At 51.4% G+C, this 57,671-nt stretch carries 46 protein-coding genes (1 of these 46 running past the window's edge); 21 read left to right on the plus strand and 25 right to left on the minus strand.

What is annotated here, in order from left to right; genetic code table 11:
- On the plus strand, nucleotides 1-201 hold a 201-nt coding region (locus FCL47_RS24880), incomplete at its 5' end, for a hypothetical protein (RefSeq protein WP_205747394.1).
- Here FCL47_RS24880 and FCL47_RS20820 read toward each other — a convergent pair.
- From FCL47_RS20820 to glgX, 3 genes are all read right to left on the minus strand, one after another.
- Nucleotides 156-962 carry a DNA-binding protein gene (locus tag FCL47_RS20820; RefSeq protein WP_136815655.1) on the minus strand — a complete coding sequence of 269 codons (807 nt, stop codon included), beginning with the start codon at nucleotides 960-962 and terminating at the stop codon, nucleotides 156-158. The genes FCL47_RS24880 and FCL47_RS20820 overlap by 46 nt on opposite strands.
- A gap of 54 nt (nucleotides 963-1,016) precedes the next feature.
- Nucleotides 1,017-1,478, minus strand: a complete 462-nt coding sequence (locus FCL47_RS20825) for a GDSL-type esterase/lipase family protein (protein WP_240744323.1) — start codon at nucleotides 1,476-1,478, stop codon at nucleotides 1,017-1,019.
- Between the two features lie 330 nt (nucleotides 1,479-1,808).
- Nucleotides 1,809-3,917, minus strand: a complete 2,109-nt coding sequence (gene glgX, locus FCL47_RS20830; protein ID WP_136815657.1) for a glycogen debranching protein GlgX — start codon at nucleotides 3,915-3,917, stop codon at nucleotides 1,809-1,811.
- Nucleotides 3,918-4,054: 137 nt separating this feature from the next.
- On the opposite strand from glgX, the gene FCL47_RS20835 reads away from it, so the two are divergent.
- A complete protein-coding gene (locus tag FCL47_RS20835; protein ID WP_136815658.1) occupies nucleotides 4,055-4,996 on the plus strand; it encodes a DUF1566 domain-containing protein in 942 nt (313 codons plus the stop codon).
- An 88-nt stretch (nucleotides 4,997-5,084) separates the two neighbouring features.
- On the opposite strand, the gene FCL47_RS20840 is transcribed toward FCL47_RS20835, so the two are convergent.
- Together FCL47_RS20840 and FCL47_RS20845 are read right to left on the minus strand one after the other, a co-directional pair.
- Nucleotides 5,085-7,262 carry a response regulator gene (locus FCL47_RS20840; RefSeq protein WP_167496595.1) on the minus strand — a complete coding sequence of 726 codons (2,178 nt, stop codon included), beginning with the start codon at nucleotides 7,260-7,262 and terminating at the stop codon, nucleotides 5,085-5,087.
- Nucleotides 7,255-8,088, minus strand: a complete 834-nt coding sequence (locus FCL47_RS20845; protein ID WP_136815660.1) for an alpha/beta fold hydrolase — start codon at nucleotides 8,086-8,088, stop codon at nucleotides 7,255-7,257. The genes FCL47_RS20840 and FCL47_RS20845 overlap by 8 nt, the downstream gene beginning before the upstream one ends.
- Nucleotides 8,089-8,504: 416 nt before the next feature.
- Between FCL47_RS20845 and FCL47_RS20850 the strand changes: the two genes are divergently transcribed.
- The 8 genes from FCL47_RS20850 to FCL47_RS20885 all read left to right on the plus strand — a co-directional run bounded on the left by FCL47_RS20850 (nucleotide 8,505) and on the right by FCL47_RS20885 (nucleotide 21,133).
- Nucleotides 8,505-10,376: a lytic transglycosylase domain-containing protein gene (locus FCL47_RS20850; protein WP_136815661.1), complete on the plus strand. Its 1,872-nt coding sequence runs from the start codon at nucleotides 8,505-8,507 to the stop codon at nucleotides 10,374-10,376.
- Nucleotides 10,377-10,555: 179 nt separating this feature from the next.
- Complete coding sequence (gene lexA, locus FCL47_RS20855) at nucleotides 10,556-11,203, plus strand: transcriptional repressor LexA (RefSeq protein ID WP_136815662.1); 648 nt, start codon at nucleotides 10,556-10,558, stop codon at nucleotides 11,201-11,203.
- Entirely contained in the window at nucleotides 11,184-12,056 is an 873-nt protein-coding gene (locus FCL47_RS20860) for a DUF72 domain-containing protein (RefSeq protein WP_240744324.1), read from the plus strand. Before lexA ends, FCL47_RS20860 begins: the two co-directional genes overlap by 20 nt.
- Nucleotides 12,056-13,288: a hypothetical protein gene (locus FCL47_RS20865; RefSeq protein ID WP_136815664.1), complete on the plus strand. Its 1,233-nt coding sequence runs from the start codon at nucleotides 12,056-12,058 to the stop codon at nucleotides 13,286-13,288. Before FCL47_RS20860 ends, FCL47_RS20865 begins: the two co-directional genes overlap by 1 nt.
- Nucleotides 13,289-13,297: 9 nt before the next feature.
- Entirely contained in the window at nucleotides 13,298-16,291 is a 2,994-nt protein-coding gene (locus tag FCL47_RS20870; protein WP_136815665.1) for a DNA polymerase III subunit alpha, read from the plus strand.
- A gap of 90 nt (nucleotides 16,292-16,381) precedes the next feature.
- A complete protein-coding gene (locus FCL47_RS20875) occupies nucleotides 16,382-16,786 on the plus strand; it encodes a response regulator (RefSeq protein ID WP_136815666.1) in 405 nt (134 codons plus the stop codon).
- 419 nt (nucleotides 16,787-17,205) lie between these two features.
- The gene (locus FCL47_RS20880; RefSeq protein WP_136815667.1) at nucleotides 17,206-18,903 is read left to right on the plus strand and encodes an AMP-binding protein; all 1,698 of its coding nucleotides are present in this window, start codon (nucleotides 17,206-17,208) and stop codon (nucleotides 18,901-18,903) included.
- Nucleotides 18,904-19,081: 178 nt separating this feature from the next.
- Nucleotides 19,082-21,133, plus strand: coding sequence for a molybdopterin-dependent oxidoreductase (locus FCL47_RS20885; RefSeq protein WP_136815668.1), 2,052 nt, complete (start codon nucleotides 19,082-19,084; stop codon nucleotides 21,131-21,133).
- A gap of 5 nt (nucleotides 21,134-21,138) precedes the next feature.
- On the opposite strand, the gene FCL47_RS20890 is transcribed toward FCL47_RS20885, so the two are convergent.
- The 4 genes from FCL47_RS20890 to rpsU all read right to left on the minus strand — a co-directional run bounded on the left by FCL47_RS20890 (nucleotide 21,139) and on the right by rpsU (nucleotide 26,156).
- Nucleotides 21,139-21,771, minus strand: a complete 633-nt coding sequence (locus tag FCL47_RS20890) for a site-2 protease family protein (RefSeq protein ID WP_136815669.1) — start codon at nucleotides 21,769-21,771, stop codon at nucleotides 21,139-21,141.
- A 185-nt stretch (nucleotides 21,772-21,956) separates the two neighbouring features.
- Nucleotides 21,957-24,623, minus strand: a complete 2,667-nt coding sequence (locus FCL47_RS20895) for a CBS domain-containing protein (RefSeq protein WP_136815670.1) — start codon at nucleotides 24,621-24,623, stop codon at nucleotides 21,957-21,959.
- A gap of 323 nt (nucleotides 24,624-24,946) precedes the next feature.
- The gene (xerD, locus tag FCL47_RS20900) at nucleotides 24,947-25,864 is read right to left on the minus strand and encodes a site-specific tyrosine recombinase XerD (protein ID WP_205747396.1); all 918 of its coding nucleotides are present in this window, start codon (nucleotides 25,862-25,864) and stop codon (nucleotides 24,947-24,949) included.
- A gap of 100 nt (nucleotides 25,865-25,964) precedes the next feature.
- Nucleotides 25,965-26,156 (minus strand): 30S ribosomal protein S21, encoded by a 192-nt coding sequence (gene rpsU, locus FCL47_RS20905; RefSeq protein WP_353740682.1) that lies wholly within the window; start codon nucleotides 26,154-26,156, stop codon nucleotides 25,965-25,967.
- Nucleotides 26,157-26,522: 366 nt separating this feature from the next.
- On the opposite strand from rpsU, the gene FCL47_RS20910 reads away from it, so the two are divergent.
- On the plus strand, nucleotides 26,523-28,061 hold the full coding sequence (locus FCL47_RS20910; protein WP_136815673.1) for an NAD(P)/FAD-dependent oxidoreductase: 1,539 nt from the start codon (nucleotides 26,523-26,525) through the stop codon (nucleotides 28,059-28,061).
- 60 nt (nucleotides 28,062-28,121) lie between these two features.
- Here the strand turns inward: FCL47_RS20910 and FCL47_RS20915 are convergent, their stop codons facing one another.
- The 4 genes from FCL47_RS20915 to FCL47_RS20930 all read right to left on the minus strand — a co-directional run bounded on the left by FCL47_RS20915 (nucleotide 28,122) and on the right by FCL47_RS20930 (nucleotide 32,490).
- Nucleotides 28,122-28,907 (minus strand): ABC transporter substrate-binding protein, encoded by a 786-nt coding sequence (locus FCL47_RS20915; RefSeq protein WP_136815674.1) that lies wholly within the window; start codon nucleotides 28,905-28,907, stop codon nucleotides 28,122-28,124.
- A gap of 40 nt (nucleotides 28,908-28,947) precedes the next feature.
- Entirely contained in the window at nucleotides 28,948-30,621 is a 1,674-nt protein-coding gene (locus FCL47_RS20920; protein ID WP_136815675.1) for an AarF/ABC1/UbiB kinase family protein, read from the minus strand.
- A 39-nt stretch (nucleotides 30,622-30,660) separates the two neighbouring features.
- Entirely contained in the window at nucleotides 30,661-30,906 is a 246-nt protein-coding gene (locus tag FCL47_RS20925; RefSeq protein WP_136815676.1) for a hypothetical protein, read from the minus strand.
- 123 nt (nucleotides 30,907-31,029) lie between these two features.
- Complete coding sequence (locus tag FCL47_RS20930; protein ID WP_136815677.1) at nucleotides 31,030-32,490, minus strand: glycosyltransferase; 1,461 nt, start codon at nucleotides 32,488-32,490, stop codon at nucleotides 31,030-31,032.
- A 329-nt stretch (nucleotides 32,491-32,819) separates the two neighbouring features.
- Here FCL47_RS20930 and FCL47_RS20935 point away from each other — a divergent pair, with 329 nt between their 5' ends.
- Nucleotides 32,820-33,770, plus strand: a complete 951-nt coding sequence (locus FCL47_RS20935) for a D-alanine--D-alanine ligase (protein WP_304992188.1) — start codon at nucleotides 32,820-32,822, stop codon at nucleotides 33,768-33,770.
- 36 nt (nucleotides 33,771-33,806) lie between these two features.
- Here the strand turns inward: FCL47_RS20935 and fdhD are convergent, their stop codons facing one another.
- Complete coding sequence (fdhD, locus tag FCL47_RS20940; RefSeq protein ID WP_240744326.1) at nucleotides 33,807-34,592, minus strand: formate dehydrogenase accessory sulfurtransferase FdhD; 786 nt, start codon at nucleotides 34,590-34,592, stop codon at nucleotides 33,807-33,809.
- 283 nt (nucleotides 34,593-34,875) lie between these two features.
- On the opposite strand from fdhD, the gene FCL47_RS20945 reads away from it, so the two are divergent.
- The 5 genes from FCL47_RS20945 to FCL47_RS20965 all read left to right on the plus strand — a co-directional run bounded on the left by FCL47_RS20945 (nucleotide 34,876) and on the right by FCL47_RS20965 (nucleotide 40,522).
- Entirely contained in the window at nucleotides 34,876-36,054 is a 1,179-nt protein-coding gene (locus tag FCL47_RS20945) for an ABC transporter substrate-binding protein (RefSeq protein ID WP_136815679.1), read from the plus strand.
- Nucleotides 36,055-36,084: 30 nt separating this feature from the next.
- Complete coding sequence (locus FCL47_RS20950; protein ID WP_136815680.1) at nucleotides 36,085-38,523, plus strand: cache domain-containing protein; 2,439 nt, start codon at nucleotides 36,085-36,087, stop codon at nucleotides 38,521-38,523.
- Nucleotides 38,520-39,194 carry a response regulator transcription factor gene (locus FCL47_RS20955; RefSeq protein WP_136815681.1) on the plus strand — a complete coding sequence of 225 codons (675 nt, stop codon included), beginning with the start codon at nucleotides 38,520-38,522 and terminating at the stop codon, nucleotides 39,192-39,194. The genes FCL47_RS20950 and FCL47_RS20955 overlap by 4 nt, the downstream gene beginning before the upstream one ends.
- Before the next feature lie 84 nt (nucleotides 39,195-39,278).
- Nucleotides 39,279-39,950, plus strand: a complete 672-nt coding sequence (gene mobB / locus FCL47_RS20960) for a molybdopterin-guanine dinucleotide biosynthesis protein B (protein ID WP_240744327.1) — start codon at nucleotides 39,279-39,281, stop codon at nucleotides 39,948-39,950.
- A 245-nt stretch (nucleotides 39,951-40,195) separates the two neighbouring features.
- Complete coding sequence (locus FCL47_RS20965) at nucleotides 40,196-40,522, plus strand: hypothetical protein (RefSeq protein WP_136815682.1); 327 nt, start codon at nucleotides 40,196-40,198, stop codon at nucleotides 40,520-40,522.
- Nucleotides 40,523-40,580: 58 nt separating this feature from the next.
- Here the strand turns inward: FCL47_RS20965 and FCL47_RS20970 are convergent, their stop codons facing one another.
- Nucleotides 40,581-41,003, minus strand: coding sequence for a pyridoxamine 5'-phosphate oxidase family protein (locus tag FCL47_RS20970; protein ID WP_136815683.1), 423 nt, complete (start codon nucleotides 41,001-41,003; stop codon nucleotides 40,581-40,583).
- A gap of 481 nt (nucleotides 41,004-41,484) precedes the next feature.
- Nucleotides 41,485-42,762, minus strand: coding sequence for a serine--tRNA ligase (gene serS, locus FCL47_RS20975; protein ID WP_136815684.1), 1,278 nt, complete (start codon nucleotides 42,760-42,762; stop codon nucleotides 41,485-41,487).
- 194 nt (nucleotides 42,763-42,956) lie between these two features.
- On the opposite strand from serS, the gene FCL47_RS20980 reads away from it, so the two are divergent.
- Entirely contained in the window at nucleotides 42,957-43,655 is a 699-nt protein-coding gene (locus FCL47_RS20980; RefSeq protein WP_136815685.1) for a twin-arginine translocase subunit TatC, read from the plus strand.
- A 47-nt stretch (nucleotides 43,656-43,702) separates the two neighbouring features.
- On the opposite strand, the gene FCL47_RS20985 is transcribed toward FCL47_RS20980, so the two are convergent.
- Nucleotides 43,703-44,113, minus strand: coding sequence for a DUF523 domain-containing protein (locus FCL47_RS20985; RefSeq protein ID WP_136815686.1), 411 nt, complete (start codon nucleotides 44,111-44,113; stop codon nucleotides 43,703-43,705).
- Between the two features lie 48 nt (nucleotides 44,114-44,161).
- On the opposite strand from FCL47_RS20985, the gene FCL47_RS20990 reads away from it, so the two are divergent.
- Complete coding sequence (locus FCL47_RS20990) at nucleotides 44,162-44,509, plus strand: septum formation initiator family protein (RefSeq protein WP_136815687.1); 348 nt, start codon at nucleotides 44,162-44,164, stop codon at nucleotides 44,507-44,509.
- A gap of 31 nt (nucleotides 44,510-44,540) precedes the next feature.
- Here the strand turns inward: FCL47_RS20990 and FCL47_RS25750 are convergent, their stop codons facing one another.
- Both FCL47_RS25750 and FCL47_RS21000 read right to left on the minus strand, forming a co-directional pair.
- On the minus strand, nucleotides 44,541-44,753 hold the full coding sequence (locus tag FCL47_RS25750) for a zinc ribbon domain-containing protein (RefSeq protein ID WP_136815688.1): 213 nt from the start codon (nucleotides 44,751-44,753) through the stop codon (nucleotides 44,541-44,543).
- Between the two features lie 20 nt (nucleotides 44,754-44,773).
- Entirely contained in the window at nucleotides 44,774-45,154 is a 381-nt protein-coding gene (locus FCL47_RS21000; protein ID WP_240744328.1) for a DNA-binding transcriptional regulator, read from the minus strand.
- A gap of 249 nt (nucleotides 45,155-45,403) precedes the next feature.
- Here FCL47_RS21000 and FCL47_RS21005 point away from each other — a divergent pair, with 249 nt between their 5' ends.
- Nucleotides 45,404-45,919, plus strand: coding sequence for a hypothetical protein (locus FCL47_RS21005; protein ID WP_136815690.1), 516 nt, complete (start codon nucleotides 45,404-45,406; stop codon nucleotides 45,917-45,919).
- A gap of 65 nt (nucleotides 45,920-45,984) precedes the next feature.
- Nucleotides 45,985-46,767, plus strand: coding sequence for a uracil-DNA glycosylase (locus tag FCL47_RS21010; protein ID WP_136815691.1), 783 nt, complete (start codon nucleotides 45,985-45,987; stop codon nucleotides 46,765-46,767).
- Here FCL47_RS21010 and FCL47_RS21015 read toward each other — a convergent pair whose 3' ends face one another.
- The 6 genes from FCL47_RS21015 to FCL47_RS21040 form a co-directional block, all read right to left on the minus strand.
- On the minus strand, nucleotides 46,768-47,151 hold the full coding sequence (locus tag FCL47_RS21015; protein ID WP_136815692.1) for a PqqD family protein: 384 nt from the start codon (nucleotides 47,149-47,151) through the stop codon (nucleotides 46,768-46,770).
- Nucleotides 47,132-48,013, minus strand: coding sequence for a hypothetical protein (locus FCL47_RS21020; protein ID WP_136815693.1), 882 nt, complete (start codon nucleotides 48,011-48,013; stop codon nucleotides 47,132-47,134). Before FCL47_RS21020 ends, FCL47_RS21015 begins: the two co-directional genes overlap by 20 nt.
- Nucleotides 48,014-48,026: 13 nt before the next feature.
- Complete coding sequence (locus FCL47_RS21025; protein WP_136815694.1) at nucleotides 48,027-48,611, minus strand: hypothetical protein; 585 nt, start codon at nucleotides 48,609-48,611, stop codon at nucleotides 48,027-48,029.
- A gap of 493 nt (nucleotides 48,612-49,104) precedes the next feature.
- Nucleotides 49,105-51,063, minus strand: a complete 1,959-nt coding sequence (locus FCL47_RS21030; RefSeq protein ID WP_136815695.1) for a peptide transporter — start codon at nucleotides 51,061-51,063, stop codon at nucleotides 49,105-49,107.
- A 34-nt stretch (nucleotides 51,064-51,097) separates the two neighbouring features.
- Entirely contained in the window at nucleotides 51,098-53,098 is a 2,001-nt protein-coding gene (locus FCL47_RS21035; protein ID WP_136815696.1) for a DUF6785 family protein, read from the minus strand.
- 1 nt (nucleotide 53,099) lies between these two features.
- On the minus strand, nucleotides 53,100-57,671 hold the 3' portion of the coding sequence (locus tag FCL47_RS21040) for an FtsX-like permease family protein (RefSeq protein ID WP_136815697.1). 234 nt of this gene lie beyond the right edge of the window; only the last 4,572 of its 4,806 coding nucleotides appear in the window; its start codon lies beyond the right edge, outside the window; the stop codon is at nucleotides 53,100-53,102.

Raw genomic sequence — 57,671 nt, forward strand, 5'->3', positions numbered from 1 at the left:
TTGCGCACTTTGCAAGAGGCGTTTTTCGTGAATGAACTTATACCCGTCAAGCGAGTACTGAAAAGAGTCCCGCAACGCTTCTTGGCGGGATTATCAGCCAGCCGTCAGTCTCTTGCGCACTTTGCAAAAGAAGTCTTTCGTGAAAATTATATCCCCTATTTTATAATCGCCGCATCTTCAACAATCGCGGCATATTTATAACCAGCCCCGAAATCTTTATTTGCAGCGAGAACGCCTTCAATGGTGACGATACTGCCTACCTCCACTGTTTCTGAGCTGGTTACCACCAGATCATGGCTGTTCTGCATGGGATTGCCGGTGCCATCCTGGAGATGGATCCAGTTCTTGCCCATGATCAGCGGGTTGAATTTGACGACTTTGCCATGAACCTGAATTTTTTTGCCGGCAAGTTCTTTGGCATCGGTGAAGATTTTCTCAACGGTATATCCGTTAGCGGCAGCTGCTTTTTCAATGGAGATATCTTCCAGTGGGGCAATTGCACCAAGGCTGCCACCGGACATTTCCATTGCCGGTGCGATCTTGGTGTCGGTTTTTTCGGCCTTGACGGCGGCCGAGAAAGAATCATTTTCTTTTTCTATTACCGGCTGTGGTGCTGTTTCGGTCTTCTGGCCTGCGAGTCCTGAACTGAAGACGACGGTATCGAAGGTTCGATCAAGAGTCTTGCTGGTGAAATTTTTCTTCACCATTCCTTTGTAGTATTCGATAGCGGCACCCTTTTCAACAGGTGTGGCGGGAATAGCTACCCATGTTTTTGTAGCCCCACTCTCAACGAGCATATAGGTATACCCCGAGGCATTCATGGTTTCGATGACCGTGCCGGATATTGTCGGGATGTTCAGAGGCGCCGCTGACTTGGGCATCGCCATGAGTTGATTGGCCAGCAACAGTGGCGTGACGGAAAAAAGAACGGCAAAGATAAAAAAAACAAGTTTACGACACATCAGTAAAACTCCTTGGTAAAATATTATGGTGATGAAACACAGACAATTGTCAAATTAGTCATTTTCTATGAGAAAGGCAATATGTTCAAGCAAAGCCCGGGCCCATACTTCATAGGCCGATTCGGTGATATTTATCCCGTCTTCAAGAAAAACCGGGTGGTCTGCGTTGCTGAATCGATGGTGGGTATCAAGGTAGCAGCAACCGGTCTGCATGGCGGATGCTTCAATATGACTATTAAGGTTGGTGATCGTGGAATCGGACAATTCGGGAAGAACCATAGGAAAGAGGCTGCTGACCAGTACTTCCGCAGTCGGAAAGTCATGACTGAGTTGGACGCATATCTTTTTGAGCGTGTCAATGAACTCGTAATTGCCAGTGAGCACGTCATTGGTGCCCACCATAATCATGATCACATCGGCATGTGCAACCTGCTGCTTGATATCGGGCAGGGAGGCAAGCAGATCGGCGGTCGTCGTCTCGGGTACTCCTAAATTCATCACTTTGTAGGAAGGCATACGTGATTGCCAGTAAAAGTACGCTACATGTGAGTCCCCTAAGAGTAATACCTGTGTCATTTGTTTCGTTCAACAGTTTGAAAATGAAAGCGTTTAAAAAGAAAAAAGATTCGACACCGGAAATGTCGTAATCTCATATTACCTTAGCACATGACGATTGGGCTGCCAAAGATTTTCTTGAATGATCTCATCCCCACATGGGGGAATATCAGGGCCACTCATCCTGTCTAAGAGATTTACGGGATTTTTTTTAATACTCGCTTGACGGGTATAAGTTCCTTCACGAAAAACGTCTCTTGTAGAAAACACAAGAGACGTTTTTCTAAGTCACTAATAATCAGACTGCAAAACAACACAACCAAACGGAGGAACACCAATACGGTTTCTGGTTGATTGAGGGGGCGCAGCCTCAAGTGGGCAGGCGTCGTCTGGAGAAACAGCCGCAGTGTCGATAATTCGATACCAGGCCCGGCCTTTTTTTTGTGGTTCAGGAGCCATGAAATACAAGGTCTGGTCCTTGTTGCCGTTGAGCATTACAAAAAAGTCGCTCGATTCCTTGTCGCAGTCTGATGCGCGGAGTAGAAATGCCAGCCCCTGGCAGTCGGCTGACCAGTTCTGTGATCCGGGGATAAGGTATTGCCAGGCTATTTCGGGGTGTTTGTTACCTTTTGTGTTTGCATTTTGGGCGCCTTCAGGCTGGAAAAAATCTTTTCTGCGGAAGAGGGCATGTTTTTTTCGAAGGGCGATGCATACCTTGAAAAATCGGTGGAATCCCCTGTTTGTTTCAAGAAGTGACCAGTTCAGCCAGCTGGTCTGGTTGTCCTGGCACCAGGCGTTGTTATTGCCGTTTTGCGTGCGGCCGAATTCGTCGCCGGCGCAGATCATCGGCACTCCCTGGGAAAAAAGCAGCAGGATTGTGAAAGTTTTCAGGCGCCGCAGCCGGAGCCGCTGGATACCGGCTGAACATTCGAGGCCCTCGGTGCCGCTGTTCCAGCTGATATTGTGGTTGTCGCCGTCCCGGTTGTCTTCTCCATTGGCCCGGTTGTGCTTCTGGTTGAAGCTGACCAGGTCATAAAGGGTGAAGCCATCGTGGCTGGTCAGAAAATTAATCGAGCATAAGGGGCCGCGGCCACTCGACTGATACAGGTCCGAGCTGCCGGCTATGCGGGTCGCCAGTTGTGAAACCGTGTTTTTGCTGCCGATCATGAATGTACGGACGTCGTCTCGGAAACGACCATTCCATTCCGCCCACCGGGGGTCGGTAGAAAACGACCCAACCTGATACAACCCGGCGGCATCCCATGCCTCGGCGATCATCTTGGTGTCCCGGAGCACCGGATCTTCCCCGATTGCCTCGATCATTGGGGGGTTAAGCAGGACATTACCCTGCTGGTCCCGGCCGAAAATAGAGGCCAGATCAAACCGAAAGCCATCGATATGCATCTCGGTCACCCAGTAGCGCAGGGAATCACGGATGAGATGGCGCACCACCGGGTGATTGCAGTTTATGGTGTTGCCGCAGCCGGAAAAATTGAGATAGTTGTTGTCTTTGTCGAGAAGATAGTAAATAGGGTTGTCGATTCCCCTGAAGCTGCTGGTGTTGCCTGCGTATCCACCTTCCCCTGTGTGGTTGTAGACCATGTCAAGGTACACTTCAATCCCGGCCTGGTGCAGAGCCAGAACCATGGTCTTGAATTCGTTAATGGCCTGCTCGGAGTCGTGGGCGTATCCGGAATTGACGGCAAAAAAAGAGACCGGATTATATCCCCAGAAATTTTTTAATCGCCTGCCGCTGTCGGGATCGTGGAATACGGTATCATTTTCATCGAATTCGGTTACCGGCATCAGTTCAACGGCGGTGATGCCGAGACTCCGCAGATAGGGGATTTTTTCAATAACCCCAAGATACGTTCCCGGTGCAGCAACGCCGGAGCTGGCATCGTTTGTGAAACCACGTATATGGAGTTCGTAGATGATGGTTTCCGATAAGGGGGTTCTGAGAGGCCGGTCTTTTTGCCAGTCAAAATCCTGGGCGACAATTCTGCTGAGTGGTCTTGCCCCATATTGCGCAACTTCCCCCCATTTTCTCGGCTGCAGGGCGCAACTATACGGGTCAATGAGGATTTTGTCATAATCATAGACCAGTCCTTTGCCGGACGGATCGGACGGGCCGTCAAGGCGATAGCCGTAGCTGAAATTCTGTTGATGAGTTGTCAGCAGAATATGCCACATGTCCCCGGTTCGGTTTTCAATAGGGTCAAGCTCAAATTCATGGCGGATGGGGAGGACGGCATCTTTTATCCAGTGGTCGATAACCAGGGTGATGCGGGTGGCGTGTCGGCTGAAGATGGCAAAGTTTATCCCTTCCTGCAGTCTGCTGACCCCTCCGGGAAGGGGGTAACCTCTTTTTCTTATATCTATTCTTTTCTCAGTAGACATGCTGATGATGCTTATTAATGTTATTAGGAGAAACGCTTTCTGCTGAGCGGTAATGTTACTCCAGCCATGATAATAAGGAAATGATATATGGCAGAAAGTGATCAAATAGGCAGTTATATACACATATGGAGATAATTATGGGCATGTTTCACAAGGTGAAAATCGGCGATCAGATCATCAGTCCTATCGACTGGGAGATGACTCCGGATATGTCTTTCGGGACTTTTGAATCCTGGGGCGGGCGTGAAAGAGTACGCAACAATGAGGAGTGCGTCTATTATTTCTTTGTCGACAATTGGGGCGCTGTGCCGAAGCTCTGTCTGATGGAACGGGCCGTGAAACACGCAAAAATTCTGGCGGAAATAAAGGCACCGCTGGAAATAGTCAAACAATGCGTTAAAGGGCAGGGGAGCTCGTCGACGTTTGAAAAAAGTTATGCGATCAACGAGCCGATTAAACAGTGGCTGATCGAAAATGTGCTCGACGGGGGGGACTCGGGGCTTATCGTGCCGAGGGTCGAAATCGTGCTGATCGAAGACATGGGAACGCCGCTTCCCAAGGCTGCGGAAGCACCTTTTACCGGGGATGTGGTCCTTTTGCCCTCGGAGCCTGGCCTGATAAACGATGATGAGCTTGCCGGCGTGTTAAAAAAGTGGAATTTTTTCGATTCTGAATGCAATCCAACCGGACGATTTGCCAATGCCTTTGTTGCCACCGATGACCCTCAGGTCATTGTCGACCAGCGGACCTCACTGATGTGGCAACGGGACGGTCTTGATATTAACTCGATCAGAACCATGCAGAAAAATATCGACGAAATAAATAAAAATAATTTTGGCGGATTTTCCGACTGGCGACTGCCGACCATGGAAGAAGCCATGTCGCTCATGGAGCCGGAGAAAAATTTCAAGGATATTTACCTGAATCCGTGCTTTTCCAAAGAACAGCCATTTATTTTTGTCGCGGCCCAGCGCAAACCGGGTGGTTACTGGTTCGTGGATTTTAAACAGGGCCGGGCTTTCTGGTCGTCCGGGACAATTCCCGGAGGATTCGGCAGACTGGTTCGCACTGTTGCCTGACTATAAGGTTGTCTGGAAGGGTGGCCAGTAGCTGCAATCACCATCAGGGTCCTCTGGAATATTTCTAGAGGGCCTTTTTTTGTCTGGGTTACCTCAGTGAGCGGGGCGGATAGCGTCGGTCCCTTTTATGCAAGGCCGCATGGATGGTCTGGCTGAGTTTGCTGCTGCTATACGGTTTTCTGACAAGCCCCACGAGGCCAAGGTCTTTCATCTCCCGGAGGTCTTCTGCCTTGGAAAATCCTGAAGAGAGCACAACCAGAACATCCGGGTTGTACTTTCTCATGGCTTCAAAGCAGTCTCGGCCGTTCATAACCGGCATTGCCATATCCAGCAGCACCAGATCGAAAGCCGCATTCTCCTGCAGATATACCTGCAACCCTTCCTGGCCATTTCTGGCTACTATGACTTCGTATCCCAGTTCTTCAAGTATAGCTTTGGCGGTAAGCCGCATTACCTCTTCGTCGTCGACCACCAGTATGCGTCCACGGCCCTTCTGGAGGATCGGAGTGGCAATCTGTTGAGCAGACTCTGCATCGGCTAACGGGAAAAAGACCCGGAAGGTGGTGCCCGTGCCTGCTCTACTGTGCACGGTTATGGCCCCGCCATGCTGCTGGATAGCCCCGTAGGCAGAGGCCAGGCCGAGTCCGGTTCCCTGTCCCTTTTCCTTTGTCGTGAAAAACGGTTCGAATATTCTGCCCAGGTGTTCCGGTGCAATTCCGATTCCTGTATCCCGAATTTTTACTTCCAGGTATGTTCCCGGCTGGATGTCAAAAGTCGAGTAATTACAGTAGAGAGTGTCAAGTTCTGTAATATCGGAAGAGATAAATAATGTTCCGCCGCCTGGCATGGCATGGGATCCATTTATCCCCAAATTGAGAAATACACTCTGGAGTTGTGAGGGGTCACCTATTACGGTACTTTTCGCAGCTTTAAGACTGACCTTTATTTTAATTCGTGGATCGATGCTATTTTCCAGGAGGACGATGGCTTCGTGAATGACATCATGGACATTGACATGACTGGAGCTCTGCTGGCTGGAACGTGAAAAGGAGAGGAGCTTCCTTGTGAGACCTGCGGCTCGTGCTGCAGCTTCGAGGATCGTCTGGTGGAATTTTTTTGCCTTGGCATCGTCTGGCAGGTAGAGCCCAAGCATTTCTGCTGCGCCTATAATGCCACCAAGCATATTGTTAAAGTCATGGGCAATGCCACTGGCGAGTTGGCCTATAGCCTCCATTTTTTGTGCCTGGTGAAAGCTTTCTTCGAGTCTGCGCTGATCGGATATGTCCCGTGCAAAATTCAGGATGGCCGGTTTGCCGTTCCAGTCAACCATAACAGAGCTGATCTGAACGGTCAGCTCGCCCTTATCCTTCGTTAACGCGGTAATTGTGTAGGTACTGGGTGTGTCAGAGGCGCTGTTCACCCTTTTGGTGTAATGTTCTGTGACAACCTCTCTGGATGCCGGATGGATGAGGTCAAGGAGCGGACGGTTCAGCAGTTCTTCTCTTTGGTACTTAAGGTCCCTGATGGTCTTTTCATTGAAGAACACAAGTCTGTTATCCTGAACAATGAAAATTGCATCATTGGCGTTTTCTACAAGCTGACGATATTTACGCTCACTTTCCTGCATCGCTCTGTTGGCTTTCGTTAATTCAATGGTCCGTTCCTGTACACGTTGTTCCAGATGTTTATTTGCTGTCCGCAGAGCATCAAGCAGGAAAATGTTGTCATATTTAGATGCAATCATTTCGACTGCATGATTCAGAAGCATCAGCATTGGTGCAAGACGCTCCGTCTCGGTGGTGTTATCTAAAAACAGAAAGACTCCGCTGGGTATATTCTGGGTCTTAAAAGGAATGAGAGCTGCTGCTGTTGGCTGAAACGTACTGCGGTCAAACGTGCAGCTGATATTTTCAGGTTTGGTAATAAGGATTGGTCCGTATTTAAGATCTGTCAGGACGTCCTTGCTGATTTTTATCGGGTAGCCAATGTCTATGGAATCGGAGAATGATGCATAGCTTGCTATCTTCTCAATTTCACAACCGATTAAACGGCCACAGCTGCAAAAAGGAATCCCTTTGAGAATCGAAATTTGTTCTAAGCCGTTGCTGAATATTTCAATTTGGTTCTGCAGGTTTTGTATATTTTCGGATATCAGGCCAAGCAGAAGCGAATCTTCAGCTCTTTCGGCCAATTGCGCGTTTTCCTCTGTCAATACAGAAAGCTGGTGCTCAAGTGATTGGAGTCGTGATGGAAGATCGTCAGTCATGATCATGTACCGCAAAAAACATTTTCAGTTCTCTGGCAATGAGTTCGGGCTCGTCCTCCTGCATAAAATGGCTGCCGGTGGGGATTATGACGAGTTTTGCGCCAGGGATATTCTGCGCAAGTTTTTCGGCAATGGCAGCACTGAGATACGGGTCGGCGTCACCCCTCATGACAAGGACAGGGAGCTGCAATTGATGCAGTTTTTTTTCAATTTCCAGTAGCTCGTTGTTGTCGAGGCATGCGACGAAATGGAGAAAGGCCTTTCTGCCTTCCTTGGTCTTCAACGGTTCCCAGAAATCATTGAGAAGTTCTTTGGTGAGGTTTTCCTTGTGATACAAGCCTCTTCTGACAATCATCCGCAATGCGCCCTTGTCCAGTGTGGCCATGGCCAGCTGGCGGATAATAGGAGTGCGCAATGCAATTATCGGCTGTACCGGCCAAAAATCATAAGCGACGGAATTCATGAGAGTTAAGCTGAAGAGCTTTTCAGGGAAACTGACCGCAAAAATCTGCGCAACTCCTCCCCCGACATCGTGCCCGACGAGATGTATTTTTTGAATTCCCTTTTTTTCAAGGAAATCGTTTACGAGAGAAGCAAGTCTTTTGATCGAGTAAGGTTCTTCTATGCCCTTACCCGATGCACCGCAACCTGGAAGGTCTATGCCGAGGACCTGGTAGTCCCTGTCCAGGAGAGGAACGATCTTTCTCCAGATAAAGGAATAGGTGGAGACTCCATGCACGAGCAGCACAGGTTGTCCTTTCCCTTTTGCAAAATAGGCGATCTGCGTATTGCCGATTGAACATGAGGAAGTTGTGAGAGGTTGCATACGCGTCAAACCCTTTGATGCTGAATGCCGAACCAGAGGAGCCTTGTCGTTTTTGTGGGAACACGAAAAGAAGACCTCTACCCAGCAACGCTCTGTTTTGCGTGCATTGAGAACCAATTATAGGTTTTGTGTATAAAAGATCTCCGTCGGTTGTTTACCTATATATAAATAGTTTACTCCAGGAAAGATATAAATGACAGCCGAATAGTGTCATCTGGTTTTGTCTTAACAGACGGTGGTAATGTGCTGCGGCAATAATAGATTGCGGAACATTCCTTGGTGATTTTGTATGAGCTGATACGTTTGTCCTTTTTATAGTTAGAGGGGGATTGTATAGTTGTGCCTGATGATTTTTCTTTGTGTTTACATTGGTTGCGAGTGGCTGGGATGTCGCTGAATAATGGTGCTGGAAAATAATGAAGAGTTTACTGAAATCCATTCCTCTGGTTTTGCTGTGGCTGCTTTTTTCCGCCTCGTCGGGGTTTGCGGAAAAAGTTGTCCTGCCTCTGACCCTTGACCATAAACTGCTGACCTCCCTGCTCCTGCATGACAGTTTTACCGGCACCGACCAGAGTGCCGCGATCTTTGGATTGCCTGGTGATTGCACCTACGTGAGGATTGCCAAACCGCATTTTTCATCGGCCGGGAAACTGTTGCGTCTGGAAATGCAACTTGAAATACGAGTTGGTTTACATCTGGGCGAAAAATGTTTCATCCCAGTGGAGTGGCAGGGCTACCTGGAGCTCTTGCAGGAGCCGGTCTTTGATGGCCGGACATTTTCCCTCTCTTTTCGAACGGTTAATTCGAGTCTTTTGACCTTGTCCCGGCAACCGGCAACGGTTGCCGGCTTCCTCTGGAGATTTGCCAAGCCCAGAGTATCTGAATATCTCGACCAGGTGCGCCTTGATCTTGCACCGCCGATTACCGATCTGCGCTCTTTTCTTGCGCCGCTCTTTCATGCCGAGGCACAGCGATCAACCCAGGCCATGCTCGACAGCCTGCATGGGGGTGGGGTCGAGGTGAAGCCGGATGGTATCGTGGTGGAACTGCTCACCGAGGTGCAGGAAATCTTCCGGTCAAAAGATCATTTGGTGGTGACGGAGTTGACTGGAGAAGAGCGCCAGCAGCTCCTCGAGCTCTGGGATACCTGGGATGCCTTTCTGGTCCGACTGCTCACCACCATGGCCACTGAGTCGCTTAATCCGGCAGATCGGCAGACTCTTATAGATGTGTTGCTTGATACCCGGTATGCTTTTGTCGCAGCACTTGAACAACCCGATATTGGCAAGGATTTCGTCAGGATACAGTTTGTCCGGGCCTGGCAGCAACTGGCCCCTGTTTTTCGAAGACAGTTGTTTGCCCAGCCTTCGGACAATAGTCTCGGGTATCTGGCTTTTTTTACTGCCGCTGATGCCCTGGCCGTTTTTGATCGGATGGGACCAACGCTTGGTATAGAGATCAGCCAGCAGGGCCTGTTGCGTCTGGCCGGTATGCTGGCCGGCAAGGGGACAACCTTGCCCTACAGTCCGCATTTGGATAAACAGTTGCGAGAGCTGCTGCAGCTGCCGCCGATTGATGAGGATGTCAAGTCTCAGGATGATCTGCAGGAACTCGATATCCCCGTGGAGGAACCGGAGGATGACCCCTTCTCGCAAGTCTTCTATTTTTTCATTACACCGGTGTATGGCGCTTCGCTGCCGGCGTATGGCGATATTCTCAGTTGGAAAGTGCCCGAAGAAAATGTGGATGGGTATGTCGCAAGAGTCAGGGATGTTCTTGCCGAGAATACTGCCGCAATCTTATCCCGAAGCGAAATTTTACATCAGTTTCATGACATGTTCCGGAAACTCATCCCGGCAATGGCCTGGCAGGAAAGCTGTTTTCGTCAGTTTATCGTTAAAAATAATAAACTCACCTATCTGCTCTCCTCTAATCAGACATCGATTGGGTTGATGCAGATCAACGAACGGGTCTGGCGAGGTCTGTACGATCTCAGCCGCCTGCGCTGGGATATTCGTTACAACGCCCTCGCCGGTTGTGAGATTGCCGATCTGTATCTGCGTAAATATGCCCTGAATCATTCCCGCTGGCAAAAGAATGCTGATATGCAGCTTCTCGCCCAGGTTGTCTACGCCATGTATAACGGTGGACCTGGGGAGTACCAGAAGTTTCTCGAGCGGGAGCGTAATGGCAAAAAATATTCAAGCGAGCAACTTTTTTTTGAAAAACTGCAGTCAGTTGACCAGGAAAAATGGGATCGCGTCAAAGATTGTCTTGTTGGTGGCTGATACACCTTTTCCCGCAGTGCCACTCTCTTCTGTTATCTTCCCGGAAAGACACGATTTTTTCGTGAGTCCGCGGTAGCGCCCGATACTCTGTTTTTCCGATCGCCAACAATGTATATTGACAAAATGCAATGTATATGTACAATTAGGAAAAATGTACATATACATTATGGAGGATGGGCATGGAACTTACCGACAAACAGCAGCAGGTGTTCGACTATCTGATGGAACGGATGGACGAGGAAGGGCGCATCCCGACCTTACGGCAGGCCGCCGCTGATCTGGGCGTCAGCCATACGGCGGTGGCCCAGCTGATCAATCAGCTGGAAAAGAAAAATGTGCTTGAGCGAGAAGGATATTATGGCAGGACTGTGCGTCTGTATCCCGGAACCCGGGAAGGCCGCAGCCACGGGGTGGGCCGGGAACTGCCTATCGTCGGCCGGGTTACGGCGGGACTGCCCATGTATGCCCAGCAGGAGTGGGAGGGAACGATGGTGGTCGACAGTTCGCTCTTTCCCGGTGACAATCTTTTTTGTCTGCGCATCAAGGGGCAGTCGATGAAGGATGCCGGTATTTTCGATGGTGATCTGGTGGTCTGCGAACCGCGGCAGTATGCCGAAAATGGAGAGATCGTTGCCGTTCTGATCCAAGGGGAGGAGGCGACAGTCAAACGCTTCTTCCGTTATGCCGACCATATCGAACTCCGGCCCGCCAACGATGCCTATCAGGTCATGTGCTATCCGTTCAGCGAACTGCTGGTCCAGGGGAAGGTGGTTGGGGTAATCAGAGGCAGACATGCGGAGTTTGACGGTGAACGGAAAGAACGGTGACAGCCCGGCAAAGGTGGCGCTGGCCATTGGTGCCGGATCGACAGCACGTGGCCGGGTTTGCCCCGTGTATGTCGGCACCTGCGGCTATTCGTATACCGAATGGGTGGATAGCGGCTTTTATCCGGCAGGGACTAAAAGCATGGAGATGCTCGGCCTCTATGGCCGCTGTTTCTCGGTGGTCGAACTGAATTATACCTGGTATCAGATGGCCCGGGCCGACGCTTTGGCCCGGATGGTGGAAAAGGCTCCTGCCCACCTGCTGTTTGCCGCCAAACTGACCCGGACCATGACCCATGAACGGGCAGACAACTGGCGGGAACAGCTGCAGATGTACCGGCAGGGAATTGCACCTTTGCAAAAAAGGCTTGTCGCCGTCCTGATCCAGCTGCCGCCGGATTTTGACCGTTCCATCGCCAATCGTACCTATCTGGCCGCGCTGCTTGACGGGCTGCACGATGTGCCCGTGGCGGTCGAGTTTCGGCACTGTTCCTGGGCGGCCGATCCTGTTTTTGCCGAGCTGGAACGGCGGCAGGTCACCCTTGTGACTGTTGATGCGCCGTCGCTGCCCGGGTTTTTTCCTGCCCTTGATGTAGTGACGAATCCGGCGCTTTTCTATGTCCGTTTCCACGGTCGGAACAAAGCGGGCTGGCAGTCGGGAAATATGCAGAAAAAATTCAATTACGATTACTCCGATCAGGAACTTTGTGCCTGGTGTGATCAATACCTCTCTCCGATGGCTGCTAAAGCCGACCGGGGCATACTGGTTTTTAATAACCATGTCCGGGCCCAGGCCCCGAAAAATGGCCGGAGGCTGGCGGCGATCCTGGCTGATCTCAGGCCCCGGGAAAGTTGATGGCGCAGGGATTTACGCTGCGGGAGCGGGCCGTGCTGCATTTCAATGTCGCCGATTTTGCCGTTGCCGTCGAACGGGTGGCCGACAGCAGTCTGCGCCGCCGGCCGCTGATTATTGCCCCGCTGCAGGCAGCACGGGCGGTGGTCTACGATATGAGCGAAGAGGCTTACGGCGAAGGGGTGCGCAAGGGAATGGCCCTCAGGCAGGCGACCAGGCTCTGTCGGGGCGCGGCGCTTCTGGCGCCCCGTGTCACCCTGTACGACAAGGCGATGCGGGCCTTTGTCAAGGAGCTGCAGGGGTATTCCCCGCTGATTGAATGCGGCCGTGCGGATGGGCATTTCTTCGTCGACGTGACCGGGACCCATCGGCTGTACGGTCCGGCGCCCGATGTCGGCTGGCGGGTCCGTCGCCAGGCGCGCACCAGCCTCGGGATCAATCCGATCTGGACCCTCGGCACCAGTAAACTGGTAGCCAAGGTCGCTTCCCGACTGGTCAAGCCGGTGGGGGAATATATTGTCACTGCAGGGGATGAGGAACGTTTTCTCGCTCCCTTGCCCGTTCACCTTCTCCCCGGACTTTCCGCCCAGGAATTACTCAAGTTACAGGAGTTCCGGCTGACTACCATCGGTGCGCTGGCACAGCTGAACCGCCACCAGCTTATGGTCCCTTTTGGCCGCCGCTGCGAGTATCTGCATGCCGCCAGCCATGGTGTCGACGACAGCAGGGTGTGTACGCCTGAAGGCAAGGCAGAAGGTATTGACTATGAACATGTTTTTGCCGGGGATATCAACGATCAGGACCTGGTGGAGGGAGTTGTTGCCGCGCTTGCCGGCCGGGCGGGGTTTCAGTTGCGTATGCAGCGGCAGGTGACCAGGCGGGTGGGGATCTGGCTGAGATATTCGGACGGCGCTTTGGTGGTGCGGCAGGCCTCCTGCAAGGCCGGGACCAGCGAAGATATTCTGCTGCGTGAACTGGCGCTGACCGCCCTGCAGTGCGCCTGGACCAGGCGGGTCAGAATCCGCAGCTGTCGTCTGGTCTGTGACCGGCTGCAGCGTCAGTCGCCGCAACTGTCGCTTTTTGCCGAACCGGACCTGCGGCAATTCCGGCAGAAAAAGGTCAGTGGCGCCGTGGATATCTTGCGCAGCCGTTTTGGCCATGGAGTGATCGGCGTTGGCCTGCAGTATCCTCTCGCTTCCTCCGTTGACGATTCCGCCGGTTTCCCTGTCCATTGAGTGTCCCCCGTGTTTGCCCTTCGCGTCCGATCATATTACTCCCTGCTGCAGGGCACGTCGTCGCCCGCCGCCCTCTGCCGACAGGCAAAACAACGTGGCTATTCCGGTCTGGCTATAACCGATCGGGATAATCTCTACGGTCTCTGGGATTTTATCAAAGCCTGTCGGCATGAAGGCCTGCAGCCGATCATTGGCGCTGAGGTCTCCGAGCCGGGCTCAAAGAAATGCATTACCTGTCTGGTGCAAAACAAAATCGGCTACACCAATCTCTGTGGTTTGCTGACCAGGCGGCATATGGGCCAAAGTTTTACTCTTATGGACGATGTGGCATCTCTGGCCACCGGCCTGCTCGTTTTGTGTCGAGATACCAGTTTATTGCAGAAATATATCGAGCAGGGCGTGCAGGTTGCGGCCGATCTCGGTGCCTGCCCCAGTGGTCCTGGGCGCACGCTCCATACCTTTGCCCTGAACCATGGCATCGCCGCCGTGGCCACCGCCGACAGCGATATGAGCCAGGAGAGCGACCGGCAGCTTTCGTATCTGCTGCAGGCGATTCGTGCCGGCAGTACGATCAGCCGCCTTGTGCAGCAGCAGATGATGGAAGATCTGAACTGGCTGGCTGGTCCAGAAGCGTATCGCCATAATTTTGCCATCTGGCCGGAGGTGGTGGCGGCAACAGAAAAACTATGCAAAACCTGCACCTTCACCGGTCCGGATTTTGGGGTTGTCATGCCGCCCTGGTGGGGGGGAGAGGGACGGCAGCCAGCGCTCGTTTTACGAGAAAAGGCCTATCGGGGAGCAAGGCGCCGTTACGGAGACGATCTGGGCGAGCCGGTGATCGAACGGCTTGAGCATGAGCTGAAGGTGATTGAGAACATGGGATTTTCCGCTTATTTTCTGGTTGTCCGCGATATTGTCCATAGAAAGGGTGCGGATGGCAAAAGAAAAAAGAGGAGGATCTGTGGCCGCGGTTCGGGAGCCGCCTCGCTGGTTGCCTACTGCCTGGAGATAACCAATGTCTGTCCGATCAGATACAATCTTTATTTTGAACGTTTTCTCAATCCCGGCCGGACCGATCCCCCCGATATCGACATTGATTTTTCCTGGGACGAGCGCGATGAAGTGCTGGCCGATGTGCTGCAGGATTATGCCGGTCATGCGGCCATGGTCTGTAACCATGTCTTTTTTCAGCCGCGCATGGCTATCCGGGAAACGGCGAAGACCTTTGGTCTGCCGGACGGTGAGATATCCCGGTTGACCAAGCGGATGCCCTGGGTGCACAGCAGCAGGGCGGAAAATCTTGAACAGTGCCTGAGCTCTTTGCCGTCACTCAAAGATCAGGACCTGTCGCCTCCCTGGCCTGAGGTTTTAGCACTCGCTCAAAACCTGATCGGGGTGCCGCGGTATCTCTCTGTTCATCCGGGGGGAGTGATCATCACCCCGGAGCCGATCGCGCATTATGTGCCGGTCGAGCGCGCGGCCAAGGGCGTGCCGATTATCCAGTGGGAAAAAGACGGCGCTGAAGAGGCGGGGCTGGTCAAGATCGATCTTCTTGGCAACAGAAGCCTGGGGGTTATTCGCGATACCCTTGTTGCGGTACGTGCAGGCGGCGGCTGTCTTGACGAATTGACCTGGCAGCCCGAAGATGATCCGGCGACCAGGATGTCTGTTGCCGAAGGGGCGACCATGGGCTGTTTTTATATCGAGAGCCCGGCCATGCGTCTGCTGGAAAAAAAAGCCGGGACCGGCGATTTTGAACAGCTGGTGATCCAATCATCCATCATCCGACCGGCGGCCAACGAATTTGTCCGGGAATATGTACGGCGCCTGCATGGCGGCAGCTGGCAGCCGCTTTGCCCGCAGATCGGCGATGTTCTCGACGATACCTTCGGCCTGATGGTCTACCAGGAAGATGTCTCCAAAGTGGCCGTTGCCCTGGCCGGTTTCAGCCACAGTGATGCCGATGGCCTGCGCAAGATCATGTCGAAAAAAGACAAGGTGCATCGGCTTCAGCATTATAAAAACATGTTTTTTGCAGGCTGTATCCGGCGTCATGTCGACCCGGTCGAAGTGGAACGAATGTGGCAGATGATGATGAGCTTTGACGGGTATTCGTTTTGCAAGCCGCACTCCGCCTCCTATGCCAGGGTGTCCTTTCAGGCCGCCTATCTCAAACGTCATTATCCGGCGGAATTCATGGCTGCGGTGATCGCCAACCAGGGGGGCTATTATTCGACGTTTGCCTATGTTTCCGAGGCGAAAAGACTGGGTCTGAAAATTTCGCACCCGGATGTTCGGACCAGTAAGATTTCCTGGACCGGTAAAAAAGACCGGATACTGGTCGGCCTGCAGAGTGTGCACGGCCTGTCGGCTGGTTTCCTGGATCGGCTTGTCCGGGCGCGGGATCAGGAACCATTTCACGATAGCGGCGATTTTTTCAGGCGAACGCAGCCGGCGGACAATGAGGCCCGGGCGCTTATTCATGCCGGGGCGCTGGACAGCCTGCATCCCGAGAGCAACCGGACCGCTCTGCTCTGGCAATGGGCCAGTTTTCAACGGCTGCTGCACGATAAACGGTGCCTTTCCCTTTTTGCCGCAAAGCTCCCTCCGGCACCTCCGCTTCCGCCACCCGATACAAAGAGTGCCTTGCGAAGGGAGTATGAAATCCTTGGGTTTCTCTGTGACTGCCATCCTGTGCAATTTTTGCCGCAACAGGGACAAGGTCTGGTAAAAGTGGCAGCTCTGCCGGATCGTGTCGGACAACGGGTGCAGCTGGTAGCCTGGCTGCTGACCGGTAAGCTGGTATCGACACGAACCGGCGAGGTCATGGAATTTCTCACCTTCGAGGACGAAACCGGGCAACTGGAGACGACATTTTTCCCTGAAGTCTATCAGCGTCACGCACATATGTTGCGCAGCGGCAGAGGGTATCTGCTGACCGGTATGGTCGAGATGGATTTTGGCGCACTGACCCTCACCGTGGATACAATCCGGTCAGCCTGATACTGTTAAATAGGTTTGAAATTTTTTTAAAGTAGCGTATAAAGGCAGAAAGCTATTCTTTAACAAAAAGTCAATATATACAACATTACAATGAACGACCGGAAACGTATCCTTGTTATAGACGATGAGCCGACAGCCCTTGACCTGCTCCGCAGGATCCTGGAGATGAATGGATATGAAGTATTGTCGGCGGTGAATGGCCAGAAAGGGGTCGAACTGTTTCAACAAAGTCCCTGCGATATGGTCATAACCGATATGGTGATGCCGATTAAAGACGGTTTGCAGACCATTCTCGATCTGCGCACTCTGGCACCTAAGCTCCCGGTCATTGCCATCTCCGGCGGTGGGACTATCTCCAAGGAGCGGTACCTTGCCGTTGCCGGGTATCTTGATAATGTAATCACCATTGCCAAGCCTTTTGCTATCGAGGATATCACCGAAGCAGTAAAAAGACTTCTTCAGGATCAAAGTTCAGAGCCTTCTGAAGAGGTCTGATTTCGAGAAGCAGGCCTGCTGGTGCTCATGCTCCGTATTATCAAAAGAGCATCGATGCGTTGCTTGTTCAACTCGCGCCCTCATATAAATTTCCTCGGTAATTTCCCTAAACATAAATCCCCGCCATTCCTCGAACCCCGCTAATGTCCGGGGACGCCATTATCGGCACCGCATCAGTTTTATTTTCAGCCGTTACACCTGCCCTCGCACAGTTCAAAGACCTCTCCTGCGCATCTGCGGCACCGGCATGGCTTACCGTCCTGAGGTTGTGCCGGATTGATTTGTTTTCCGGTGAATGGTTGCATTGACGGCGAAAGTCGTTTTGTGTACTATCCTACGGCTTGTCCAAACTACGAAGCAGACCATAATTTTGCCTTGCCGGGAGTGAAAAGAGCCGGGGCATAGATAGAGGTGGGACCATGAATTCAGTTGTAGAAGTCGGTATGACTCTCAATTATGTTATCGATTCCAGCTGTGCAAAATACAAAGACAACCCTGCCATAGGCATGGCAATGGAAAAACCGCTCTCCTATGGTGAATTCCTCGAAAGTATTTTTGCCATTGCTGCGCGACTGCAAAAAAACGGTATTGGCAAAGGCGATCATGTCGCCATCCTCAGCGAAAATTCGCAAAACTGGGGTATAGCCTACCTGGCCATTGTTCGTCTGGGGGCTATTGCCGTTCCCATCCTGCCAGACCTGCCGGAGAGTGACGTCCATCATATTCTCAATGAGATGCAGGTCAAGGCGCTGTTTATAACCCAGAAGCAGATCGAAAAAATCTATGAGCTGCGGCAGGAACTGCAGGGGCCGATTATCACTCTTGACAACTACAATCCCGAGATCAGTGTTGTGCCGGTGGTTACTTTTTCCAGTTATCTGGCGGAAGCCCTGAGCGCCCTGAAAGAGGATGCCGAAGGTCCCATTTTCCCTCCGGTAGGTGAAGATGATCTCGCTTCTATTTTGTATACTTCCGGGACATCCGGGTATTCAAAAGCAGTCATGCTGACCCATAAGAACTTGACGGCTAATGCCTATGCCGCCGCCGGGCTGAAAGAAATCCAGCCGGGCTCCGTCTGGCTGTCGATTCTGCCTATGTCGCATACCTATGAATTCACCTGCGGTTTTATTCTGCCGCTGTTGCTCGGGGGACGTATTGCCTACGCCGGCAAAACGCCGACACCGGCGATCCTGCAGAAACTCTGTGCTTACGAAAAACCTTTTGCCATCTTCGCCGTCCCCCTGGTGCTGGAGAAGATCTATAAAAAAAGGGTCCTGCCGCAGATTGAAAAAAGCCGCCTGTTAAAAGGGGTGTGTAAATTCGGGGTGGGCAGAAAACTAGTTCATCGGAAGATAGGCAAAAAGCTGATTGCTTTTTTTGGCGGCAACCTGCAGCTCATGGGGATTGGCGGAGCAGCGCTTAATCCCGATGTTGAGAAGTTTCTCCATGAAGCAAATTTCCCCTATCTGATAGGCTATGGTATGACCGAGTCGTCTCCTCTGATTGCCGGAGGACCGGCAGGAGATAAAACAATTGCCATCGGCTCGACCGGCAAACCGATTCCCGGTGTTGAGGTGAAAATAGTCAGTCCGGATCCGGAAACGGGCATTGGTGAGATAACCGTCTGTGGTGCCAATGTGATGCGCGGTTATTATAATGATGAGGAAGCTACCAAAACAGTGTTGACCAAAGACGGATGGCTCTCCACCGGTGACCTTGGCTTTATCGATAAACAGGGTAATCTGCATGTCTGTGGCAGGTTGAAAAACGTGATTGTTCTCAGCAATGGGGAAAATGTCTATCCGGAAGCCATTGAACATAAGATGAACACCTTCCATTGGGTTGTGGAAACCCTGCTTATTGAAAACAACGGCCAGATGGAGGCCTGGGTTTATCCGGATTATGAATTTATCGATGATCAGACTGCCGGAAGTTCTCGTGCCGACAGGCGGGCCTACATTGAAAATTTGCTCGACTCGATGCGCCTGGAACTGAACCGACAATTGCCGAAATCATCCCGGCTGGCAAAGGTTTTCGAACGGCGGGAGCCTTTTATCAAGACGGCTACCCACAAGATAAAACGCTATCTTTATGATGGGCATGCTCTGTTGGGGTAGGCTACTTCACGAAAAAATTGTTCTGCAAAAGGCACAAAAAGTTGAATAGCAAGCCACTAATCCCGCCTAAATGCTTTGCGGGACTCTTTTCAGTACTCGCTTGACGGGTGCAAGTTCCTTAACGAAATAATTCTCTTGTAAAAAGCACAAGAGAATTATTTCTAAGTCACTAATAATCATGGCTATAAAAATACAGAAAAAAACCATTTGTCCGCTTGACTGTCCGGATACCTGCGGCATGCTCGCCACCGTTGAAGACGGCAGGGTCGTCGCCCTGCACGGCGATAAAGATCATCCGTATACGGCCGGTTTTATCTGTCGGAAGATGCGCCGCTATCCTGAAAGGCTGTATTGCGCGCAGAGGATTCTCTATCCGCAACTCAGGGTGGGCAGAAAAGGTGCGGGAGAATTTCGCCGGATCGACTGGCAGCAAGCGCTGGATATCCTGGCGGCCCGACTGAAGGCGATTTGTCAGCAATATGGCGGCGAGTCGATCCTGCCCTATTCCTATGCCGGCAATATGGGGGCGGTGAACCGCTTCGCCGGCTACCCTTTCTTTCACAGGCTGGGCACCTCCAGATTGGATCAGACCATCTGCTCCGCTGCGTCCGGCGCCGGCTGGCAGAAACAGTGCGGCAATCTTCCCGGCTGTCCCCCGGAAAACGCAGCGGATGCCGAGTTGATCGTTGCCTGGGGAATTAATATCAAAGTAACCAATGTCCACTTCTGGCGGTATGTCACCCATGCCCGGAAAAAAGGCGCGAGGCTGCTCGTTATTGATCCGTATTGCAATCAGACCGGCAAGGCGGCGGATAATTATCTCCAGGTAAAACCGGGTGGCGATAGTGGTCTCGCGCTGGGAGTGATGAAGTCGCTGATTGAGAAAAATAAGATCGACCAGCAGTTCATCGATCGCCATACCGAAGGATTCGCGCAGCAGGCGGCATATGTAATGGCACGGGATTGGGAGAGTTTTGTTTCTGAGAGCGGTGTCGCCAAAGATGAAATAGAGGAACTTGCTGCCCTGCTGGCCGGCGCACCCCGAACTTTTTTCAGGATTGGCATCGGTCTGTCGCGCAACAGCAGGGGTGGGATGAGCGTACGGGCGATTGCCTCGCTGGCCGCCTGCCTGGGCCTTTTTGCCGGGGGGAAAGGGCGGGGAGTTTTACTCTCTTCCGGAGCGTTCCGGGGAGATAAAGGGAAACTGACCTATCCCGATCTGGCAAGTGCGCCGACCAGGATCGTCAATATGATTCAGCTCGGTCATGCACTGACCGCTCTTGATCCACCGGTCAAGGCGCTGATCGTTTACAATTCCAATCCGATGAGTGTCAATCCAGACGGCGCAATGGTTCGACGGGGCCTGCAGCGAGAGGATCTCTTTACCGTCGTGCATGAACAGGTTATGACGCCAACGGCGAAGTATGCCGATCTGCTTCTTCCGGCGACAATTTTTCTGGAAAATCTTGATGTCTACACCGGGTACGGGCATTTCTATCTCGGTGTGGCGCAACCGGCAATTGAGCCGGTGGGGGAGGCGTGGAGCAATTTTAAATTATTCCAGAGCCTGGCGCTGAAAATGGGCTTTAACGAACCGGTTTTTCAGCAGAGCTGCGAGGAAAGGATTGTCGATTATCTGACTGATATGCCGGGATTCCCTGCGGGATGCGCTGTGCAGGACGTATTGGCCGGCAGCCTCGTCCATTCAGCTTATAGCAGCGTCGATGGGCGGGTGCTGGCCGACGGAACGCATACTCTTCGGCTTCTTTCTCCCAACTCGGTTCCGGAGCCGACCATGGCCTGTCTGACTGCTGCCGGTGAATTTGGTGATCCTGACCTGCAGTCCAGGTACCCCTTCCGTTTGATCACCCCGCCGCACCCTGATCTTTTGAACAGCACCTTTGGCGAATTCTATCCGGGTACGCGTGGTTCCGTTCTGGTTCACCCGGAGGATGCGGCAATGTGTCAAGTGCAGGATGGCGATACGGTACGCCTGTCCAATGGCCGGGGGCAAACGAAACGGCTGGCCAAAGTGACGACTGACACCGGCCGGGGAGTACTGGTTGCCGAAGGCATATTCTGGCCGGTAGAGGAAGATGCCGAAGTTGCCGGCAATGGTTCAGAAAACGCGATCCACGGCGGCATCAACGATCTGACCTCGCAAAAACTGACCGACATGGGCGGAGGAGCCACCTTTCATGAATCGCTGGTGTCGCTTGCGAAAATCTGACTGCCTTACGACAGCAGCAGGGAATTGGCAAAACTGATAATCGGCACAATCACCTTGGACAGCAGGCCGCTGAAGGCCAGGATAAGGATAAGAACAAAGCCGAAACGTTCAATCCGCATATACGATACTGCCAGATTGTCGGGGAGCAGGCCCATGAGGATGCGGCTGCCATCGAGAGGCGGAATGGGCAGAAAATTGAAAATGCACAGGACGAGGTTGATCCAGACACTGGCTATCAGCATCGAATTGAGTGGTACGAGGATGGCCTCGGCTGCAACTGAGTAGGGGAGGATGTTGGCCAGCAGCCAGAGGCCCTTGGTCAATATTGCACTGGCTACTGCAACTGCGAGGTTGGTGGCCGGACCGGCCAGAGCCACCCATAACATATCCTTTCGGGGATTTTGAAAATAGTTCGGATTGACGGGCACCGGTTTGGCCCAGCCGAATTTTATGAAGAAAAAGGCTATGGTTCCAAGGGGATCGAGATGCTTTAACGGGTTCAGGGTCAATCTTCCGGCATCTTTCGCGGTCGGGTCGCCGAGACGATAGGCGACATAGCCGTGGGCGAACTCATGAAAGGTCAGAGCGAAAAGCAGCGGCGGCGCGAGAATGATGAGTTGGGTAATAAACTGGTTCATTGTCTGGTGTTGATAAAATTTATGATGCCAAGGTCGTACACTTCATCGATTGCATACATACCTTAAGCATTGTTTAGTGCCTTACTCCAGAATTTCTGCCATTTTTTGCAGCAAAGCAATTTGTCTTAAAAGTTCCAGCTGATTTTTCGATCATGAGGATTTGATCAGGCCTGGCTCCTGAAGTATCACTGCCTGGGGAATTTTTTCTCCACGAGGACGGCTGCGTCTTCCGGTCTCAGTGTCGGATTGTCAAGCTGCATGTCTTTCAGGTAACTGAGGATCTGTTTGAATTGCGGACCCGGACTGTAGCCCATAGCCATTAAGTCATTACCTGAAAGGCAGGCTTCGACATGCCTGAGCGTGGTCACATAGAGCGATATGGCTTTTTTGACATGGTTCTTTCGGGCAATGGCCATCATATACAGCAGACCCTCAAGGCTGATCCCTTCAAAAAAGCCAACTATCTTGCTGCTTTTATAGTTATTTTCCCGAGACAGGCGGTGCATTGCCTGTTCCGTCCGCTCCTTTTGGTCAAGCAGATATTCAGTTGTTTTCGCCGTTTCCTCAAATCGTGTGCAAAAAGCCAATAATTCTTGCAGGCCCGATCGGGACATGACCGCCAGGAGGTAGACAACCCAGTTTCGGCATGGTTCATCGAGGTAGAGGTGGCGAAACCAGGAAATTGCCCGCTGGGCCTGGGTGAGGATGTGCAGGAATCGCCGGTCGATCTGATAATGCGGGCGAAGGTCGGGCCAGAGAAACTGAAAGAGATCGAACTCAGCCAGCCGTTGAATGGCAGGGATCGGATTTTCTTCAGAGAAAATGATCTTCAGCTCTGTTAAAAAGCGCGGATCCCCGCTTTTACCAAAAAGCTTCATGCTGACAGCATTGACAATAAGTCGTTTGGTATGGGGCGATATCTGGAAATTCATGCGCTTTTCAAATCGCAACGCCCGAAAAATTCTGCTGGGATCTTCCACAAAACTGAGGTTGTGGAGCACCTTGATGGACTTTTGTTTCAGGTCGTTCTGGCTGTTGAAAAAGTCTATCAGTGTGCCGAAATGTTCCGGGTTGAGCTGAATAGCCATGGCGTTGATGGTGAAGTCCCGGCGGTAGAGATCGAGCTTTATTGATGACAGCTCAACCGTCGGCATCGCCGCTGGATATTCATAGTATTCGAGCCGGGCCGTCGCGATATCTATTTTAAAATCATTGGGCAGGAGCACTACGGCGGTCTTGAACCTTTCATGGGTGCGATATCGGCCTCCCAGGCGTGCCGCCAGTTCTTTGGCGAAACTGATACCGTCTCCTTCGATAACGATATCGAGATCGAGGTTCGGCTTTTTCAGCAGCAGGTCGCGGACGAAGCCACCCACGGCAAAGGCATTGTCGTGCATTTTGTCTGCCACTTCCCCTATCGTCTGGAGCAGCTGGATCATTTCTTTGCTCAAACAGTCGACAATGAGCGCGTTCAGATTTCTCTTTTTTTCCAAAGACGGGTGATCGGCTTCATGCAGAAGGTTCTTCGGCAGATGGGCCGGATCGTTGACCAGCCTGTTGAGGAGGTCGGTTCTGGTGATAACCCCCATAAGGGTCTTATTCTGGACAATCGGAACGAGGCGCTGTCTGTTTTCGATGATGAGCTCCTGAATATCGGCCAGTGTTGCTTTAAGAGGCAGGCTCTTGACATCACTGGTCATATAATCGCTGACCGGTCGATCGCCGAGCGCGTGATGCGTCGCCTTTTCGACGACCTGGCGGGTGATGATTCCCAGGATTGGGTGGTCGTCGTCAGGGGCTGTCCGTATGTCGGCCCGTACCGGGGCTGCGGTTATATTGTACCGGGTAAGCAGGGTGTTGGCCTCGGAGATGGTCGAATTCGGCGTGATAGTAATTGCCGGCTTGGACATCATTTCACTGGCAATTGGCTGAGGGAGGACATGCCGATGCAGGGTATGGATCAGTTTCTCCTGTGCTTCGATCAGGGTCATATCCTTCAGTGTTGCCGAGGCTGCCGTGGCATGTCCGCCACCGCCGAGGTCGCGGGCGATGATGCCGACATCCACATCGGCAATACGGCTGCGGGCGATCATGTAGATACGCCCGCCCATGGAGATCAGGGCAAAGAGAACGTTGAGGTTCTCCATAGCCATGAATCTTTTAACGATCAGGGCGAATTGATCAACATAGTCGAGAAAAGAGTGGGTTATAACGACGATAGGAATATCCTGGATGGTATACTGCTTGGCACTTTTCATCAGCTCATGCAGGATGGAAATCTGTGTTGAAGTCAGTTCATAGGTGATAAACTGTGCGACCTGGTCAAGTTTGGCGCCCTTTGCCACCAGCCATGCCGCGGCCATCAGATCTTCCGGCGTCGTGGTCAGATGGGTAAGAGAGCCGGTGTCTTCGTATATGCCAAGAGCAAGTATCGTCGCTTCCGTCGGGGTGACAGGAATCTTTTGTTCCTGTAAAATATTGACCAGCAGCGTTGTGGTGGATCCGAAGTTCTCGACTATTTCGACTTCGCCATGGAGGTCGCCGCTGTTTTGCAGATGGTGGTCGTAGAGGTGGAGCTTTATGCCGGGATTCTTCAGGCACTCCTTGAAAGGTCCGATCCTGTCTGAGGACCGGGTATCAACCAGGATGAGGGTGTCGACCGCTTGCAGATCGATATCTTTTATCTTTGAGAAATCATAGGCATAGGGAAGGCTTTGCGAGATGAAATCGCGGACATTTTTTTCCTGGGATCCTGAAAAGGCTATGACGGCATCCGGATAGATTTTCCGGGCGGCAATCATTGACGCAAGTCCGTCAAAGTCGGCGTTGATATGGGTGGTAATGAGGCGCATAAGGAATGTGTCGAATTCTATCGCTTGGTGTCTGTCAGCAAACGGTAATCTTTTTCTGACTGTTCGCTGCCATTGTTGTTTACTTCCCGGAGTGTAGCGAGCATAGCAAAACTTCGAGAGTTAATAAATGCCTGCGTGTGCATCCAGCAAGGGCCTCTAGTTAGAACAAAATATCTTGTTTAAGGGAAGACACTATGTGCTGAACCATCTTGAAAATCAAATTTTTACGAGAACATCGATGCTGGCGTTGTGCCGTAATACTGATGAAATATATGGCATAAGCTGAAATTTGGCCACAAGAGGGCGATGTCTTCTTTTCTTCTCTATCCCCGGGGGTGAAACTTTTTATGGATACTTTTTAATCGGTCCTGGTCAACTTGGGTGTATATCTGCGTCGTGGCGATATCGGTGTGGCCAAGCATCATCTGTACTGCGCGTAGATCGGCACCGTGACTGAGAAGATGGGTGGCGAAGGAGTGGCGGATCATATGCGGCGAGATATTCTTGTCGATGCCGGCAGCCAGGGCAATTTTTCGAACAATCTGCCAGAATCTCAGGCGGGTCATACAGCTGCCGCGCCCGGTTATAAAGAGGTAATTACTTCGCTTGCCCTTCAGTATATGTGGTCGGGAATTTTTTAGATAGTGGTCGATTTTGTCTTTTGCCTGATCGCCAAAAGGAATCAGTCGTTCTTTATTGCCTTTGCCCAATACCCGGACAAAACCGGCGGTCAGGTTGCATGCAGCCAAGGGCAGCTGCACCAGTTCAGAGACCCGAAGTCCGGTAGAATAAAGGAGAAAAAGCATGGTGGTATCCCGGTCGGCAATCGGGCTCGCAAGGGTTGGCGGAGCGAGCAGGCGCATGACTTCTTTTTGGGAAAGAGCTTTTGGCAGGCTCTTGCCGCTGCGTGGCAGTTCTACTGTGCTGAACGGATTGTGGGTAATCAGATTCTCCCGCAGCAGAAATGTAAAAAAAGACTTTAGCGCAGAAATGCGCCGGGCGTTGGTCCGATGACTGACCCGTTGCCGTTCCCGGCATTGTTCAAGAAAACTCTGAATGGTTGCCGGATCGACCCCGTTCAAGGTTTTTTTTCGTTGGGCGGTGAGGAAGCTGAGAAAAAAATTTATATCAGCCGCATACGCCTCGACACTGTTCTCTGCCAGCCTTCTTTCAGAGATCAAATAGTGGAGATACAGTTCGTGCGCTGCTGCAAAGCTTGGAGTGGTTTTAATCGTCTTAATATCGCCTCAGCTGTCAGGCAATCAGGCGTGGGCTGTTGTATTTACAGATACGAAGTAATTGAAAAGCCTGAACGGAGTCAGGCTCTCAAAAGACAGCCTGCTAGAATGATTTTTTCATTCGGTTGAACTTGCGGAGTTTCCTGCGGGCTTCCGCCTGCTTCCGGCGTTTTTTCACACTCGGCTTCTCGTAGTACTCACGACGTTTCAGTTCTCTTTTGATACCGTCTATCTGCAGCTTTTTTTTCAGCTGGCGAATTGCGTACTCAAGATCTCCTCGGACTTCAACTTCTATCATTTGTGGCTCCGTTTAGCGGGTTAGTCATAAATTTTATTAAAAGATCGGGATATTACCTGTCTTTTTAGTAAATAACTGTGGTTTCGGGAAAACAATCTCGTTTATATACTAAACACAGGAAGCCTTTGTCAATGGATTTTTCAAAGAAGATGCAGGCCTGATTTCCTGACAAGGATGATATTTGTAAGCTACCCATGGCATAAAAAGCCTGTCTGTTGCATCTTTACAAGTCACCGGGATATTGTTAAATCGTAGGTTTACACCTCGGTACGACTCTTCTGCGATGCAGACGATGCTCCTCCAGTACTGTCCTGGGTCCAGCAACGTACAGAAACCACTGACCACCTTTGAAGGAGCTCCCCATTGGGCTTTCGGGAAATCAACCTGCAACTCCCTACCGACTACACCGACGCAGCCCTGAGATCGGTTATCGGCAGACAGCTCGGCATCCGTGAGTTTTCATGGCAGATCGAGAGTAAAAGCCTCGATGCGCGGAAAAAGCATAATATCCACTGGCTGATCCGTGTCGGTGTCCTCTCCGATGAACTTCAGGGGGGAGAGCCTTTTGTTTACCCGTCTCTGGAGATACCTCGGCAGGCCAGGACCACCAGGGTGTTGGTGGTCGGCAGCGGGCCTGCCGGTTTCTTTTCGGCGCTCGTTCTGCAAAAAGCTGGCTTTAAAACGATGCTGATCGAACGGGGCTCCCGGGTCGACCGCCGTGCTGGCCGTATCAAAGAATTTGAATCGTCCGGGACTTTTGATCCAATCAATAATTACGCCTTTGGCGAAGGCGGAGCAGGCACCTTTTCAGATGGGAAGCTCACGTCCAGAACCAAGAACATAGCCAGGGAAAAACAATTTATTCTGTCGAGCTATATCAGGGCTGGTGCGCCGGCAGAAATTGAATACCTGGCCCACCCGCATCTGGGCACCGATAATCTCCGGCATATTACCGCTAATCTGAGAAGAGAATTTGAAGACTTAGGCGGAGAGATGTGTTTTGAAACCATGCTTTTTGATTTGACCGTCAGCAATGGCAGGGTGGTAGCCGCCGTCACTTCAGCAGGAGAGATCCCCGTCGATGTACTGGTCATCGCACCCGGTCACTCGGCCCATGAAACCTACCGCATGCTCATCCGCAACGGGGTCCGCTTCCGGACCAAAAACTTTGCCATCGGCTGCCGCGTCGAGCATCCTCAGGAACTGATTAACAGGGCTCAGTGGGGCAGGGCCTCCCTGCCCGGGGTAAAAGCGGCTGAATACCGTCTGACAGCAAGGGGGGACGGCAGTCTGCCGGTGTATACCTTCTGCATGTGTCCCGGCGGAACGGTTGTGCCGGCCACTGCCTATGCAACCGCCAACATCGTTAACGGCATGAGCAGGTATAGACGGAGCGGACGGTTTGCCAATGCTGCCTGTGTGGCCGGATTTAATCTGGAATCGCTGCTGGGAAAAGCAGTGTCGCCGCTGGAAGCCCTGGACTGGCTGAGTTCGCTCGAACAGAGGTTTTATCAGTATGCAGGCGGCTATCGGGCACCATTTGCCACCATTAGCGGTTTTATCGGCCGTACACCGCCAACCGGAACCGTTGACTCGAGTTATCCTCTGGGCCTTGCCGCCGCCCCCCTGTGGGATCTGCTGCCGCCAAGGATAAGCGAGGCGATTTCCCTGGGACTGGCAGAATTCAGCCGAAAACTGAAAGGTTTTGACTCCGGCATTATCCTCGGCCTGGAGAGCAAGACGTCGTCACCAATCCAGGTACTCAGGGAGCCGGACAGATGCTGTCAGGGATTTGCCAACCTGTACCTGGCGGGAGAAGGGGCCGGCTGGTCCGGGGGAATCATCTCCAGCGGCGTGGACGGAATACGGACCGCGCTGGCAATTATCGAAAAAGGTTATTGATTTTTCTGCCTTGCTCGGCCGTGACCTGCGTCAGGGACAGGCAATGATGGCAACCGCATCCTATTGCAGCCATTTATGGGTTATCTTGTCGAAATCACCGTCTTTGTGCATGGCCCTGAGGGCTGCGTCGAATTGTGGCAGGAGGTACAGATATGGTGAATCTTTTCGCACCATAAGATGAAACTTGATAGCTGGGACAGGGGCGTCGATTGCGATGATACGATCATAATTTTGACTCGTCCTGCCTTCATTTTTCTTAATATTATTTATTGCATACCGGACCATGGCCTCATCCTGTAAAAAAACATCCCCTCGGTGTGCGGCAAGCATTTTGCAAACGGAGCTCAGATTCGGAGACCACTCGACACCGTATTGTGCAAGGTTTTTTTCTGCCCATCCATCGCCAATATAGTCAATAATCTTGAGATCCTTGAGCTCAGCTAGAGTTCTGATCGCTCTGATTTTTGCAATGTTCGGATTGTCGCTCTGGGTGAATATCTTATATCTCATGACGAATACCGGTTCGTGGCTCGGAACCAGGTATTTAAGGCGCTCCGGGGTGGGGATTGTTATCAGGGCATCGGCCTTTCTTGTCTGCACCTGCAACTGTGCTCTTTTCCAGGGATAAACATCATATTGGAGTGGGACCTTGATACGCCTGAAGCTTTTGTCGATAATGTCGTAGAAGATCCCTTCGGGTTTTCTCTGGCAGTTGGCAAAGATATAGGGCGTTGCATCCTGGTCGTCAGCCACAATGAAAACATTTTCGTTGCCATGGGCAGGCAACGCAGAAACGAGATACAGAAAAACGAAGATTTTGCTGATCAGAGTGACAATGCTGTTCAATTAAATCCCTCTCTGCAGATGAAGAGTTTTTGCGACACCGTCACATTTTACCCGATCTGAAAATGGAGATGATAAGCCACAGGCCCAGGGATGTGGCGATACAATAACTGGTAAATCCAAGCACGGCGGTAAAAGAAACAGTGAATCCCGCCAGGGATATGTCAAATATTGTAACCGGCGAATTCAACAACAACGAGCCGGCAATTGTCGAGGCAGCAACGATCATGCCCATAACCGCCCGGTTGAGACCCTTTTCCAATTTGGTGATAATGGTATCCGAGCCGTTATGCAGGATCTCGATGCGGTGATTCCCCTCGGCGGTTCTTTTCAGAATGGCATGCGTCAAGCGGGGCATCGTCTTCAGGATGGCGCCCATGTGCCGACTGTCCCTGCCCAGATTTTTCAATAGACTCTGGGTTTCATAACCCCGCTGCACCAGTTTTTTCGCATAGGGGCGAGTGACCTCCAGGATGCTGGCGGTGCTGCCCAGGATCTTGCCCAGACCTTCCGTCTGGACAAATGTTTTGAGGAGCAGCAGGAGATTCCTCGGGAACCGGATGTGGTATTTGTAGGCAAGCCGCATTACCTGCTCGTAGACATCCTTTACCGCAATGGTTTGCAGGGACCGGCCGTAAAAGGGCTCGCTCATATCCTTGAGATCGGTTCGGAACCGCTTCAGGTCGGTATCGTCATTGATGAGGCCGGCATCACGGAAAGCGTCCATGACCATATCGTAGTCGTGCTCGGCGTAGCCGAGAAATATATTCGCCACCTGCATCATGGCCTCATTGTCCAGATAGCCAATGATGCCGAAATCGACCAGGCTCACCCGGCCGTCGTACATGACAAGAGTGTTGCCGGGATGGGGGTCGGCATGAAAAAACCCAAAATCCATCAGCTGGCGTGAAAACGACCGCAAGCCGATCATCGCCACCTCCTGCGGATCGATACCCGCCTGGCGGATTTTCTCCACCTCGTCCATTTTAATCCCGTCAATATACTCCATGACCAGGACGGATTTGGCCGTATGCTGCCAGTAGACCCGGGCGGTATAGATTTCTTTGCTGTCTGCAAAATTGGCGGCGAATTTTTCAATATTACCACCCTCGATATGCATGTCGAGTTCCCTGAAGATCGTCCGCTCGAATTCCTTCACCAGGTTTATTGCCCCGATAATACGTGCAAATTCGAATGCCGATTCAAGTTTTTCGGCAAAATAACTCATTACCTGGATATCCTCGCGGATCTTCCTTTCGATACCGGGCCGTATGACCTTAACCGCCACTCTGTCGCCGTTCATGAGCCTGGCTTCATGGACTTGGGCAACAGAGGCAGCGGCGATGGACTCGTGGGCAAATTCAGCAAAGATATCTTCTATGGGGGCGCCCAGTTCTGTTTCCACCACGGTTTTGATCGAAGTGTAAGATACGGGCGGCACACTATCCTGGAGTTTTTTAAATTCCTCGGTATATTCCGGAGGGAAGACATCGGCCCGAACGCTCATCAGCTGGCCAAGCTTGATAAAACTCGGGCCGAGTTCTTCGAGCATCCGGCGAATGCGGAGAGGCGAGTGAAAAGCTGGCTGGACCGTTCTGCTGCTCTCCACATTATCGCTGCCTGTTTGCTTTCGTTTGAACAGATGGTCAATGACGTTGCCATAACCATGCCTGGTCAGAACCCGGGCAATTGCCCCGAATCGGCGTATTCCTTTCATAAGATCGCAATTCTTGTCATACTCTTTCGGCGGCGCCGGTTATTGGTCACTGCCGGTCTCCGGCTTGACCTGGTCCCAGCGTTGAACGATCTCCTCGAGCTTGGACTGATCGGCTATGTAACTTTCGACCAGCCCGCATGCTGCACAGACATAATTATCCAGTGCGGCCATGGATGTCAGGCTGATGGGGATGGCGTTGCTGCTGAACGGGCCACTCTTTAGAAGTATGTTTGCACCGGAATAGACTTTTCTGGCTCCGCACTTCGGGCATTGACCGTTTTTCATGTTCATTACTCCTTGCATTAAATTGAAGGAAGATGGAATATCCACGATAAATAAGTTGCCTGAAAAAAGATATGAAAATCAGCAATAACAATGAATTCGTCAGCATCCGGGACGAATACAGAACTATCCATCTACCGTCAGCTTTATGCCAGCGGGCATTGATGGTTGCAGCCAGGAGAGCAGTTGATGAAACTCTGGCAGGAAATGACGATAGTGTTCTTTTTTTAGATAGCGATTCGCACCACTGCTATCCAGCGGGACGATATCGCTGTTCCAGAGATAGCCATTAACGGTAAAAAAGTCCATCAGTTCTTCGTTCAGTTTTCGTGATGAATGGAGACTTCCCGAGTTATTCTGAAACCACTGTCGCGGGGTAAAGGAGCTGTGCTGGTGTATCATTGAAGCGATGATCTCCGGCAGCTGAGCATCATCAGCCACCCGGCCGGTTTTTTGATTGAATATACGCATATCCATCCCGGCGGTGGCTGATGATATGACGCAGGGGATGTTCGCCCGGTAATATTCGTAAATACAGCGGCACGAATTTTCGTACAGGGACAAGTGTACTCCTATCCGACAACGACCCAGGGAGCGGGGGATGTCCTGGCGACGTAAATTGCTGAGAACGGTTACCCGATCAGTCAATTCATGACGTTCGACTTCCTTCTTGAAGGCTGTGATATTTTCCTGCGATCCACGGCCGAGAAACAGGGCTTTTTTATTTTTCAGCCGTGGGTCATGTAATAGTTCCAGCATGAAAAAGTGCCGTTTACGCGCCATATCGTCAAATGTTCCATTAAAGACGATATCAATGTCTTTAACTGGTGCTGGATCAAGCGGGGCGAGATCCGGCAGAAAATCGCCATGAGCCAGGCGAATAACATGGGTATTTGCCTGCATGTCAATAAAGAAGCGATCTTCCTCGCCGCCAAGACCAAAAATACATGGATCCTCCAATTCGGTGAAGGCGCGCCACCAGGCATGCCGAAAGACTACACCCATTGGTGGCTCGAGAAAAAACACATAGTTGTTGGCAATTTTCCGTAACAATTGTTTATCCAGAAAAAGATAAGGGAGAGAGAAAATCCGCAGTACTCCTTTTTCATGTGGCAATTGCGGCGATTTTAAGATTTGCATAACATGTCGTAATTTTAAGGAGGACTGACCCCGTCCGGTCAGTTTCGATTGGATCGTCTGCCGTTCGGTTGTTAAAAATAGTTTGATTTCAGGTTCATCGGGCAGAATATCAATAGCTTTTGCCAACCAGCGCCATTGGTTGGGCACCGGCAGTAACGCGAGAAAAAGAAGGGCCTGTTGCTGCGCTTTTTTATCGGTGTCCTGGCAGTACACCTTTGCAAGGTGAGGCGCGATAAGAGAACACTCATGGTAGGGCCATTGGATACCGCGGGTTGCGGCGAGATGAGGCCGACCCCAGATCAGCAGATCATTAATGGTCTCCCTTATACGGCTGCGCATCTCAGCAAGAGTGTCGGGGGAAAGAGCTGTCAGGGAATCTCTTTTTGCCGTAGCGAAAAAATGCTGCAGCTGGGAAAGTTGTTTGTCGCGATAGTTTGCGTCGATCATTGAATCTCTCTCTTGTTCTGTTAAAAGTGGCAGTGTTTAAATGAAGGGAATATCTTATTGTTGTCAAGCAAATAGAAGGCGATTGTCTGGATGGCTGCAACATCCGTCAATTTTAGTACGTGTAACGCCCGTCAGATGGATAATACGCGAGATGGCAATGCTGCAACATCTCGACGTTTCAGGGGGCGTGTCATGAAAGATAATTACTTTTTTAGATGATCTTGAGCGCAGGGAAGAGTACCCTGCCGAGAGAGAGTTTGCTGTTCGTGAGTGGAGTGTCGACACAGGATGCTCGTGAGATAGATTCGATAATATGAGGAATGAAGTCTATGCAGAAAAATAAACTACATGTTGCCCTGGTGGCCGGCGGGGTATCGGGTGAACGGGCGGTGTCACTGAGTGGTGCGGCGAGCGTGGAAAAGGCTCTTGACTCAGAAAAATTTATGGTGCGGCGCTATGATCCGGCAACGGATCTGGCCAGGCTTGCAGCCGACGCACCGGAGATTGATTTTGCTTTTATTCTTCTCCACGGTCTCTTTGGTGAAGACGGTACCATGCAGGGATTTCTTGATCTGCTTGGCGTGCCTTACCAGGGGTCCGGGGTGCTGGGCAGCGCCATAGCCATGGATAAGCAGCTGGCCAAGGAGTTGTACGCCATGAGTGGTCTGCCGGTTGCCGATTCGTCTATTCTGACCAGCCGTGACAAGATTGATATTGCGGCGCTGGTGCAACGATTCGGGCTGCCCGTAGTGGTGAAGCCGGTCCATGAAGGTTCCAGTCTCGGGCTGTCTCTTGCGCAGACCGAAGAGGAACTGCTGACGGGAATACAGCGAGCCCTGCGCCATGATTCCCACGTCATGGTGGAAAAATATATCAAAGGGCGGGAACTGACCGTCGGCGTATTGGGCAACACAGTATTGGAACCATTGCCGGTAATCGAAATTGTGCCCGATAAAAAATTTTCTTTTTTCGATTATGATGCCAAGTACCTGCCCGGAGCCACGGAGGAAATCTGTCCAGCGCCGATTGACGACGAGACAACCAGGCAGGCTCAGCAATACGCGGTGGCCGCCCATAAAGCATTACGCCTGAGAGGCTATTCCCGGACGGATATGATTCTGGCGAAAGATGGTTCGTTGTACCTGCTTGAGACCAATACCATCCCCGGCATGACGGCCACCAGCCTTATGCCGCAGGCGGCGGCGGTGCATGGACTGGCTTTCCCGCAGTTTCTCGAGCGCCTGATCGAGCTCGGGATGGAAGATCGACCGAAAAAGTAGCGGACGGACCGGCACCGAATTGTTACCGCTGATGGGTTACACCACAATACGGTGGGGGGCATTGAAAACGTTCAGGCGATCCGGTCTGGCATAGGCGGCCAGGGTTGCCCCTGATCTTCTGGCAATCGCCAGTCCCAGTGAGGAAGGTGCAGTCCTGGACATGATTATCGGGATACCGATCCGGGCACATTTCAACACCATATCCGAAGTGAGGCGCCCGGTGGTGTAAATCGCGCCCCTTGGGCTTGCCTTGCCGAGCAGGATGGCGCCAAGCACCTTATCGACTGCATTATGCCGTCCGACATCCTCGTAGAAAAGCTGTAATTTTCCGTTCTCCCAGAATCCGCAGCCATGGATGCAGTGGGTTTGCGGCCCTAGAGGAGAATATTGCAGCGCCTGCCGGATAAAGGTGCTGATCTCAGGAAAGGTGATGGTACACTCCTGCAGGGGATCGAAGGCTCCCTCAAGCATTTCTCTGGAAATCTTGCCGGTTCCCCCGCATCCGGAGGTGATGATCACTTCTTTTGGTTCCGTTCGCAGCACATCGGCGTATACGGCAATGCGGCCCTCCGGACAGATATATATTTCTTTGATTTCCCCAGGCTCTTTGATATAACCCTGGCCGAAAAGAAAGCCCGCGCCGAACTCTTCCAGGCCGGTTGGCAATACCATGGAGGAGCCGATGGTTTCATCGTTGAGGGCTATGGAATAGGGCGTTTCAATAGCCAGCTGCTCCATTTGCTCCGTTAAGCCATGCGGCGTGACCACGGTTGTCATATGGCTCATGGTGAGCCGGGTGCTGATGGGGTGTGAACTGTTCATTGGCGTATGAGTTTGCGTATATTTTGATTGGCGGAGGATTGTATATTTTGCTGTGTGCGCTACCCTAAATGGAGAAGCGGCGAATTTCAAGCATCATTTTAACCAGGCGTTGTTCGCTGATTGGAAGTGGGAACTTCTATGCGTTGAAATTGACTGACCACCTAAAAAGACAAAGTTAACCAGCAGAGATGGCGTCAAGTGAGGCCAGGCAATAATTAAGAGGTAGAACCGGAAGGCGTTTTTGTCAATGTTGCCGCCTTTCTGTCGGTCTTGGAGATACTCTATGATACCCAGGTGTACCGGTTTTTTATTCTATCTGGTATTTTTTTATTTTTCTACGGTACAGGGAGCGGTTTTGCCTTTGTCCTCTCCCATTGTTCTCGGGCAATCCTGCGCCCTGACCGGGCCTGCCCAGAATCTCGGTCTGGAGATGCGGGCTGGTCTGCTTGCCGCTTTTTCGTCGATAAATGATACCGGGGGAATTCATGGCCGCGAGCTCATTTTACTCAGTCGGGACGACGGCTATGAGCCGGATGAGGCGGTGAGAAACACGAAGGGATTGATTTACGACGATCAGGTTTTTGCTCTTATCGGTGCCGTTGGCACTCCAACTTCCAAGGCGGTGGCGCCGATTGTCAGTGAAGAGAGAGTCCCTTTTTTTGGACCCTTTACCGGAGCCGAATTTCTGCGCATCCCGTTTAATAAATACGTAATAAATGTTCGTGCCAGCTATTTTCAGGAAATGGAAAAGCTCGCATCCTACCTGATCGATCAAAAGAAGTTGCATCGTATCGCCTGTTTTTACCAGAATGACAGCTATGGTTTTGCCGGTCTGCGGGGGATTGAAATTGCTCTGGCCAAACGGGGAATGACGCTCGTCTCCAAGGGAAGTTATGAGAGAAATACCGTCGCCGTCATTGGCGCTTTGCGCGATATCTACCAGGAAAAACCCGAGGCAGTTGTTTTGGTCGGTGCCTATTCGGCCTGTGCCGAATTTATAAAACTGAGCAGGAACAAGATTGCCGGGGAGGTGATCTTTGGCAATATTTCCTTTGTCGGCACCGAAAGTCTGCGGGAGTCCCTCGGTGCCTACGGCCGGGATGTGGTGGTCTCCCAGGTCGTTCCATCGCCTCACGATGCCAATATTGCCTTAATAAGTGAGTTCAAAAGTGACATGGCCAAATATCAGCATGATGCGCCGATAAGCTTTACCTCTCTCGAAGGGTTTATCGTCGGCAAACTGTTTGGTGAAATTGCTCTGGCGGTGCAGGGAGAGCTTACCAGGGAGAAATTTATAGCCACCATGGAAAAGGTCGGGCGGTTTGATCTGGGTGGGCTTGTGCTTCGCTTTGGTCCGAAGGACCATCAGGGCATGGATACTGTATACCTGACCCGGATCTACCCGGCCGTGCAGGAGCTCAGCCCGTTCAACGGCCAGAGTGCTCACTCTCCTGAGAATTAAGGGAGGAACATTCTCGTGGCGCGACCGTCAATGCGATTGTTTAACAAAATCACCCTTTCTTCGGCTCCGTTTTATGCGTCGCTGGTGGTTGTTACTTCTCTTGCCGTATTCATCGGTATTTTCTGGGCGATCAATGAATTTCAAGCCTATCAGGAGAGCATCGATAATATTCGGCATACCTATAAACACCAATATGAGGTGCGGGTAAAAGAGGAGTTGGCCAAGGTTGTTGACCTTATCAATTTTCGACGGCAGCAAAACGAACTGCTGGTCGAACTGGATATTCGCGAACGGGTGCAGGCCGCCTATACCATTGCTTCACATAATTATCGTCTCTACAAGGATACGAAGAGTACCGAGGAGCTGCGTTCCATAATAATTGAACTGCTGCGGCCTATACGCTGGGACAATGGGCGGGGGTATTATTTTGTTGGCCGGGTACACGGTGGTGGAATCGATCTTTTTGCCGAGGAACCGTTTTTCGAAGGGAAATCTCCGGCAGAGTTTAAACAGATCACCGGACAGGATGTGATTGGGGACATCGTCTCGATAATCAATGAGAAAGAAGCCGGTTTATATCGCTACAATCTCGTTAAACCGGCGTTTGCGGGAAAAATCTTTCCAGAGATAGCTTTTGTTAAATATTTTCAGCCGCTTGACTGGTTTATCGGGGCGGGGATTTATCTTGAGGAACTCGAAGATACTCTGCAGCGTGAGGTTTTGACCAGGATCAGCAATATCCAATTCGGCAAAGATGGTGAAGTCTTCTGTTTTCGTACCGACGGGACTATTCTCAGTCACCAGAATGAACGGCTTATCGGGCGATCGGTGCGGGAACTGGCCGATGGCGAAGGAAAAAGATATGGAGAGGAATTGCTGAAAACCGCGATAAATGGAAAGCATGAGGGGTATGTCCACTACTCGGTGCAACGGGGTGTGCCTGGGAAAACGCACCAGAAACTCGGTTTTGTCCAGCTCTATCCGGAGTGGGGCTGGGTACTGGGGACTTCGATGTTTATGGATGCAATGGAGCAGACCATTGCTGCAGAAACAAAAACCTACCAGGGAATATCCTTTAAAAATGTCTTTGTCTTTATGGTGCTCTTTGCCATAGCTGTTGCCTTTCTGCTCCTGAGCACCTTTTTTTATTCATTGAAAATCAAGCAGGGCATCAGTCTTTTTACGACCTTCTTTCGGGAAGCTGCCGATGCCAATGTGAAAATAAACAATGAAGATCTTGTATTCCGTGAGTTTGAAGACCTGAGCCATCTGGCGAACCGGATGGTTGAAGAACGGATTAAGAATGAACTCCTGCTGCATCGAGATGAATTGCGCCTTGACACCCTCCTGCGTCTGGGGATGATGGAAAAATACACGCTGCAGGATAAGTATGATTTTATCCTGCAGCGTATTGTGCAGATAACGCGAAGTGAAGAAGGCTATCTGGCCCTGGTCAATACAGCGCAGACACAAATCACACTCTGCGCCTTTTTCGATTGTACCTCCCAGCAGGCAGATGATCTCCAGAGGGAGCCGTCCCAGAGCCGGTCAGTGGAATCCGGTGGGCTTCCCGGTAAAGCGGTGCTGCGGAAAACGGCCATTATTGCCAATATGGTCAAGCCCGGCCAGGGGGCGGATTTCTATCCGTACAACACAACGCTTAAGCGGCACCTTGATGTGCCGATTTTTTACGACGGGAAGATTGTCGTGGTCGCCGGGGTCAGTAATAATAATGAGAAATATGATAATTCCGACATCCGGCAGATGACCATGCTGCTTGAGGGAATGTGGCTGCATGTCCTCAATAAGTGTGCGGAAGAGGAGCTTGCCCGCCTGGAGCGGCAGATTATAGCCGTCAGTGAAGAGGAGCGGTCGCGAATCGGTCGAGATCTGCATGACGATCTCGGCTCCCACCTTACCGGTGTTGAGCTGCTCAGTAAGGTCCTGCAGCAGCAACTGCGAAGTGAAGCTCCGGATCGCGAGAAGCAGCTGGCCACGATCCGCGATTTGATCAGAGATGCCATTGAAAAAACCCGCCGGCTGTCTCAGGGACTGTATCCGGTGCATGTGGTTGAATATGGGTTGGAGGCGGCAATCGAGGAGCTGGCGGTCGAGGTGGAAAAGATATTCAAGATTCGTTGCGATCTCTTATGGGAAGAGGGGGAAGATCAGGAACCCTTAGGTAAAAATACCGCGACTCATTTGCATTATATCATCAGGGAAGCTGTTTTTAATGCCGCACGTCATGGCAAACCCAAAAAAATCGGGGTATATATGCGGCGTAAAAATGGCGGCTTTTCATTGAAGATTGTCGATGACGGGGTCGGTTTCGACGGTACTCCGGCCGCAACCGGTATGGGATGTCACACCATGAAATATCGGGCAAAGGCGATAGGTGCGGAATTGACCATCAGTTCGGGTAAGGAAGGCGGCACGGTAATCATGGTGACAGGTGAGGGACAGGAATGAAATCGAAAGTGATAATTGTTGATGACCATCCTATTTTCAGAATGGGCATGGCCGAGCTGCTGAACCAGGAAGAAGACTTCGTTGTCTGTGGGCTGGCAGAAGACATAGAGAGTGCTGGCAAGGTGATAGAGGAAACGCTTCCCGAGCTGGCGATTGTTGATATTACGCTTGCCGGTGATAATGGTCTTGATCTGGTGAAGAATCTGACCAGCCAGAAACATCCAGTGCTCATTTTGGTCCTTTCCATGCATGATGAGCAGGTCTGGGCGGAAAGAGCGATTCGGGCCGGCGCCCGGGGCTATATTATGAAAAAAGAGGCCAGCGAGAATGTGATTTCGGCACTGCGAAATATCCGCAATGGCAAGATCCATGTAAGCGGCAAAATCATGGAGAGATTGCTCGACAGGTTGCAGGTGAACGCCGATACTTCGGCCGGTCGGACCGTCGACCTGCTCACTGACCGGGAGCTTGAGGTATTCAGATTGCTCGGGGCCGGTCTTTCCACCAGGGAGGTTGCCGAACAGATGAAGCTCGGCATCAAGACAATTGGTACCTATCGCGACCGAGTCAAACAGAAGCTGGGTATCAAAACAGCCGCGGAGCTTGTTCGCCGGGCGGTGTTGTGGACGGAGCAGGACTCTTTAAAGTCAAATCAGCACGATAGAGGGTAGTTGCAGCTGCACAGGATAAGATTTATACAGATATGTTGAGAAAGGGGGAAAAGATCTTTGCCAGCAAAAAGAACCGGGAGAATTATGTCATCATATATGTCGTCTGTCGTTACATTTATCGGCTGGCATGACAGCGGGAAAACAACCTTGGTTAAACAGGTTGTCGCTGCATTGAAAAAACTGGGGTATCGGGTTGCCGTTATAAAATCGAGCAATGATTCGGGGATACAGTTTGACACTCCCGGAACAGATACCTTTATGCACAAAGAGGCCGGTGCCGAAAGTGTGATGCTGGTGGCGCCGGACCAGATGGTGCTGCAGACCATAAACAGTGGGCTTTCTCTCAGGACCCTGGCGCATCGTTATTTTCCTGACGTGGATATTGTTATAGGAGAAGGATTTAAAAGGGCGAAAAAGATTCCTAAAATAGAAGTCTTTCGGGATCTGGACCAGAAACTGCGTGATGAAGTTCAGGGGGTTATTGCTGTTGCGACCAATCTCGAAGGGATTGACGGCAACTATGTTTTTCGTCTCGATGAAGCAGCTGAAATAGCTCTCTTTATCGAAAAGAGATTCATTACCAGGAAAAATGGCCGAGAAACGACCGTACTGCTCGTTAATGGCAACAAGATCCCCATTAAAGATTATATCCAGGAAGTCTTGGCCGGGACTGTGCATGGTTTTGTTAAAACCCTGAAGCTCGACAAGGAGATCTCGGAAATTGAACTGCGCATAAAGATTGGTGGTGCTGAATAGCCATCAAGTACATCATCACCCATTCCGCAATATTGACCAGCTGCAGGCGACTCGAGCCAGCTGGTCTCATTCCTCTTGACATCTGGGGTGTTTTGGCCGTATTGTGCCAGTGAGTAATAAGCATATGCTCGAAATACGACTTTGTCACACTGCTCATCAGGCGAAGGCCCGGAATGGGGCTGTTGTTATATTATAACGGTAATTCTATAAAATATAGTGACGGCCGAAAGATGATTTAAAAACCAATGGATATGGGTGGAACAATGTTGAAAAGAACCGTGAAAACCGGACGGATTGTGGTTGCAGCCTCTATTATTGCGTTGGCCTTGCCGCTGATGTCGGGTGGTAAAGAAATCGGCCATGACTGGTATTGTCCAGATCATCAGGGACATGTAAAGTATGTCAAGCACCTGAAGCTCCATCTCGATCAAGAAGCCGGGGCTATCGCGGATATGTTAGGGGAAATTTATTGTGATCCGTCTCTGACAAAAGATCAAAAACGAGCAAAGACGAAAGATATCCTGAATAAATATCTCTCAAAAGAAAAGATTGGGCCGGGAACGGGCGATTAATACTAACAAAAGCAGGCCTGTTCACCCCATGCAGGCCTGCTGGGTATATTTTTCACCCTTACTTCGTCCACACTTCAGGCTCATCTGAGCCTTGCGTGCAATATTCAATCCGGTATGGCTCTATAACTATTACGCAGTATTTCGGGTCATCAGGACCGGTAAAGGTGGACGCGAGCATGTCATTCCAGAAGGCATGGCGTTCGACCTCGTCCGTGGCCACCCGAGCCTGCCCCTGAATCTGCAGATACGGGTGCATTTCCTGGAGGTTGCTGACACCACATGTCAGATGCACGTTGGGATTGTTTGTAATCTGGCTGACTTTACGCGATTCGACAAAACTTGCGCAGCGAAGCGTCAGATTCCCGTCCCCGACCGTAACCACATAGCGAACCCAGGGGTTATTTTTTTCTGTTACTGTTGCCAGAGCGGCAAGTTGCGGTTTATGGATAATATCCAGTATACGCTGTTGCAGGTTGTCCATTCATTCATCTCCTTTTCGACGTTCTTTGCTCAATACCGCACCTTTTCAGGTACAACAGATTCAACTCATCATGTACATCATGCCGGATAGTCTAAGCATTTTTTGGTAAGTGCACATAAAAATGTGGGGCAGAAGAGCAATTAAAACAATTTGATTACCCCTCAAGCTCAGCTTGTCGAAATGGAAGGGTGTGGGCTGTTCGTTTTACGGGTCTCTGCAGCCAAGGATGGCTGCAGCGAAGCCCCCAGGGATGGGTTTACCGCGTCCCGGGAAATGAACAGCCCACACCCTGGTTCATTAGCTGAACATTAGGGGTAATCAGATAAAACAATTTGTTTCCAATCTTCGCATGCTCTGCGGGGAAAACAAATGTGGCCTCGCCGCTTTTTTTGGTTTCGGGTATTGAACGCCCAAAAGCAGAACCTCTGAAACGACAGAGCCCATGGGCTTTGGCCTCCTGCTAATCTGCCGGTAAAAAGAGCTAGAAACGGGTCTGGAAGTAGGGTTCGAGCACCTCCGGTATCTTAATCGTGCCATCTTCCTGTTGATAGTTTTCAAGAATGGCCAGCAGTGTTCGGCCAACGGCCAGCCCGGAACCATTTAAGGTATGGACCAGCTTTGACTTTTTCTGACCATCCGGTCGGTATCTGATACCGCCGCGACGGGCTTGAAAATCAAGAAAATTAGAGCAGGATGAAATTTCCCGGTAGGTATCCTGACCGGGGAGCCAGACCTCGATGTCATAGGTTTTGGTCGCCGAAAATCCAAGATCGCCGGTGCAAAGAATGACGACCCGGTAATGCAGGCCCAGCAGCTGAAGCACTTCTTCCGCATCGGCCAGAAGTTTTTCCAGCTCCTGTTCCGAGGTCTCCGGAGTGGTGAACTTGACCAGTTCGACCTTGTCGAATTGATGCTGCCGGATAAGTCCGCGGGTATCACGGCCATGGCTGCCGGCTTCAGACCGGAAGCAGGGCGTGTAAGCGGTATATTTAATAGGCAGTTCTTTTTCGCTCAAGGTTTCATCCCGATGGATATTGGTCACCGGCACCTCGGCAGTGGGGATAAGGTACAGGTCGCAGTTCTCGATTTTAAAGAGATCTTCTTTGAATTTAGGTAACTGTCCGGTGGCGGTCATTGACGGGGTGTTGACCAGAAACGGCGGCAAGACTTCGGTGTAGCCATGCCGCTGGGTGTGCAGATCGAGCATGAAATTAGTCAGGGCCCGTTCCAGTCTCGAGCCAAAGCCCTTCAACAGGGCAAATCGTGCCCCGGAAATTTTCGCTGCCCGTTCAAAATCGATGGTGTCCTGCTGTTCGCCGAGTTCCCAGTGGGGTTTTGGCGCAAAGGTGAAAGTCGGCTTCTCGCCCCATTTTTTAATCTCGATATTATTGGAATCGTCCAGGCCAACGGGGACACTGTCATGGCAGAGGTTCGGAATGGCCATGACGATTTCCTGCAGGGATTGCTCAATACTGTTCAGTTCGTTGTCTAGCTCCTTGATCCGCTGGCTGGTCTCACGCATTTCAGTGATCAGCGGATCGGCTTTCTTCTTTTCTTCGCTTCCGCCTCGTTTCAGAAGGGCAATCTGATCGGAGACGGTATTGCGTTTATTCTTCAGGCCTTCAACTTCCGTGAGGAGCGCCAGCCTCTTTTGGTCAGTGCTGGTAAAAGCGTCGATCAGGGTTGGCTGCATGCCGCGGCGGCTGCATTTTTCTTTTACCAGGCCAAGATTTTCTCGTATAAATCGTAATTCAAGCATAGTGTTTTATTTGGTTGATTTGGCAGTTTAACAGCAGGGAAAGTACTGTTTATCACGGCTGATTCGTGAAATCAACCTCTATCAAATTGCATTTTCTCCATGCTTCTGCTACCTTGTCGATCAGATAAGAAACTGATCGACGTTCTCCTGTCGGCGTCCGACACTGTAATCACCGGTAAATCTGAAATTCCCCCATGGCGGCACATACCAAAATTATTACCTTGATTGCTGAGTTGCGAAAATCCATTCGCAATCTGGCACTGGCCTTTGTTTGCTCTGCTCTGGTGATTTTTTTTCTATCGCCGCATCTGCTGCAGGTGGTGCAGGGGCATCTGGCCGGCAAACTTTATTTCTTCTCCGTGGCCGGACCGTTTCTGGCCCACGTGAAACTGGCACTTTTCGCCGCATTATATGTGCTGATGCCCTGGTTCACGCAGGTTATGTGGCGGGCCCTGGGGAAACCGTTTCGAGTCTCCGGCGGGCAACTGTTTTTCTTTATCCTCTTTACTTGCCTGCTTTTTTACGCCGGAACACTTTTCTGCTACTATGTCACTCTGCCATTTGGCATTGAATTTTTACTTGGTTTTAGCTCTGAGGAATTGAAACCGGTAATATCCGTCGGCCAGTTTGTGAATTTCACAACGATTTTTATCCTGGCCTTCGGGTTCATTTTCGAACTGCCAATATTCATGGTGTTTCTGGCTAAGGTGGGGGTGTTCAAAAGGCGTTTTTATGAGAAAAACAGGCGATATGCCATTTTAATCATCTCTATCATCGCCGCAGTATTGACCCCGACCCCGGACGTCTTCAATATGTTGCTTATGGGGGCGCCTCTTTATTTGCTCTACGAATCAGGTATACTTATTCTGAGGGTCTTGAGAATCGGCGCGTAGAAGGGCGTTGTCGGATAAAAAATTCATCCTGTTGAATAACCGGGATATTAAAACTCGGTCAGGGCAATGCCGGCTGACCGAAGAAGTGCTGCCGTAACACCGATTTTTCCTGTAATTGCGCAGGAAGGGCTGCGGGCTTTGAGAAAAGCTCTGCGGACATTTTGCGAGGTGGCAATCTGCAATACCTGTTCGGCCCCCCGGATAAATTCGGCGGTAAGGTCGATGCCGCTTTTGGTGAGCACCCCGGCTGTTCCGGCAAGGACGCTGGTGCCGTCACCACCGACGATATCCGCGGCTTCCCTTGGTGTCGGCAGCCCTCCCAACTGTTCAGGGCATACGGGAATGCAGATTGTCCCGGTTATTGCGGCCAGACATTGATGGTCTGTTTTCGCTCTGCCATCATAACGGGTACAGAGGCCAAGCAGGCATGCGCTGACCAGACATGGGGAATTGTGCATAGTCAAATACGATGGACTCGTAAATAGTCGAATTTAAGATGGGTTATAATGTCGTTTATCAAGAAACAAGCAAAACCAAAACAGAAGCTGTCGGAACAGCAGGAAAGCAGGGTAATTAAGATTGTTCTGGCCCTTCTGGTCATCGCCGTGCTGTGGATTATTTTTGCTCCGGGTTCGGGAGTGGTCTCTCTTATGAGTAAACGATCCGAGTTGAAAAGATTACAGAAAGAGACAACTCAAATCGAACAGCGGATTGACCAGCTGCAAAATGATATTGATCGATTACATAAAGATCCGGCATATCTTGAGGAAGTCGCCCGGAAAGATTTCGGCCTTCTTAAAAAGAATGAAAAAGTATATGATTTCTCAAAGGCAGGACCTGAAAAAGACGAGTAGAGGGTTCGCACGGAACCCGTCATCAAGTCGCTCAGGAAAATCCGGATTTCGCTCCACAGCCTGGTGCGGGAGCCGATGCCAGCGATGTTCCTGAACCGAGTCTGAAGCTTCCAGCGGAGAGAACCTTTGTGACATTGTTACTTTGGCATTTGCTGCATTGAACCGGTTTGGAACTTTGTCTTGAAGTCGTGAGCACTTCAAATATATTGGCACAATCGTTGCACCTGTACTCGTATATCGGCATCGTTCTATCTCCGTAAAACTTTATCGCATTAAATCGGTGAAGATATCACATTGTTTGCAAATTTTAAGCTTTTCTTTCTGTGAGATATCCTGGGTGCATTCACAGAGCGTCCCCGATAAAAACCAGCAGAGATGCCCGCTTTGAAATTCCCAGGCTGGGCATTCCTCTTTTACATTACAGAGTTTTTTCTCCCAGCATGGCTTCAGGCTGTCCTGCCTGCCGCGCTGATTGATAAGCAGAAAATAGAGATGTCTCTCTATGTGGGCCGGAATCGTCCTCCAGCCTTGCTCGTAGCTGTGTATAGTCTTCAGTGACATGCCGAGAAGTTCTGCAAGTTTCTTTTGAGTTTTTCCAAGCTTTTTTCTGGATAAACTGAATTCTTCTTTGGTCAAGAGCTGCACCTCGTCTCAGGGTTAAAACTGTTAAGCTTCTTACCGCCTACTGTTGTGAAGCCGCTAATAATAGCTGAAGAGTCAGCTGAGAATAATAATCATGTCTTCCATAATTACCAAATTTTGACTGAAATGGCTCCGCTTTTTCGTGAAAAATTAAGAAAATGTTGTTTCCTCTGGAAGAGGAATGCTTACTGTACAAGACCGGTGGTTGGGTGTTTCTCGTTTTTTTTATGTCATCAAGAGGCTAAGCATGCTATGACTGCTCATCGAATGACCAAGATATTTCTGGTATGTGTTTGGGTTGGCGCTCTTTTTCTGTCCGGTTGTGCCAGTTTCATGAAACCTGAGATTGGGGCTCTTGCGCGACAGGATGCCCGAATAAACCTGAAGGCCGGAGGGGTGCAGAATGCAGCCTGGAATGCCAAAGACCTGTTGCTCACCTATTCGTATTCTGAAGCGGGTGATACCTTCAACCTGGCCGGCACGCTCAGTTTTGACCGGAGCCTGACCGATTCCTTTCCGGCCGTTAAAAGATTTTTTCTCAAAATGAGCTTTTTAGATAGTGAGGGCCGAGTTCTTGAAACGGTCGATATAACTCCTTTGTTAAGCACGTTTGGTGCTGTGCCGGATAATTTGACGGTTAAAGCCTCCATCCCGAAACCGGCCGGGGCCAGTGCCATCGCCTTCAATTATTTTGGAGCATTCATGAGTGGCAGTACCGAAGGCATGGGTGGAAGTCAATGGCAAATTTCTTATTTTCCTTTTGAATAATATCCCGGATTTGGATGCTATTATGGCTAGACAATTAATAGCGACGGAGGAGCATTTGGTGAGGCGTGAGTAATACGAAAAATGAGCTTCTGATCGGGTTGCAGTCTGTACTCCGATATCATAATGCGATTGGTATCAGCGAGTATCCGCTCAACGACGGAATGGAGTCTTTTTTACGGAAGGTGCCACAGGTGGCTGAGGTGAGCGCGCAGAAGCAATCGCTTGGTGCTGCTCAGGTTGCGCTGAAAAAGAGCCCTCCGGTAAACCGGTCACCGGTGAAAATCGAGGAGATCGAGGCAGAAATAGTCACCTGCCATGCTTGTGAACTGCATAAACAGCGGATCTATCCCGTTGCCGGTCGCGGCCCTGATAAAATCCGCTTGTTAATTGTTGGCGACTGGCTTTCTGCTGACGAGAGCGGGAATCTCCCGCCCGGCCATCTTTTTGGTGTGCAGCAGGACGAGATGCTCGGCAAAATGCTGGTGGCGATCAACTTATCCGCTGACAAGGTATTTATCACGAATGTCATTAAATGTGCAGTCCCCGCGACCTGTCAGCCCCAAGCCACTCATGTTCAGAGTTGCGCGTCCTTTTTACGGCGGCAGATTGTGACTCTTTCCCCTGAAATCATCTGTACCATGGGCATGGTCGCTGCACGCGCGGTATTGGAAAAATCTCAGCCGCTTTCGCGTCTACGGGGGAAGTTTCACGACTACGTGGTGGAAAAAGAGCAAAAAATTCCGGTTATTGCCACCTATCATCCGACCTATCTTCTGCAAAATCCTGAAATGAAACAGGCTACCTGGGCTGATCTGCAGCTTCTGGCCAGAAGACTGGGCCTGTTGTAATTAACGGATGAGAATAAGCCCACGCCTGCCGAGTTGACGCAGAAAGGCAGTGACGGATATTTCCGCCTCCAAAAGAGAGAGTCCGCTTTGTTCTGCCACATCGGCAATGATTCTCCTGACGTCTCTTGCCCCGTCGAACATCTGCCAGACTGTACTGCCCATTCCGTCCAACTGCAGTTTTTTGGTGGGTCTCTGTGTTATTCCCTTATGAAAGCGATTGGCGAGCTGCAAGAAAAACGGTTGGAGTTGTAAAGGGTATTCGATGAGAATATCACCGCTTTCAAGCACCTTCCATGAAACCGAAGGCGCTCTCTCCGGTATCCCCGCCAGGGCTTCGGTTCTGGTGAGTCCCTTGTGCGGTGATTTACGGTTGAATAATCTCATATCGCTGGTTGATCTGCTGGAGTGACGTCGGAGCTATCGGGCGGTTGGCGGAAAGAACAACTGCAAGGAGCCGATTGTTGTCAGTATCATGCCGGATTGCAGCCCTGATAAATGGTTTTTCCCGGCGAAGCCGAAAAAATACCTGCTGCACGACAGTTGGACATCTGAAACCTTCGCAGGAGTTGCCGCTTTTTCCGGCGACGATCTGCAGATGCGAGGCATTGGTCAGGATAGCGAGAATCTGTTGCAGGGACCGGTCCGTCAAACGGAGATCTGCAGGCCCTAAGCTACAGGTTTGCAGGAAAATATCGCTGCTCAAAAAAGACAGCCGGGTGAGTCCTGCCGCAAAAGTGTAATCCTGCAGAGTATAACTCGCAGGAAGCATAAGAGAAAAATCCTGGATACACCACAAATTTTCTTTTGGATTACTGCATGAAAGTGTCGACAGGGAGGAACAGATTTCTTGCATCAGAGCCGGGTCTGACGTAAGAATATGAAAGAGAATCAGCGTGTTGCATGCAGCACAAAAGCAGATACCTCCTTTCATTATGCCCTTGTTATCCCGATAATAGCTTACTTGCTCCCAATGAACCTGCAGTTGCTGCAGATCTTCGGGCAGATATGTATCCGTCACAACCGCGCCGAGCTCAGCCGCCCAGTGCCTCACTCTCTTTTGCAGGTTGCGGGAGGGATCATGCACGGATTGTTCCCAGCGGATCTGCACCAGGGGCTGAAAATTTTTTTCGAAAACGAGATGGTGGTTTCCGGAAACACGGGCATCCCAGGCTTTTGGAATAGTGAGCTGTACTCCGTTCCAGGCAATAAGTCTGGTGTTGTTTCGCTGCGCAGACCCTGCAGGCATTGTTGTATCGAGGTTACCTCGGGACAAGATAGGACCAGCCGGTTTTTTTCAGTTCTTCTCTGCGTTTTTCATCGGCCTTTTTGTTGCTCTGCTGGCAGACTTCAAGAAAACAGAGCTGTTCTTCCTCAATTTTGTCAGGGTAGGAAAGCCGCACCACATTGCCGATGGTTTCGTTGGAGTTCTTGCCGTTATATTGCAGCGCCAGGCTGACGCTGTTTTTATCTTTATCGATGAATTGCCATTTCCATACCTTCATGACCCCAAAGGAATCGCCGCTCCATGCATCGGGTTCACCAAATTCTTCACGAAATTTCCTCAATAATTGTTGATAGAACTCTTCACTCTTATCCGCATATTTCATATCCATCTTGAGAATCTGGTTAACATTTTTGCAGGTACCATAGGAGATGAACCCTTTTCTGAAACCATGCCAGTCCGTTACGACAACTTCCCTGAGTGCATCGTTCTGGACAATATCTGGATAATCGTTGACATTGGTTCCCAAAGCAATACCGGCAATTTCATGGGGAACTTTCTCAGTATTGGCGAGGAGGGGGAATGCAGTGCATAAGATACTGAATATTATGATCCATTTCATTGTGCTTTGCAGTGTTATCATGGGGCTTTTATCTCAATATTAGATTGTCGGTTTTGCTTGTTCTTTACTAAAGAATATGGGGTCGTGGCGATTAATGTCAAGTTATCTGTCGGTTACTCGCTTGACGGGTGTACGTGCCTTCATGAAAAATTCTTTGGGAAAAGCTCAAGGTTTTGAATAGCAAATCACTAGCCCCGCCCAAAAGCATTGCGGGACAAGTGCCTTCACCTAATTCCTGTCTTGTGAACAGCCAAGACTGGAATTCATAAGGCACTAACCCCGCCTAATAGCGTTGCTGGATTCTGTTTAATGCCCCTTGAGGGTACTCTTTTTAGTACTCGCTTGACGGGTATAAGTTCCTTCACGAAAAAATCTCTTGTAGAAAACACAATGTCATTTAACGCATCACTAGCCCCGCCTAAAAGCATTGCGGGACAAGTGCCTTCACCTAATTTCTGTCTTGTGAAAAGCCAAGACAGAAATTCATAAGGCACTAGTAAGCCAAATGCCCCAGCGATTTCATGATCAGGGCAAAACCCATGGCGAACATGCCGGAGAGCCCCATGCCGCAGGAAAAACCGGCGAGCAGGACCGGAGCGTATTGCCGCCACATCGGCCCGTATTTTTTCAGGAAAAAATATCTGCCCAGCAGAGCCCCGGCCACTTCAAGAACCAGGCCATGGGGAGTCGATTGGCCGAGCCCTCTAACTACGCCGTAGATGAGCAGTACCGGGAGGCCCAGAAGGCTGAGAATCATGTACATCACCAGCCCGAAGCCAAGACCGGAAAAAACGGTCATGCCGTTCAAGGCCTGATAAAACATGGAGTTTCCTTCCAGGGTAGAGGTTTGCATAAGCAGGGTGTTCAAGGCCTGCAGGTGCCATAATTCCTGGGCAAAGGGATAGTTGGCTGAAGGAATCGGTGCCAGCCGCCAGATAAATTGCGAGAAGAGCAGGCTGGCAATCATAACGATGGGAAAGACCAGCAGTTCCGCCTTGATAATGCCCCGCAGGGAGGTTCCGGTCAGTTCAATCTGGCGAAACTGGACGGTTGCCTCCCCGTAGTTGTGGATGGGAATGGGGGCATACCAGATTTCAATACCCTGATACCCGAAAAAACGGGCCCCGGCAATAAAGCTTGCTTCCCGCACGAGAGGGAGGCTGACAAACTGGCCGGCGATGCCTTCCATCCGTGCGGTTATATAGGAAATGATCGGGGTGTAGATGAAGCCGTAGGCAAGAAAGAAGATCCACGGAAAAGACGGGACCAGCCAGACACACAATGCCACATAGGCAAGCGTTGAAAAGAAATAAATACCGATGGCAATCCAGAAATTGAAGTCGCCCCGACCGGCCGGAGGATGAAACAGATCATGGAGCGTGCCTCTGTTGCCGTCTTTTTCACGAAAGGAACGGATCACAGACCAGATACCGATCAGGCCGATGGCCAGCCCCAGGCCGATACCAAAGCTCATATAAAAATCGAAGTTGTTGGCAAAAACCGTCTCAACCGTGGCCATGCCGGGATGCCATCTGGTCAGAATTCCGTGGGAATAGAGCATCGGATTAAGGATAATGGTAATGATCAGGCCAATGAGACCGCCGATCACCGCCCAGAAGGGCAGGACCATCCCGACAAAAAGAAGGCCAAGGTCAAGCTGCAGGCCGGTGGCGACGGCTGGCAGAATATCCTCCGTGTATCCGGTCAGCTCGATCCAGGGGATCGGGATAAGTCTGATCTGTTCGGTAAAGATGAGCCCGGAGATTATTGGCAGCACCACATACACAAAGCCGAACGCCAGGCCGATCACTCCACCAATGGAAAAAACCCGCCACTTCCAGCTCTCTTTTTTTTCTTCCGCCGACTCGGCCAGGGCCATGGTGCCGAGCGCGGCTACCGGAGCCATTGGAAACGGCAGTTTTTCAACATCCGATGTAATCCGGTAGAGAGCGTAGCCCAGGCCGAAATGATCAATGCGCTGAATAATCTGCGAGCCAACCAGCAGCAGTATCGGGATGAGCCAGTCGCGGTGGAAAAATGATCGTTCCACCATCGACTGCGAATCCGGTCCCGGGGCGACCCAGGTTGGAATGAATTCTGTCACTCCAAGCATTCTCGCCGCATCGGACTGGACCAGGTATTGGTTCCAGAGCAGGCCGGAAAAAGGTGAGGCCAGTGCGGCGCCCGCCATATAATAGAGGAGAAATATTTCCTGTTGTTTCAGGTCGGAATGGGCCCTTTTGGCAATCTCGGCAAATAATATGATGGTCACCCAGCGGGCAGCCGGACCGATGCCCTGGCCGATGACCAACTGGAGGTACATCGATCCCGGCATCATCAAAAAGCCGATGAAGATGGCACCGATGATGGTCTTCCAGTCAAAGCCTTCTTCAAAGTGTGAGGGCGCTTTGAGCAGGTCGCGATATTCTTTTAATTCTTTATCGTCATACATAACGTAGGTAATCCAGACTCAAGGTTCCCGGCAGTTAATCCGGTAACACCTGGTAACTCACATCGGTAAAAAGTCCAACCAGGGCCCAGCCGCCGCCCATGAGAAAATCACCGATTATCAGGCCGATGAAAAAATACTGCAGTTTCTTGAACAGTACTATACCTCCATAGCGCATACACAGGGCGTTGCAGGCCCAGCCGATAAAAAAGCTGACCCACAGAATACGCATGGCCGAGCTATAGGCGGTGAGGTAGCCGAGCGGATGGATGGGCCACCAGTAGATTCGATGATAACAGGTGACCAGAACCAGCATGACCACAGCTCCGGCCAGGGCGAAGATCAAGATCCAGCTGCCGGTGCTGGTGTCCATGGCAACCAGTCGGTATATATTGTCAAACACTGCGGTCGTCGTCTGGCTGGCCCAGTCAAGCTGCAGCTCGCGAATTCCGTAGCGGTAACAGAGGGTCATCATGGCCAGGATGGATGCGGTCATGGAGGCGATGATGGTCATGGCCAGGCCGGAAAAAAGCAGCAGGGCCGGTCTTCTGTTCTGATTCAGGTGACGGGCATGCAAAAGTGAGGGCAGCAACGATTCCCGCAGGTCGACAAACAGGACTTTTTGACTCATTCCGGCTAAAAGACCGCTGGCGCCGGCAAATAATTTCGTGCCGAACAGGGCAATCATGCCGTCGGTGGGGGCTGCGGTAAGGGTAAAGTAGGCAAGTCCGCCCTGGCAGATGATCCGTGTTGCCACCAGCATGATCATGAAAAAGGCACCGACGAGTACGACAGCCGTGAGCGGGGCCATGCCGAGCCGGATATACCACCAGACAATCGCGGCAAAGCCGATAATCGCCCCCCAGAACGAAATTCGGACATCAAACCATTCCGATCGCTCCGGGGACGGTTTTTTAAGAAAGAATGACTGCCGGCAGACATCGAGCAGGTGCAGCCGGGCCAGCCAGACAAGAAAGAGGAAAAAGACGCCGTAGGCGCCGATCATCTGCATTTCTTCCGGGCGGGCCAGGGTCGGTCCAAAGGTGACGCCCAGCTCAGAGACCGGGATGGTATACCCGAATAAATTAAGGATACCGTAGAGTAAACAGCCGCTTAAAAAGAAGAACCAGAAGGAGAAGGATATCTGTCGCGAGGTCAGAAAGGCAAAGCCGATAAAAGACGGATACAGATAGATCTTCAGTTTCGTGAAACCGGTAAGGATGCCGCTGTCTGAAAAATAGGGGCCGGCCAGAAAGAGGGTCGGAATGGACGGAATCGTTGGATAGTACAGGTTCAGACCATTCACCAGATGCAGAAATACGGGGATACAGAGACCGGTGAGCAGAAACCGGTTGAGGAAAAAACTGCCGGTTTGCCCGTTGCTTACCGCCTGGCTGATCATCTCCGGGACCTTCAATAATGGAAAATTCATCCGCTCATTATGAATCCACTGTCTGGACAGGATGTTGATCAGAAAAAGCATGACCATATAGCAGAGCAGGACGAAAATGGACCACAGCAGCAGCGGGGACAGCCATGGGGCCCAGGGGATTGCCCGCACCACCTCAAGCCAGCTCATATCCCGACCGCCGGTAATGCCGTTATATAAAAGCTCGATTGCCTGTGGGTCAGTCGGGGTCAGTGCCGGCGGAATAAAGGGAGTAAGCACTTCATCCCAGCGGTTGCCCGGGGTGGCGAAATGGACAGGGGCGGTAAGATTGATAAGGAAAGTGCGGGCAAAACCGGTGTAGGCGATACCGGAGCCGATAACCATCTCAATCCAGATAATCAGCAGTTCAGGGCCGGTGAGCAGCAGCCTGGAACGGAAAATTCGGGCGATCAGGCTGGTGCAGACCGCCAGAATTAAAAAAACAAAAAAGGGGGCGAGGGGAAAATGGCCGCCGCCAAGGGGAGTTGCCCGCAGAAAAATATTATTGTAGGGAGTGAGAAGACAAATAACGACAGCCAGCAAGAGCCCGAAGATGGGGGCCCGCAAGCGGATCGGTGGAGCTGTCGGATTGTGCGGGGAACTCTGCATGTCAGCTGTCCTCCGGAGCAAAGCCCTTGTCGGCGATAATTTTTTGGAAGGATTTTTGTAACTGGACATGGGCTGCATGGTCAAACGAACGCCAGACCAGCAGCTGTTTGCGCACTTCATGCAGAAATGAGGTGTTGATCCGCTGCCAGGCAGCCGATTCGCCGGATTGCCGGTGCAGGGTGATCTGTATTTCAAGAAATTCCTCGCCTTCCATAGCCGGGCAGAACTGGATGTCAACAGTCTGCATGATACCGAAGTCAAAAGGCGCGAGCCAGACATTGGCCCGTATGTGCAAACATCGTAAATCGGCCGGGGTATCCGATTCGGCGATCATCTTATGGATTTCATCAACCGTTGAGCAGCTGAAAACGACCTCGACGGGACCTGTCGAAAAGATTCCGTGCGACACATCACGGTGGCTGGTCAGATATTCGTAGACGAAGCCGCCAATGCTTTCATGTTCCCTGAATTTCATGAGAAACGGCAGGGTCACATGGATGGTATTGTTGACAGGCGGGGGCAGTTTAAAGGTTCGGTTGACATCGGGAATGGCAATGCGGGCGGCAACTCTTGCCGGGTAGAGCACCGAGAGAAGCACAACCGCGATAACGAGCACCATGGCCGCAATTCCGGCCCCCGAAGAGTAATTGACGGTGATCCCTTCCCAGAGTGGGGTCGCCGCCAGAAACGCCGCTGAAATCTGGGCCACCATATAGCCAATCACCACGGAAATAACGGCCAGGGCCATTGCTTCGGCGACAAAGAGAAAGCCGACATGGGAAGGGGCCAGACCCACCGAGGTGTAGACGCCGATTTCCCCCTTTCGCTCATAGACGGAGCTGATCATGGTGTTGAGAACGATCAAAACCGAGATGAGCAGCGGAATAATAATATTGGGAACCCCGCTGTAGTTCATGGTGTCGCTGATGTTGTACAGCCAGACCCCATCCTTTTCCCCGGCGAAAATGGCCAGGCTGAACCTGTCGGTCAAGGCGTTGACGATAGCGCCGATATCAGCGGTATCGCCCGGTTTGACGGCGATATTCTTCAGCTTGCCTCCAGCGGCCAGCAGGGTCTTCGCCGGGATGATTGCGATCTGTCCCGCCGGGATATGGATATATCTGCTCTGCATCGAGCGGACGTCGTCGCCGGATTCCAGGGCGTCCATTTCCGCTTCAGTCAGCTCTGTTCCCGCCTCGTCCGGGAAGATGACCGGAGTGAGTATTTCTCCGTCCAGGTCCACGGCCTTCTCGTACTCCTCCGCCTTGAAGGTGCCGATGACCGTAAACGGAAAACCCCAGAGTAATACCGTCTGGTCGCCCTGTACGGTGACCCCGAGTCGGGCGGCCATCTGCTCTTCAAGGATAATCGCCGTCTGGTCGCTATCGGAAAACCACCGGCCGGAGCTCAGGAGGGTGTTGAGTCCGGTAACCTCCGCCTCGTTCGGGCTCAGGCCGACAAGACCCTGGATGGTAATTTCACGAGTCCCATGGCGAAGCGGTACGCTGACTGGACGGGCAGGGTCATCGCCTTCCAGCCAGACTCTCGGTGCCGGTTTGCTGATTGTCGCCATACTGTTGACGAGAATATCGGTGGCCTGGGAGGGCAGGTTCTGCCAGTTGATTTTTTTCAGCAGGATGCCGAGGTACGGAGCCTGCGGTTGAAAAGGCAGTCTGACCTGTTGTCGGTTGGACTTGATGGTGGTGAAGCTCATTATGGTAAAAGTGAGAATAATCAGGGTAGTGCAGGTGAGCAGCGTGCGCAGGCGCCGTCGGCGCAGATTGGAGACACCCAGAAAAAATGCGGCAACGAACGCCTTCCAGTGACTGATCTCTTCCGGGCGTTTATGGGTGGCCCGTCGCTGCAGGCGGATCATCTCCTCTTCGAAGCGGAAAAAAATGATCAAAGTGACCATAAAGGAGAGGCCGATAATGAAAAATGCCAGGATGACCACCATTGGGCTATAGGCCAGTTCAAAGGCCGGATGAATGTTGTAGATGACGGCGATCAGCAGCACCAGGATCAGGCTGAAGCCGACAATGCGCTTGTAGATGGTGGCAAAATTGAACAGGAAACGCTCCATGACAAAGGCAAAGGGAACAAACAGGGCAATATAGAAGAGGACGCCGAAGAGGACATCTTTCTGGGTTTTCTCTACCTGGACATAGACGCGGGCCGCGAGAGCCAGGGCGTCTTCAGCCGCCGGGCGGGCGACTGAATAATTAAATCCGGCAAAACTGCTGGTGCTTTTGGCAAGCGCGGCAAGTCCCCGGGCTTTCAGGTCGTTGATCCGCGTGTCATAAATACCGTGCCGCTCCAGGTTGTCGATGCGTGGACCAAGAAGGGTCCAGGCATCGTGTGCCGCGTGATAAATGGTGTTGGGGATGGAAGGGTACTGATCGACCAGGTAGCCGAGACCAAGTTTGTCTTCTTCGGTGCCGTTGGTCAGAATCATTTTATTGGTAAGCACCGTGTCGGACAGGGTAAGTTTCAGACGGGTGCCAGGTTCGGTGTAGATGGAGGAGATAATCGATTCCCGGGTGTCGATACGGCTGTACCAGTAATGTTCCGGTGCGGCATCGCGTCTGCCGTCGAAGAGGTGGATTTTTGTCAGGTAGGCAAAATTGCGTGGTTCAAGCAGATCGAACAGGGTCGTCTGCCGGCAATTGAACATGACCAGATCCGTCTGCATCGATTTCCGCAGCAGTTTCAAGCGGTAATTGTCTTTTCCGGTTTCTTTTTTGTCGATTGCCCAGATAACCTTACCGGTATCCTCGTCGAATCGGTAACCTTCAATGACCAGTTTATCCAGGACATGCTTTTTATCGGCCAGCCCTTTAATCTGGAAATAACCGGATTCATCGACCATGGCGTAAAATTTATTGTTGCCCTGATAGGCAAGAATTGTCGTGTCGGCTGCCGGGAAATTGGCGAACAGCTCCCCCTGCAGTAGCAGATTGGTGCGCGCGGTCACCGCTACAAAACCATCTCGTGGAGAATTCTCGGGCTTCAGATTTTTCGTCTCTGTGAGTCGGTAAATAAGTCGCTCGACCAGCCTGCTCTGGTCTAGCAGATAGGGCCAGTCTATTTTTTCCACCGTGTCCGCAGGCGTTCCCCACAGCAGCCGTCCATCCCCCGTCGTCACCAGGCTGAGGCCAAGGTAGCCCGCCAGGGCACTGACTTCGCCGCCCAGGTTCGGTTGATCGAGAAACCAGGAATCCCAGGAGCGCAGATGACTCGGCCGTAAGGTGTCCTGATACTTGGCCCTGCCGATGCCCGGCCTGCCTGCATCCTCGAGAATGTCGGCGATGGGGCTGTACATCGAAGTTCTGTTGACGGTCTGCTTGAGATTATAGAGCCAGCCGCGATGAAACCCTCCCACCCCGTCGCCGTGGCTGGAGAGATGGAGACTGACGATTGCCGCCACCTCGTAGTCCCTGACCTGGTTGCGGAAAGTCGAGGCGGATTGCAGCGCTTTGAGCTGGTTGCCGGCATCTTTCAGCAGAAGCTCATTTCTTTCGATCGCGCCGGGTAGTATCCGGGCAAGCAGCTCCGTCTCCGCGGGCGGCAGATTATGGAAGCTTTCCGCCCAGCCAAGCCTTCTGTAGAGCAGACGCTGCTGTGCGGTACGTTTGATCGACTGCTGCGCCTCTTCTGTCTGTGCGCCGAGGCGCAGCTGCATGAGCTGTCTCGACACCTGGTCGATAGCCTGATCGAGACTGCGTTTGACAGCTGTTGCTAAATTTTTATCCCGCTTGCTATCTTCGGTTAGAGGAAAATGAAGCCCGTGCAGCATCTCCAGGTTGGCATTGGCCCTGGCAATTTTTTTCTGCAGCCGGCGCTTGGTATCGCGCAGATCCTTGGATCTGACATTGGTACTCCAGATCATATCCCGCATCCCAGCAAGAGTCTGTGCCTGACCGCTGGTGGCAATCAGCATGACAGATCGCTGCGGTGGTTTCATCTTCAGGGATTTGGCCAGCTCGAGAAAGGTGGCGATAGAGGTGGCGGCATCGGCGCCGGGAGAGTTGCCGGCGACAAATTCTTCGTTATCGAAAAATGTTTCAATGATCAGCAGCTCTTTTTTTAACTGCGGATCGGTGCCTTCAATACGCGAATAGATGTTTTGTGCGAGATAGTTCTCCCAGACGCTGCGGGACTGCAGTTCTACCTGGGAAAAGAGAGGCGTTCTCTGGTTATGCAGTGGCCCGAACAATCGAACAGCCTGGTCTTTTTTCATCCAGAAGCAGGGAAACTGCAAGGGCGTTAGTTCTTGTTTCTCGGTAAAGAAAATGCGTCCCTGGCTGTCGTCACCCTGCAGGAAAATAGCCGCTTTTACCCCAAGTGAGGCGAGCAGCTGCCAGTTTCTGCCGGAATCGAAATCGATCAGAACGATGCTGTTTTGGATATCTTTGCCGTCAATGTCCCGGAGCTGACCCTTGCCGACATAAAAGAGCGGCCCGCTCAGTTTTCCATCTGTCGCCTCCGGGGTTATCGCGTTATTGATAAAGGGGACTAAAGGAATCTTTTTGTCTCCCATGCGCAGTTCCGCCCCCAGAAAACGACGGACGGG

Origin of the sequence: Desulfopila sp. IMCC35006, assembly GCF_005116645.1 — a bacterium.
Classification (GTDB): Bacteria; Desulfobacterota; Desulfobulbia; order Desulfobulbales; family Desulfocapsaceae; genus Desulforhopalus_A.

Coding starts and splice junctions, on each gene's coding strand:
- mobB (WP_240744327.1), top strand. CDS start 39,279: ATGTCATCATATATGTCGTCTGTCGTTACATTTATCGGCTGGCATGAC.
- FCL47_RS21015 (WP_136815692.1), bottom strand. CDS start 47,151: ATGAGATTATTCAACCGTAAATCACCGCACAAGGGACTCACCAGAACC.
- FCL47_RS20875 (WP_136815666.1), top strand. CDS start 16,382: ATGAACGACCGGAAACGTATCCTTGTTATAGACGATGAGCCGACAGCC.
- FCL47_RS20850 (WP_136815661.1), top strand. CDS start 8,505: ATGAAGAGTTTACTGAAATCCATTCCTCTGGTTTTGCTGTGGCTGCTT.
- FCL47_RS21025 (WP_136815694.1), bottom strand. CDS start 48,611: ATGAAATGGATCATAATATTCAGTATCTTATGCACTGCATTCCCCCTC.
- FCL47_RS20920 (WP_136815675.1), bottom strand. CDS start 30,621: ATGAAAGGAATACGCCGATTCGGGGCAATTGCCCGGGTTCTGACCAGG.
- FCL47_RS20980 (WP_136815685.1), top strand. CDS start 42,957: ATGGCGGCACATACCAAAATTATTACCTTGATTGCTGAGTTGCGAAAA.
- FCL47_RS20820 (WP_136815655.1), bottom strand. CDS start 962: ATGTGTCGTAAACTTGTTTTTTTTATCTTTGCCGTTCTTTTTTCCGTC.
- FCL47_RS20955 (WP_136815681.1), top strand. CDS start 38,520: ATGAAATCGAAAGTGATAATTGTTGATGACCATCCTATTTTCAGAATG.
- FCL47_RS20925 (WP_136815676.1), bottom strand. CDS start 30,906: ATGAAAAACGGTCAATGCCCGAAGTGCGGAGCCAGAAAAGTCTATTCC.
- FCL47_RS20985 (WP_136815686.1), bottom strand. CDS start 44,113: ATGCACAATTCCCCATGTCTGGTCAGCGCATGCCTGCTTGGCCTCTGT.
- lexA (WP_136815662.1), top strand. CDS start 10,556: ATGGAACTTACCGACAAACAGCAGCAGGTGTTCGACTATCTGATGGAA.
- serS (WP_136815684.1), bottom strand. CDS start 42,762: ATGCTTGAATTACGATTTATACGAGAAAATCTTGGCCTGGTAAAAGAA.
- FCL47_RS20885 (WP_136815668.1), top strand. CDS start 19,082: ATGGCTATAAAAATACAGAAAAAAACCATTTGTCCGCTTGACTGTCCG.
- FCL47_RS20880 (WP_136815667.1), top strand. CDS start 17,206: ATGAATTCAGTTGTAGAAGTCGGTATGACTCTCAATTATGTTATCGAT.
- FCL47_RS20945 (WP_136815679.1), top strand. CDS start 34,876: ATGATACCCAGGTGTACCGGTTTTTTATTCTATCTGGTATTTTTTTAT.
- fdhD (WP_240744326.1), bottom strand. CDS start 34,592: ATGAACAGTTCACACCCCATCAGCACCCGGCTCACCATGAGCCATATG.
- FCL47_RS21005 (WP_136815690.1), top strand. CDS start 45,404: ATGACTGCTCATCGAATGACCAAGATATTTCTGGTATGTGTTTGGGTT.
- FCL47_RS20840 (WP_167496595.1), bottom strand. CDS start 7,262: ATGACTGACGATCTTCCATCACGACTCCAATCACTTGAGCACCAGCTT.
- FCL47_RS21030 (WP_136815695.1), bottom strand. CDS start 51,063: ATGTATGACGATAAAGAATTAAAAGAATATCGCGACCTGCTCAAAGCG.
- FCL47_RS20895 (WP_136815670.1), bottom strand. CDS start 24,623: ATGCGCCTCATTACCACCCATATCAACGCCGACTTTGACGGACTTGCG.
- FCL47_RS20845 (WP_136815660.1), bottom strand. CDS start 8,088: ATGCAACCTCTCACAACTTCCTCATGTTCAATCGGCAATACGCAGATC.
- FCL47_RS20825 (WP_240744323.1), bottom strand. CDS start 1,478: ATGCCTTCCTACAAAGTGATGAATTTAGGAGTACCCGAGACGACGACC.
- FCL47_RS21020 (WP_136815693.1), bottom strand. CDS start 48,013: ATGCCTGCAGGGTCTGCGCAGCGAAACAACACCAGACTTATTGCCTGG.
- FCL47_RS21035 (WP_136815696.1), bottom strand. CDS start 53,098: ATGCAGAGTTCCCCGCACAATCCGACAGCTCCACCGATCCGCTTGCGG.
- FCL47_RS20970 (WP_136815683.1), bottom strand. CDS start 41,003: ATGGACAACCTGCAACAGCGTATACTGGATATTATCCATAAACCGCAA.
- FCL47_RS20865 (WP_136815664.1), top strand. CDS start 12,056: ATGGCGCAGGGATTTACGCTGCGGGAGCGGGCCGTGCTGCATTTCAAT.
- FCL47_RS20990 (WP_136815687.1), top strand. CDS start 44,162: ATGTCGTTTATCAAGAAACAAGCAAAACCAAAACAGAAGCTGTCGGAA.
- FCL47_RS20965 (WP_136815682.1), top strand. CDS start 40,196: ATGGATATGGGTGGAACAATGTTGAAAAGAACCGTGAAAACCGGACGG.
- FCL47_RS20935 (WP_304992188.1), top strand. CDS start 32,820: ATGCAGAAAAATAAACTACATGTTGCCCTGGTGGCCGGCGGGGTATCG.
- FCL47_RS20950 (WP_136815680.1), top strand. CDS start 36,085: ATGCGATTGTTTAACAAAATCACCCTTTCTTCGGCTCCGTTTTATGCG.
- FCL47_RS20930 (WP_136815677.1), bottom strand. CDS start 32,490: ATGATCGACGCAAACTATCGCGACAAACAACTTTCCCAGCTGCAGCAT.
- glgX (WP_136815657.1), bottom strand. CDS start 3,917: ATGTCTACTGAGAAAAGAATAGATATAAGAAAAAGAGGTTACCCCCTT.
- FCL47_RS20835 (WP_136815658.1), top strand. CDS start 4,055: ATGGGCATGTTTCACAAGGTGAAAATCGGCGATCAGATCATCAGTCCT.
- FCL47_RS20890 (WP_136815669.1), bottom strand. CDS start 21,771: ATGAACCAGTTTATTACCCAACTCATCATTCTCGCGCCGCCGCTGCTT.
- FCL47_RS25750 (WP_136815688.1), bottom strand. CDS start 44,753: ATGCCGATATACGAGTACAGGTGCAACGATTGTGCCAATATATTTGAA.